General features: G+C 66.2%; 55 protein-coding genes (1 of these 55 running past the window's edge). 18 read left to right on the top strand and 37 right to left on the bottom strand.

Going from position 1 to position 55991, the window contains the following annotated elements; translation table 11 throughout:
- The 13 genes from LL06_RS08365 to LL06_RS08305 all read right to left on the bottom strand — a co-directional run.
- Nucleotides 1-63, bottom strand: partial view of a GRP family sugar transporter gene (locus LL06_RS08365; protein ID WP_244447080.1) — the 5' portion only. The gene continues 276 nt to the left of window position 1, outside the view; 63 of the gene's 339 nt are visible here — the first part of the coding sequence; its start codon is at nucleotides 61-63; its stop codon lies beyond the left edge, outside the window.
- Nucleotides 60-545 (bottom strand): GNAT family N-acetyltransferase, encoded by a 486-nt coding sequence (locus LL06_RS08360; protein ID WP_161784951.1) that lies wholly within the window; start codon nucleotides 543-545, stop codon nucleotides 60-62. Before LL06_RS08360 ends, LL06_RS08365 begins: the two co-directional genes overlap by 4 nt.
- Complete coding sequence (locus tag LL06_RS08355) at nucleotides 538-1320, bottom strand: ABC transporter ATP-binding protein (RefSeq protein ID WP_035524860.1); 783 nt, start codon at nucleotides 1318-1320, stop codon at nucleotides 538-540. The genes LL06_RS08360 and LL06_RS08355 overlap by 8 nt, the downstream gene beginning before the upstream one ends.
- 98 nt (nucleotides 1321-1418) lie before the next feature.
- Nucleotides 1419-1775 (bottom strand): hypothetical protein, encoded by a 357-nt coding sequence (locus tag LL06_RS26325; RefSeq protein WP_152599537.1) that lies wholly within the window; start codon nucleotides 1773-1775, stop codon nucleotides 1419-1421.
- A gap of 26 nt (nucleotides 1776-1801) precedes the next feature.
- Nucleotides 1802-2176, bottom strand: a complete 375-nt coding sequence (locus LL06_RS08345) for a hypothetical protein (protein WP_152599536.1) — start codon at nucleotides 2174-2176, stop codon at nucleotides 1802-1804.
- A gap of 2 nt (nucleotides 2177-2178) precedes the next feature.
- On the bottom strand, nucleotides 2179-3636 hold the full coding sequence (gene hydA / locus LL06_RS08340; RefSeq protein ID WP_035524856.1) for a dihydropyrimidinase: 1458 nt from the start codon (nucleotides 3634-3636) through the stop codon (nucleotides 2179-2181).
- Between the two features lie 84 nt (nucleotides 3637-3720).
- The gene (locus LL06_RS08335; RefSeq protein WP_035524854.1) at nucleotides 3721-4089 is read right to left on the bottom strand and encodes a DUF559 domain-containing protein; all 369 of its coding nucleotides are present in this window, start codon (nucleotides 4087-4089) and stop codon (nucleotides 3721-3723) included.
- 125 nt (nucleotides 4090-4214) lie between these two features.
- Nucleotides 4215-4976 carry a class II aldolase/adducin family protein gene (locus LL06_RS08330; protein ID WP_052161315.1) on the bottom strand — a complete coding sequence of 254 codons (762 nt, stop codon included), beginning with the start codon at nucleotides 4974-4976 and terminating at the stop codon, nucleotides 4215-4217.
- Between the two features lie 129 nt (nucleotides 4977-5105).
- Complete coding sequence (locus tag LL06_RS08325) at nucleotides 5106-5996, bottom strand: hypothetical protein (RefSeq protein WP_052161314.1); 891 nt, start codon at nucleotides 5994-5996, stop codon at nucleotides 5106-5108.
- A 20-nt stretch (nucleotides 5997-6016) separates the two neighbouring features.
- Nucleotides 6017-7267, bottom strand: a complete 1251-nt coding sequence (locus tag LL06_RS08320) for a Zn-dependent hydrolase (protein WP_035524853.1) — start codon at nucleotides 7265-7267, stop codon at nucleotides 6017-6019.
- Nucleotides 7268-7276: 9 nt separating this feature from the next.
- Nucleotides 7277-7564 carry a cupin domain-containing protein gene (locus tag LL06_RS08315; RefSeq protein ID WP_035524851.1) on the bottom strand — a complete coding sequence of 96 codons (288 nt, stop codon included), beginning with the start codon at nucleotides 7562-7564 and terminating at the stop codon, nucleotides 7277-7279.
- A 3-nt stretch (nucleotides 7565-7567) separates the two neighbouring features.
- Complete coding sequence (locus tag LL06_RS08310) at nucleotides 7568-9058, bottom strand: CoA-acylating methylmalonate-semialdehyde dehydrogenase (protein WP_035524849.1); 1491 nt, start codon at nucleotides 9056-9058, stop codon at nucleotides 7568-7570.
- 2 nt (nucleotides 9059-9060) lie between these two features.
- Nucleotides 9061-10389 carry an aspartate aminotransferase family protein gene (locus tag LL06_RS08305; RefSeq protein ID WP_035524847.1) on the bottom strand — a complete coding sequence of 443 codons (1329 nt, stop codon included), beginning with the start codon at nucleotides 10387-10389 and terminating at the stop codon, nucleotides 9061-9063.
- A 198-nt stretch (nucleotides 10390-10587) separates the two neighbouring features.
- On the opposite strand from LL06_RS08305, the gene LL06_RS08300 reads away from it, so the two are divergent.
- Complete coding sequence (locus tag LL06_RS08300) at nucleotides 10588-11271, top strand: TetR family transcriptional regulator C-terminal domain-containing protein (protein ID WP_052161313.1); 684 nt, start codon at nucleotides 10588-10590, stop codon at nucleotides 11269-11271.
- A gap of 15 nt (nucleotides 11272-11286) precedes the next feature.
- On the opposite strand, the gene LL06_RS08295 is transcribed toward LL06_RS08300, so the two are convergent.
- Nucleotides 11287-12045 (bottom strand): SDR family oxidoreductase, encoded by a 759-nt coding sequence (locus tag LL06_RS08295; RefSeq protein ID WP_035524845.1) that lies wholly within the window; start codon nucleotides 12043-12045, stop codon nucleotides 11287-11289.
- A 224-nt stretch (nucleotides 12046-12269) separates the two neighbouring features.
- A complete protein-coding gene (locus LL06_RS08290) occupies nucleotides 12270-12464 on the bottom strand; it encodes a hypothetical protein (RefSeq protein WP_035524843.1) in 195 nt (64 codons plus the stop codon).
- Between the two features lie 567 nt (nucleotides 12465-13031).
- On the opposite strand from LL06_RS08290, the gene arsC reads away from it, so the two are divergent.
- Nucleotides 13032-13436, top strand: a complete 405-nt coding sequence (gene arsC / locus LL06_RS08285) for an arsenate reductase (glutaredoxin) (RefSeq protein ID WP_035524841.1) — start codon at nucleotides 13032-13034, stop codon at nucleotides 13434-13436.
- Entirely contained in the window at nucleotides 13433-14149 is a 717-nt protein-coding gene (gene arsH, locus LL06_RS08280) for an arsenical resistance protein ArsH (RefSeq protein ID WP_035524839.1), read from the top strand. The genes arsC and arsH overlap by 4 nt, the downstream gene beginning before the upstream one ends.
- A gap of 21 nt (nucleotides 14150-14170) precedes the next feature.
- Here the strand turns inward: arsH and LL06_RS08275 are convergent, their stop codons facing one another.
- The 5 genes from LL06_RS08275 to LL06_RS08255 form a co-directional block, all read right to left on the bottom strand.
- Nucleotides 14171-15088 carry a YiiX/YebB-like N1pC/P60 family cysteine hydrolase gene (locus LL06_RS08275; protein ID WP_035524837.1) on the bottom strand — a complete coding sequence of 306 codons (918 nt, stop codon included), beginning with the start codon at nucleotides 15086-15088 and terminating at the stop codon, nucleotides 14171-14173.
- Complete coding sequence (locus LL06_RS08270) at nucleotides 15085-15708, bottom strand: class I SAM-dependent methyltransferase (RefSeq protein WP_035524835.1); 624 nt, start codon at nucleotides 15706-15708, stop codon at nucleotides 15085-15087. The genes LL06_RS08275 and LL06_RS08270 overlap by 4 nt, the downstream gene beginning before the upstream one ends.
- Nucleotides 15709-15752: 44 nt before the next feature.
- Nucleotides 15753-16349, bottom strand: coding sequence for a DUF2799 domain-containing protein (locus LL06_RS08265; protein WP_035524833.1), 597 nt, complete (start codon nucleotides 16347-16349; stop codon nucleotides 15753-15755).
- Nucleotides 16350-16450: 101 nt separating this feature from the next.
- A complete protein-coding gene (gene preA / locus LL06_RS08260; RefSeq protein WP_035524831.1) occupies nucleotides 16451-17761 on the bottom strand; it encodes an NAD-dependent dihydropyrimidine dehydrogenase subunit PreA in 1311 nt (436 codons plus the stop codon).
- 16 nt (nucleotides 17762-17777) lie between these two features.
- Complete coding sequence (locus LL06_RS08255; protein ID WP_035524829.1) at nucleotides 17778-19127, bottom strand: NAD(P)-dependent oxidoreductase; 1350 nt, start codon at nucleotides 19125-19127, stop codon at nucleotides 17778-17780.
- A gap of 205 nt (nucleotides 19128-19332) precedes the next feature.
- Between LL06_RS08255 and LL06_RS08250 the strand changes: the two genes are divergently transcribed.
- The 3 genes from LL06_RS08250 to LL06_RS08240 all read left to right on the top strand — a co-directional run bounded on the left by LL06_RS08250 (nucleotide 19333) and on the right by LL06_RS08240 (nucleotide 23809).
- Nucleotides 19333-20166 (top strand): alpha/beta hydrolase, encoded by an 834-nt coding sequence (locus LL06_RS08250; protein WP_035524828.1) that lies wholly within the window; start codon nucleotides 19333-19335, stop codon nucleotides 20164-20166.
- Between the two features lie 151 nt (nucleotides 20167-20317).
- On the top strand, nucleotides 20318-22585 hold the full coding sequence (locus LL06_RS08245; protein ID WP_035524826.1) for a glycoside hydrolase family 9 protein: 2268 nt from the start codon (nucleotides 20318-20320) through the stop codon (nucleotides 22583-22585).
- 84 nt (nucleotides 22586-22669) lie between these two features.
- Nucleotides 22670-23809, top strand: a complete 1140-nt coding sequence (locus tag LL06_RS08240; protein ID WP_035524823.1) for a Gfo/Idh/MocA family oxidoreductase — start codon at nucleotides 22670-22672, stop codon at nucleotides 23807-23809.
- A 4-nt stretch (nucleotides 23810-23813) separates the two neighbouring features.
- Here LL06_RS08240 and LL06_RS08235 read toward each other — a convergent pair whose 3' ends face one another.
- Both LL06_RS08235 and LL06_RS08230 read right to left on the bottom strand, forming a co-directional pair.
- Nucleotides 23814-24878: a Gfo/Idh/MocA family oxidoreductase gene (locus LL06_RS08235; RefSeq protein ID WP_035524821.1), complete on the bottom strand. Its 1065-nt coding sequence runs from the start codon at nucleotides 24876-24878 to the stop codon at nucleotides 23814-23816.
- A 49-nt stretch (nucleotides 24879-24927) separates the two neighbouring features.
- Complete coding sequence (locus LL06_RS08230) at nucleotides 24928-25632, bottom strand: SDR family oxidoreductase (RefSeq protein WP_035524819.1); 705 nt, start codon at nucleotides 25630-25632, stop codon at nucleotides 24928-24930.
- A gap of 563 nt (nucleotides 25633-26195) precedes the next feature.
- On the opposite strand from LL06_RS08230, the gene LL06_RS08225 reads away from it, so the two are divergent.
- Together LL06_RS08225 and LL06_RS08220 are read left to right on the top strand one after the other, a co-directional pair.
- Complete coding sequence (locus LL06_RS08225; protein WP_035524816.1) at nucleotides 26196-26807, top strand: hypothetical protein; 612 nt, start codon at nucleotides 26196-26198, stop codon at nucleotides 26805-26807.
- 77 nt (nucleotides 26808-26884) lie between these two features.
- A complete protein-coding gene (locus tag LL06_RS08220; protein ID WP_035524916.1) occupies nucleotides 26885-28828 on the top strand; it encodes a methyl-accepting chemotaxis protein in 1944 nt (647 codons plus the stop codon).
- Nucleotides 28829-28919: 91 nt separating this feature from the next.
- On the opposite strand, the gene LL06_RS08215 is transcribed toward LL06_RS08220, so the two are convergent.
- The 8 genes from LL06_RS08215 to choX all read right to left on the bottom strand — a co-directional run bounded on the left by LL06_RS08215 (nucleotide 28920) and on the right by choX (nucleotide 36337).
- The gene (locus LL06_RS08215) at nucleotides 28920-31151 is read right to left on the bottom strand and encodes a heavy metal translocating P-type ATPase (protein ID WP_081963790.1); all 2232 of its coding nucleotides are present in this window, start codon (nucleotides 31149-31151) and stop codon (nucleotides 28920-28922) included.
- A gap of 10 nt (nucleotides 31152-31161) precedes the next feature.
- Nucleotides 31162-31374 carry a heavy metal-associated domain-containing protein gene (locus tag LL06_RS08210; RefSeq protein ID WP_035524813.1) on the bottom strand — a complete coding sequence of 71 codons (213 nt, stop codon included), beginning with the start codon at nucleotides 31372-31374 and terminating at the stop codon, nucleotides 31162-31164.
- Nucleotides 31375-31454: 80 nt separating this feature from the next.
- Nucleotides 31455-31751 carry a metalloregulator ArsR/SmtB family transcription factor gene (locus LL06_RS08205; RefSeq protein ID WP_035524811.1) on the bottom strand — a complete coding sequence of 99 codons (297 nt, stop codon included), beginning with the start codon at nucleotides 31749-31751 and terminating at the stop codon, nucleotides 31455-31457.
- 102 nt (nucleotides 31752-31853) lie between these two features.
- Nucleotides 31854-32609 (bottom strand): DUF2470 domain-containing protein, encoded by a 756-nt coding sequence (locus LL06_RS08200; protein ID WP_035524809.1) that lies wholly within the window; start codon nucleotides 32607-32609, stop codon nucleotides 31854-31856.
- A gap of 5 nt (nucleotides 32610-32614) precedes the next feature.
- Nucleotides 32615-33376: an SDR family NAD(P)-dependent oxidoreductase gene (locus tag LL06_RS08195; protein WP_035524806.1), complete on the bottom strand. Its 762-nt coding sequence runs from the start codon at nucleotides 33374-33376 to the stop codon at nucleotides 32615-32617.
- Between the two features lie 50 nt (nucleotides 33377-33426).
- Nucleotides 33427-34488, bottom strand: a complete 1062-nt coding sequence (gene choV / locus LL06_RS08190) for a choline ABC transporter ATP-binding protein (protein ID WP_035524803.1) — start codon at nucleotides 34486-34488, stop codon at nucleotides 33427-33429.
- A complete protein-coding gene (gene choW / locus LL06_RS08185; protein WP_035524801.1) occupies nucleotides 34485-35339 on the bottom strand; it encodes a choline ABC transporter permease subunit in 855 nt (284 codons plus the stop codon). The genes choV and choW overlap by 4 nt, the downstream gene beginning before the upstream one ends.
- 68 nt (nucleotides 35340-35407) lie before the next feature.
- Nucleotides 35408-36337: a choline ABC transporter substrate-binding protein gene (gene choX, locus LL06_RS08180; protein WP_035524798.1), complete on the bottom strand. Its 930-nt coding sequence runs from the start codon at nucleotides 36335-36337 to the stop codon at nucleotides 35408-35410.
- 245 nt (nucleotides 36338-36582) lie between these two features.
- Here choX and LL06_RS08175 point away from each other — a divergent pair, with 245 nt between their 5' ends.
- The 7 genes from LL06_RS08175 to LL06_RS08145 all read left to right on the top strand — a co-directional run bounded on the left by LL06_RS08175 (nucleotide 36583) and on the right by LL06_RS08145 (nucleotide 44458).
- Nucleotides 36583-37173: a thymidine kinase gene (locus LL06_RS08175; RefSeq protein WP_035524796.1), complete on the top strand. Its 591-nt coding sequence runs from the start codon at nucleotides 36583-36585 to the stop codon at nucleotides 37171-37173.
- A 213-nt stretch (nucleotides 37174-37386) separates the two neighbouring features.
- A complete protein-coding gene (locus LL06_RS08170; protein WP_345775675.1) occupies nucleotides 37387-37698 on the top strand; it encodes a cytochrome c family protein in 312 nt (103 codons plus the stop codon).
- A gap of 190 nt (nucleotides 37699-37888) precedes the next feature.
- Nucleotides 37889-38977, top strand: a complete 1089-nt coding sequence (locus LL06_RS08165; protein WP_035524791.1) for a hypothetical protein — start codon at nucleotides 37889-37891, stop codon at nucleotides 38975-38977.
- Between the two features lie 29 nt (nucleotides 38978-39006).
- On the top strand, nucleotides 39007-40149 hold the full coding sequence (locus LL06_RS08160) for a hypothetical protein (protein WP_035524789.1): 1143 nt from the start codon (nucleotides 39007-39009) through the stop codon (nucleotides 40147-40149).
- A 4-nt stretch (nucleotides 40150-40153) separates the two neighbouring features.
- The gene (locus tag LL06_RS08155; RefSeq protein WP_035524788.1) at nucleotides 40154-42070 is read left to right on the top strand and encodes an AAA family ATPase; all 1917 of its coding nucleotides are present in this window, start codon (nucleotides 40154-40156) and stop codon (nucleotides 42068-42070) included.
- Nucleotides 42067-43368 carry a DUF6638 family protein gene (locus LL06_RS08150; protein ID WP_035524786.1) on the top strand — a complete coding sequence of 434 codons (1302 nt, stop codon included), beginning with the start codon at nucleotides 42067-42069 and terminating at the stop codon, nucleotides 43366-43368. The genes LL06_RS08155 and LL06_RS08150 overlap by 4 nt, the downstream gene beginning before the upstream one ends.
- Entirely contained in the window at nucleotides 43361-44458 is a 1098-nt protein-coding gene (locus LL06_RS08145) for a DUF2333 family protein (RefSeq protein WP_035524784.1), read from the top strand. Before LL06_RS08150 ends, LL06_RS08145 begins: the two co-directional genes overlap by 8 nt.
- 138 nt (nucleotides 44459-44596) lie before the next feature.
- Here the strand turns inward: LL06_RS08145 and LL06_RS08140 are convergent, their stop codons facing one another.
- Nucleotides 44597-45280: a LuxR family transcriptional regulator gene (locus tag LL06_RS08140; RefSeq protein ID WP_052161312.1), complete on the bottom strand. Its 684-nt coding sequence runs from the start codon at nucleotides 45278-45280 to the stop codon at nucleotides 44597-44599.
- A gap of 177 nt (nucleotides 45281-45457) precedes the next feature.
- Entirely contained in the window at nucleotides 45458-45919 is a 462-nt protein-coding gene (locus tag LL06_RS08135; protein ID WP_035524782.1) for an Lrp/AsnC ligand binding domain-containing protein, read from the bottom strand.
- A 112-nt stretch (nucleotides 45920-46031) separates the two neighbouring features.
- Here LL06_RS08135 and putA point away from each other — a divergent pair, with 112 nt between their 5' ends.
- The 3 genes from putA to LL06_RS08120 all read left to right on the top strand — a co-directional run bounded on the left by putA (nucleotide 46032) and on the right by LL06_RS08120 (nucleotide 51554).
- A complete protein-coding gene (putA, locus tag LL06_RS08130) occupies nucleotides 46032-49148 on the top strand; it encodes a bifunctional proline dehydrogenase/L-glutamate gamma-semialdehyde dehydrogenase PutA (RefSeq protein WP_035524780.1) in 3117 nt (1038 codons plus the stop codon).
- 161 nt (nucleotides 49149-49309) lie between these two features.
- Complete coding sequence (locus LL06_RS08125) at nucleotides 49310-49675, top strand: hypothetical protein (protein ID WP_035524778.1); 366 nt, start codon at nucleotides 49310-49312, stop codon at nucleotides 49673-49675.
- Nucleotides 49676-49874: 199 nt separating this feature from the next.
- Nucleotides 49875-51554 carry a formate--tetrahydrofolate ligase gene (locus tag LL06_RS08120; protein WP_035524775.1) on the top strand — a complete coding sequence of 560 codons (1680 nt, stop codon included), beginning with the start codon at nucleotides 49875-49877 and terminating at the stop codon, nucleotides 51552-51554.
- Between the two features lie 81 nt (nucleotides 51555-51635).
- Here the strand turns inward: LL06_RS08120 and LL06_RS08115 are convergent, their stop codons facing one another.
- From LL06_RS08115 to LL06_RS08095, 5 genes are all read right to left on the bottom strand, one after another.
- The gene (locus tag LL06_RS08115) at nucleotides 51636-52349 is read right to left on the bottom strand and encodes a DUF1868 domain-containing protein (RefSeq protein ID WP_052161311.1); all 714 of its coding nucleotides are present in this window, start codon (nucleotides 52347-52349) and stop codon (nucleotides 51636-51638) included.
- A gap of 84 nt (nucleotides 52350-52433) precedes the next feature.
- The gene (locus LL06_RS08110; protein WP_152599535.1) at nucleotides 52434-53324 is read right to left on the bottom strand and encodes an extensin family protein; all 891 of its coding nucleotides are present in this window, start codon (nucleotides 53322-53324) and stop codon (nucleotides 52434-52436) included.
- 34 nt (nucleotides 53325-53358) lie between these two features.
- Nucleotides 53359-53577 carry a hypothetical protein gene (locus tag LL06_RS08105; RefSeq protein ID WP_035524773.1) on the bottom strand — a complete coding sequence of 73 codons (219 nt, stop codon included), beginning with the start codon at nucleotides 53575-53577 and terminating at the stop codon, nucleotides 53359-53361.
- Nucleotides 53578-53731: 154 nt separating this feature from the next.
- Nucleotides 53732-55264: a pyruvate kinase gene (locus LL06_RS08100; RefSeq protein WP_201772318.1), complete on the bottom strand. Its 1533-nt coding sequence runs from the start codon at nucleotides 55262-55264 to the stop codon at nucleotides 53732-53734.
- Nucleotides 55265-55384: 120 nt separating this feature from the next.
- Nucleotides 55385-55783 carry a DUF4342 domain-containing protein gene (locus LL06_RS08095; protein WP_081963785.1) on the bottom strand — a complete coding sequence of 133 codons (399 nt, stop codon included), beginning with the start codon at nucleotides 55781-55783 and terminating at the stop codon, nucleotides 55385-55387.
- Between the last annotated feature and the right edge of the window lie 208 nt (nucleotides 55784-55991).

The following is a 55991-nucleotide window of genomic DNA, read 5'->3' as shown; positions in this document are numbered from 1 at the left end:
GGCGGCCGCGAGGAACACGGCCATGGCGCCGGCGAGCCAGATCATCAGCGAGGTGCTCATCATGTCGAGGCTCCCTGCCAGCGCATCAGCAAGGTCGGCACGCCTTCGGGTGTCTTGTCGTTGCGGCCCTCGGGCACTTCAACCAGGCCTTCCCGGATGTAGAACCGCATGGCCTCCGCATTGGGTTCGAAGACGGTCAGTTCGAAGCCCTGCGGGCGGGCGTCCTTGGCGGCGTCGAGCAGGGCCTTGCCCAGGCCCTTGCCTTGGGCGTGCGGACGCAGATAGAGCGCGTGAATGAAGCCTGCCTGATGATCCATCGACAGATAGCCGATGATTGCGTCCCCGTCTTCGGCCACTAAGATGGTGCGTTTGTTGAGCAACTCGGGGGCGAACATCTCTTCGATCGCCTTCCGGTCGATCGTGCGCGGCAACCAGTCCGTGGCATCCATGTAGTCGTTGATGATCGCGGCGCAGGCCGGCAAATCCTGGGCAGCGGCGCGGCGGACGACAGGCAGTGCAGCGGCTTTGCGGGCGGCCCTATTCATCATAGCTGTGTCCCGCCTTCAGGCCTTCACGCACCTGGTGGGCGATCTTCAGGAATTCCGGCGTCTCGCGGATGTCGAGCGGCCGGTCGGGGCCGAGGTCGCAGTCGATGATCTCGTGGATGCGGCCCGGGCGCGGGCTCATCACCACGATGCGTGTCGACAGGAACACGGCCTCGGGGATCGAGTGGGTGACGAAGACCACGGTCTTCTTCGTCTTGGCCCAGAGTTTGAGCAACTGCTCGTTCAAATGGTCGCGGACGATCTCGTCGAGCGCGCCGAAGGGCTCGTCCATCAGCAGCATCGCCGGTTCGACGGCGAGCGCGCGGGCGATGGAGGCGCGCTGCTGCATGCCGCCCGAGAGCTGCCAGGGGAATTTCTTCTCGAAGCCCGCCAGGTTGACCAGCGCCAGGTTGCTCCGGATCCTCTCAGTGCGGGTCGCCCTGTCGAGCCCCATCACCTCGAGCGGCAGGCCGACATTGTCCTCGATGGTGCGCCAGGGCAGGAGGGCCGCCTGCTGGAATACATAGCCATAGGCGCGGGCCAGGCGCGCCTGTTCCGGCGTCATGCCGTTCACGCTCATGGTGCCGCCGGTGGGCTTCTCGAGATCGGCGATCACGCGCAGCAGCGTGGTCTTGCCGCAGCCCGACGGCCCGATCAGCGAGACGAACTCGCCCTCGGCGATGTCGAGCGTGATGTCCTTCAGCGCGTGCACGGGCCCGTCATTGGTCTCGAAGGTGAGGTCCAGATTTTGGGCGGAAATGACTGTCTCAGGCATGAAGTGCTGCTTTTTGTTTCATTTCGTTCCCCATTTTTGTTCCTCATGCCGGACCTTGTCGTCAGGGGCAAGGACTGTGCCATCACACGCCGGTGCGGTCATGGACATTTCCCCAAGGGGCCCCAAACGATGAGGTCGTCGAACCTCACCATATAGGTCGCGTCCGGATTGCGCGAGATCGTGAACCGTGTCGGCGCCGCGCCGCTCTCGCCTTCCTCGTGGCAGAGCCCGTCGACGGTCAGAACCCCCTCCGCCTCGTCCGCGAGCGTCAGGCCGTCGCAGGAACTCGCATAGCTCGACACCTCGCTGGGCGTCAGCAGAAGCTGCGCATCGGAGACGGTCCTGCCGGTCCTGAAGAACTCGCAGCCCTCGGCATTGCCATAGGCGCCGTCGATGGCAGCCATCTCCGCACGGGCCGGACCCGCGGCCCCGGCAAGCGCGGCTGCGGCGAGCATGACGCCCGGGAGTCCTGCCTGCCGGTTCACTCGCATTTCATGACCGTGAACTGGAACTCGTCACTGCCCTGCATCGTGAAATGCAGCGCTACGGGAGTGTCGATGTCCGGCGCAACCAGATAGGTCGAGATCCAGTCCTGGCCTTCACCGGCACACAGCGCCGTGACGACCGAGCGCCCATAGGAGCCGGTCAGGACCTGAAGAAAATCGCAGGAGGATTCATAGAAATCGACCTTCTGGGCCGTGACGATGATCTTGCTATCAGCGATCGATGTCGGATCGGCCAGCGCCTGGCAGCCGGCCTCGTTGCCGTAATTGCCGTCGATCGGCAATTGGTCGGCAAGCGCCGGGGCGACGAAAAACCCGGCAAAAACCACGACGCTCAAGACACGCCTGATCATGGTCACACCCCGCTCGCCGGAATGCCCGAGCGCTCGACCTTGCGCGGCGAGGTCAGTTCCTTCCAGGTCGACAGGGCCTTGTTGGTGGGCGTCACCGGTTCGCGGGCGACGAACTTGCCGTGGCCTTCCTGGGTGCGGATCTCGCCGTCATGCACGGCCACGTGGCCGCGGGTCAGCGTGTAGCGCGGCAGGCCCTTGACCTCTTTGCCCTCGAACACATTGTAATCGATCGCCGACTGCTGCGCCCCGGCGGTGATGGTCTTGGACTTCTCCGGGTCCCACACCACGAGGTCGGCGTCGGCGCCGACCAGCACCGCGCCCTTCTTCGGGTAGCAGTTGAGGATCTTGGCGATGTTGGTGGAGGTCACGGCCACGAACTCGTTCATGGTGAGCCGCCCGGTGGCCACGCCATAGGTCCAGAGCATCGGCATGCGGTCCTCGAGCCCGCCGGTGCCGTTGGGGATCTTGGTGAAATCGCCGACGCCATAGCGCTTCTGCTCGGTGGTGAAGGCGCAGTGGTCGGTGGCGACCACCTGCAGCGAGCCCGCCGAAAGCCCGGCCCAGAGCGAGTCCTGGTGCAACTTGTTGCGGAAGGGCGGGCTCATCACCCGGCGCGCGGCGTGGTCCCAGTCGGGATGGGCGTATTCGCTCTCGTCGAGAGTCAGGTGCTGGATCAGCGGCTCGCCCCAGACGCGCATGCCCTTCTGCCGGGCACGGCGGATCGCCTCGTGGCTCTGCTCGCAGGAGGTGTGCACCACATAAAGCGGCGTGCCCGCCATGTCGGCGATCATGATGGCGCGGTTGGTGGCCTCGCCCTCGACTTCGGCCGGCCGCGAATAGGCATGTGCCTCTGGCCCGTTGTTGCCTGCGGCGAGCAGCTTCTGCTGGAGCTGGGCCACCACGTCGCCGTTCTCGGCATGGACCATGGCGATGCCGCCCAGTTCGCCGACGCGGCTGAAGGAGGCGTACATCTCGTCGTCGTCGACCATCAGCGCGCCCTTGTAGGCCATGAAGTGCTTGAAGGTGGTGATGCCCTTGTCCCTGACCACGGTCTCCATCTCGTTGAACACCTGCTCGCCCCACCAGGTGATCGCCATGTGGAAGGAGTAGTCGCAATTGGCCCGGGTCGACTTGTTGTCCCACATGGTCAAGGCTTCCAGCAGCGACTGACCGGGGGCGGGCAGGGCGAAATCGATCACCATGGTGGTGCCGCCCGACAGCGCCGCGCGCGTGCCGCTTTCGAAATCATCGGCCGAATAGGTGCCCATGAACGGCATTTCGAGATGGGTGTGCGGATCGATGCCGCCGGGCATGACATAGCAGCCGGTGGCGTCGAGCGCGGTGTCGCCCACGAGGTTCGGCCCGATCGCGGTGATCACCCCGCCCTCGATCATCACGTCGGCCTTGTAGGTGAGGTCGGCGGTGACGATGGTTCCGTTCTTGATGACTGTGGTGCTCATGATCTTGTTCCCGTGTTGATTATGGTGCGGGTTAGTCCCCCTCCCCCTTGAGGGGAGGGGTTAGGGGTGGGGGTATGCCAATGCTCAGTCCATCAACCGCAACTCCCGGAGTATCCGCTCGATGCAACCGTCCAGCCCGTCGGCCAGTTCTCCAGTATTGAATCTGATCACCTTGTACCCTGCCTTCTCCAGCCACTTATCCCGTCTCGTATCTTTCTCCATGCCGACGGGGGTGAAGTGGTGCTCCCCATCAACTTCAAGGACAAGTCTGGCCGAATGGATGGCAAAATCCGCGATGTAGGGTCCGAGTGGGACCTGTTTCCGAACGTGAATTCCATAGAGCCGGCGAAATTCCCGAAGTTCCGTCCAAAGTCGTTTCTCTCCCTCCGTCATGGAGCGTCGGAGACGGCGCGCCTGAGAGATCAGTCTTGGTGCGACAGCGGATGGTGACATCGACAATACCCCCACCCCTAACCCCTCCCCTCAAGGGGGAGGGGGACAGATGCCTCCCGCTCCCTCACGAGGGGGAGAGGTGACTGGCCTCCGGCACTGTGGCTTTCCTCAATCATGCAGCCCCTTCACTCCGCATAGCCCGGATTCTCCCGGTCCAGCACGCGCTTCATTTCCTCGAAATGGGAGTATTCCGCGTCCTTGTAGGCCTCCCATTCGAGCGCCACGGATTCGGCGAGCTCGTCGCTCATGACGTTGAGTTCCTGGCCGGTGGAATAGGCCAGCACCATGGTCCGCGCCGCGCGTTCGAGGTGGTACATGGCGTCAAAGGCCTCGGCCACGGTCGGCGCCACGGTGGTGACGCCGTGATTGGCCATCATGACGGCCGAATGATTGCCGACGGTGGCGGCGATGCGCTCGCCCTCGGCCTCCTCGGTGGCGATGCCGCCGAAGCTCATGTCCATCGCCAGGCGGTTGAAAAAGCGTGCGGTGACCTGGTCGATCGGCTTGATCGACGGGTCCTTCAGCGTGGCGAGCGTCGTGGCGTAGGGCGGATGCAGGTGCAGCGCCACCCGCGCATGGGGAATGCGGCGGTGGATCGCCGAATGGATCGACCAGGCGGAAGGGTCGGGCGCGTCGGGCCGCTTCATCGTGTCGGGATCGTCGGCGTCGACCAGCAGCAACTCGCTCGCTCTGGCGCGGGAGAAATGCCGCCAGCGCGGATTGACCAGGAATGTCCTGCCGTCGGGCGAGACGGCGGCGGAGAAATGGTTGGCGACGCCCTCGTGCCAGTCGTAATAGGCGGCGAGGCGCAGCGCGGCGGCGAGATCGATGCGCAACTGGCGCTCCTCGGAGCGGTCGATGGGGACGATGTTGGGGGAAATGGTCATGGTGTCATACTCCCTTGCCTGGGGCCGGGCCCCTGCTGAATGTGTGGCTCAGTGCCTTCAAAAGGACAACCACAGCCGGCTTGCCCAGGCGCCTATTCTTCCATGCTCCTCCGGGCTTTGCACTTGAAATCATCGGTCGGCCCCGGTGCGGCGGGCCTTGTTCCTGGTCCATCCGCGCCATTCGCCGACAAGGCTGTCGAGCGTGCCGAAGACCGGGACCAGGACCGCGAAAGTGGCCGATTTCAGCTTTTTCGAGGCGACGCAGGCCCTGAGCACGCGCTCCTGGTGGTCGAGCGGGGTCCAGATCCGGGCGAAGCCGATGAACTGGGACGAGACCTCCTGGCGCAGGTCGGCGATCCTGAGCCCGTGGGCCCTGAAGATGCGGAAGGCGGCGTAGAGCGCCACCAGCAAGGAGGTCGCCAGGATCACCAGGAGCAGGATCATGTCGCCGCGATAGGCGCCGGTCAGCGCGGCGTAGATCCAGACCGTGAGCGAAAACAGGATGAAGGACTTGGCGATGCGGAACGCGGTGCTCACGCCCTCCAGTTCCTCGCGGTAGGCCGCCTCGTTGGCGGCGTCGATCTCGCGCAGCTTCTTGTCGAACTCGTAGAGCCTCTGGTTCTCCTCCTCCGAGTGCTCCGTTCCGCGGGCGTCGCGCAGGATCTCGAAAGCCGGATGGATCAGGTCCTCGATCGCGTCCCAGCCCCTCAGGGGAATGATGCCCGGCGGCAGGTAGGCGCCGACGCGGTCGAAGCCGACATGGACGATGTGAATGGTGGTGAGGAAGACGAAAAGGATGAACAGCAGCGCGAAATCGGACACGCCCAGGAGGTCGAAGATGGTCTGGTAGTTGGCGACGACCTGGTTGATCAGCTCCATGTCGGGCAGGAAGCCCTCGGCGGTCGAGCCGATGTCGGTAAAGCCGGTCATGACGTAGAAGAACACCCCCGCCACGATGAGACGCGAGGTCATGAAATTCGAGAAACGGATGACGCTGTGCAGCAGCGCGTCTATGTCCATGACATCCAGTCTTCCTGACTTTACTCCACCACCCCGGCCGTCTCCACCACCGCATGCATCAGCACGTCGGCGCCGGCGGCCGCCCATTCCTTGGAGATCTCCTCGGCCTCGTTGTGCGAGAGCCCGTCGACGCAGGGGCACATCACCATGGCTGTGGGCGCCACGCGGTTGATCCAGCAGGCGTCGTGGCCGGCGCCGGAGATGATGTCCATGTGCGAGTAGCCGAGCCGCTCGGCGGCGTCGCGGATCGCCTTGACGCAGCCATGGTCGAATTCCGGCGGGTCGAACTGGCCGACGATCTCCGCCTCGAACGCCAGGCCGAGGTCGGTGCAGAGTTTCGGCGCTTCCGCCATCAGCCGCTCGACCATGCCGTTGAGCGTATCGATCTCGTGGCTGCGGAAATCGATGGTGAAGACCACCTTGCCGGGGATGATGTTGCGGGAATTGGGGTAGACGTCGATATGGCCGATGGCGCCCACGGCGTTCGGCGCATTGTCGATCGCGATCTGGTGCACAAGCTCGGTGATCTGTGCGAGGCCGCGGCCGGCGTTCCTGCGCATCGGCATCGGGGTCGAGCCGGTGTGGCTTTCCTTGCCGGTCACCGTGCACTGGATCCAGCGCAGGCCCTGGCCGTGGGTGACGACGCCGATGTCCTTGCCCTCGGCCTCGAGGATCGGTCCCTGCTCGATGTGGAGCTCGAACAGCGCATGCATCTTGCGCGCCCCCACTTCCTCGTCGCCCTTCCAGCCGATGCGTTCCAGCTCGTCGCCGAAGCGCTTGCCCTTGGCGTCGACCCGGTCATAGGCCCAGTCCTGCTCATGGATGCCGGCGAAGACGCCCGAGGCGAGCATGGCGGGAGCAAAGCGGGTGCCTTCCTCGTTGGTCCAGTTGACCACCACGATCGGATGTTTCGTCCTGATGCCGAGATCGTTCAGGGTGCGGACCAGTTCGAGGCCGCCGAGCACGCCCAGCACGCCGTCATACTTGCCGCCCGTCGGCTGGGTGTCGAGATGGGAGCCGACATAGACGGGCAGGGCGTCGGGGTCGGTGCCGGGCCTTGTCATGAACATGTTGCCCATGGTGTCGACGCCCATCGTCATGCCGGCCTCCTCGCACCAGCGCTGGAACAGTTTGCGGCCCTCGCCGTCCTCGTCGGTCAGGGTCTGGCGGTTGTTGCCGCCCGCCACGCCGGGTCCGATCTTCGCCATCTCCATGAGCGAGTCCCACAGCCGGTCGGGGTTGATGCGGAGGTTGGCGGCGGGTGCGGACATGGTGGTCTCCTATTTCAGTTCGACTTCGACAAAGCTCATCCGCCCTGTCCCGGCATTGATCACATTGTGTTCGACGCCGATCGGTCTGCGATAGGCGTCGCCCGCAGCCATGGTCACGGTTCGCGACGTGCCGCCGGGTTCTTCGAGCAGCATGATGCAGTCCGTCACCGGGGTGATGACGTAATCATGGCCGTGAACATGCCAGCCGGTCTCGGCCCCCGGCGCGAAGTCGAAGCGTGTCACGCGGACGCGCTCGTCGTCGACCAGGACTGTTGCGGTGGCGGGTTCGCGGTGCATGGCTCAGCTCGGGAAGGTGAAGACGGCGCCGGACTTGATGCCGTTCGGCCAGCGCGAGGTGATGGTTTTCAGGCGCGTGTAGAAGCGCACGCCCTCGGGACCGTAGATCGAATGGTCGCCGAACAGCGAGCGCTTCCAGCCGCCGAAGGAATGGTAGGCGACCGGTACCGGGATCGGCACGTTGACGCCGACCATGCCGACCTCGATGGAATCGGAGAAGGCGCGGGCGGCGTCGCCGTCGCGGGTGAAGATCGCGGTGCCGTTGCCGTATTCGTGGTCGTTGATCATCTTGACGGCTTCGTCGAAGCTTTGGGCGCGGACCACCGAGAGCACCGGGCCGAAGATCTCTTCCCTGTAGATAGTCATGTCTGTGGTGACGCGGTCGAACAGCGTGCCGCCGACGAAATAGCCGTTCTCGTAGCCCTGCAGCGAGAAGCCGCGGCCGTCGACCACCAGCTCGGCGCCTTCGTTCACGCCCTGGTCGATGTAGCCCAGCACCTTCTGCTGGTGCTGCTTCGTCACCACCGGACCCATTTCGGCAGCCTCGTCGGTGGCGGGGCCGATCTTCAGCGCCTCGACGCGGGGCTTCAACTTGGCGACCAGCGCGTCGGCGGTCTTCTCGCCCACGGGGACGGCGACCGAGATCGCCATGCAGCGTTCGCCGGCCGAGCCGTAGCCCGCGCCCATCAGCGCGTCGGCAGCCTGGTCCATGTCGGCGTCGGGCATGATCACCATGTGGTTCTTGGCCCCGCCCAGGGCCTGGACGCGCTTGCCGTTGGCGGTGCCGCGCGAATACACATATTGGGCGATCGGCGTGGAGCCGACGAAGCTCACGGCCTTGACGTCAGGGTGGTCGAGCAGCGTGTCGACGGCCAGCTTGTCGCCATGGACGACATTGAGCACGCCTTCGGGGAAGCCCGCTTCCTGGAACAGTTTCCACGCCAGCATCGGCGCGGACGGGTCGCGCTCGGAGGGTTTCAGGACGAAGGTGTTTCCGCAGGCGACCGCGATCGGGTACATCCACATCGGCACCATGGCCGGGAAGTTGAACGGGGTGATGCCGGCAACGACGCCCAAGGGTTGACGGTCGGCGATGGAATCGACGCCCGGGCCGACATTGCGGGAGAAATCGCCCTTCAAGAGATTGGGGATGCCGCAGGCGAACTCCACCACCTCGATGCCGCGGGTGACCTCGCCCAGCGCATCGTCATGGGTCTTGCCGTGTTCGCGGGAAATCTCGCGGGCGATGTCGGCGGCGTGGCGGTCGAGCAGTTCCTTGAACTTGAACATGAAGCGCGCGCGCTTCAAGGGCGGCATCGCGCCCCAGGCCGGTTGCGCGGCCTTGGCTGACGCGACGGCGGCGTTGATTTCCTCGACCGTCGACAGCGGCAGTTCGGCGATCTGTTCGCCTGTGGCCGGGTTGAACACCGGGGAGCGGCGGTCGGAGGTGGAAATGACGAGCTTGCCGCCAATGGCGTTTTCGATGATCTGCATGATTACGCCACCTGTCCCAGAACCTTGCGGAGTTTTTCGAACAGCTCGTCGATCTGGTCCTTCGAGATGATGAGCGGCGGCGACAGCGCGATGATGTCGCCGGTGGTGCGGATCAGCAGCCCGTCCTCGAAGGCCCGGAGGAAGGCCGAGAAGGCGCGCTTGGTCGGCTCGCCGGCAATCGGCTCGAGCTCGATGGCGCCGATCAGGCCGGTGTTGCGGATGTCGATGACATGCGGGCAGTCCCGGAGCGCATGCAACTGCTCCTCCCAGTAGGGCGAGAGGTCGGCCGCGCGGGTGAGCAGGCCCTCCTCCCTGTAGGTGTCGAGCGTAGCGAGCGCGGCGGCGGAGGCGATCGGGTTGCCGGAATAGGTGTAGCCGTGGAAGAACTCGATCAGATGCTCGGGTCCCTGCATGAAGGCGTCATGGATCTCGGAGGTGACGAACACCGCGCCCATCGGAATCACGCCGTTGGTCAGGCCCTTGGCCGAGGTGATCATGTCCGGCATGACGTCGTAATGCTGGGCTGCGAACGGCGCGCCGAGGCGGCCGTAGCCGGTGATGACCTCGTCGAAGATCAGCAGGATGCCGTGTTTCGTGCAGATCTCGCGGAGCATCTTGAGATAGCCTTTTGGCGGGATCAGCACGCCGGTGGAGCCGGCGACGGGCTCGACGATGACGGCGGCGATGGTGGAGGCGTCGTGCAGCGTGACGATGCGCTCAAGTTCGGAGGCGATGTCGCCGCCATGCTCGGGCTGGCCCTTGGTGAAGGCGTTCTGCGCGGGCAAATGGGTGTGCGGCATGTGGTCGACGCCCGTGAGCAGCGTGCCGAACATCTTGCGGTTGGAGACGATGCCGCCCACCGAGATGCCGCCGAAATTGACGCCGTGATAGCCGCGCTCGCGGCCGATCAGGCGGAAGCGGCCGCCGTTGCCCTTGGCGCGGTGATAGGCGAGCGCAACCTTCAGCGCCGTCTCCACCGCTTCCGAGCCGGAATTGGTGAAGAGCACATGGTTCATGCCGTCGGGCGCAATGTCGACCAGCCGGTTGGCCAGTTCGAAGGCCTTCGGGTGTCCCATCTGGAAGGCCGGCGCATAGTCGAGTTCGCCCGCCTGCTGCGCGATCGCCTCGGTGATCTTGGGGCGGCAGTGGCCGGCATTGACGCACCACAGGCCCGCCGTGCCGTCGAGGATCTTTCGGCCGTCGGACGCGGTGAAATGCATGTCCTTGGCGCCCACCAGCATGCGCGGGTTCTGCTTGAACTGGCGGTTGGCGGTGAACGGCATCCAGAAGGCGCGCAGGTCGTTGGGGGTGGTGTTGAGCCGGTTTGACATGGCTGGTTGCGCCTCCTGACGCAGGGGTTCCCGTTCCTCCAGCCAAATGCCCTTTTGTAGGCTTTGTTTCCGCACGGAAGCTGTGGTACGAAATCTTGACTGTTTGATAAAAGTCTAACAGGGCCAATCAGGCGGTCAAGGCCAATTCGATGGCGTCGGGGATGACCGGCGGCCGCGATTGGCGGCTGATTGAAAGGGATGCAGCAGTTGAAGGCACGGGCCACGGAAACCCAGCGCAAGACGCGCATCCAGGTGGAAAACGAGGAGAAGATCCTCGACGCGGCGCTGGAGGAATTTTCCGTTCATGGATTCCGCGGCGCGACCATCGACCGGATCGCCACGCATGCGGGCATGTCCAAGCCCAACCTCCTGTATTACTTCCGACGCAAGCAGGACATCTACGAAGCGTTGATCGCCCGGCTGCTCGACACCTGGCTCGAGCCGCTCAGGGAGCTCGACGCGGTGGGCGACCCGCTGCCGGAGCTGCGCTCCTATATCCGCCGCAAGCTCGAGATGGCGCGCGACTTCCCGCGCGAAAGCCGGCTGTTCGCCAACGAGATGCTGCAGGGCGCGCCGCGCATCAAGCGGCTGCTCGAGACCGAGCTCAAGCCGCTGGTCGACGAGAAGGCGGAGGTGCTGAAGGGCTGGATGAAGGCCGGCAGGATCAACCCGGTGGACCCAAGGCACCTGATCTTCTCGATCTGGTCGACGACGCAGCATTACGCCGATTTCGATGTGCAGGTGCAGGTCATCCTCGGGCCGGACCGGGGCGCCGAAGGCCGCTTCGAGGATGCGGCGCGCTATCTCGAGACGCTGTTTCTCGACGGGCTCAGGCCGAAGGCCGGATCAGCCGCGGACGCGCCCCGCATCCGCACCCTTTGACCGCCTGGAAATGGCTCAGCCGATCAGCCCGACCGCGCGGCGGGCTTCGTCGGTCCTGAGCGACATGTCGCCACCGTCATAAGCGCGGCCCGCGTCGGTCGCGAGCCAGGCGATGGCCTCGCCGACCCAGTCGGGCGAGATGTGCTGCGACCAGTCGAGCTGGCTCACCGGATTGACGCCCGAAGTCTTGATCGCGCGCTGCATGTCGGTGGCCACCGTACCCGGCGACAGGCCGACGACGCGGATGTGGTCGGCCATGCATTCGGTGTGGGCGCACCGGGTGAGCGACAGCACCGCCGCCTTGGTGGCGCAATAATGGCTCCAGCCCTCCAGCGCGGAGGAGGCTGCGCCCGAGGAAATGTTGATGATGACGCCGCCGCCCTGCCGCTTCATCACCGGAATGGCGGCGCGCAGGCCGTGGTAGACGCCCTTGAAATTGATGTCGACCACCTGGTCCCAGGCTTCGGGATCGGAATCCTCGATGCGGGCGATGGGATCGATCACGCCGGCATTGTTGACGAGGATGTCGAGGCTGCCGAAGCTCCGGATTGCCTCATCGACGGCGTTCTCGACATCGCCATATTGGGCGACGTCGCAGGTGACGGCCAGCGCGCGGTCGCCGATGTCCGCGGCGATCCGCGCCGTGTCGCGGGTCGAGCGCGCCGCCAGCACCACATTTGCGCCGTATCCGGCCATGATGCGCGCCGCCGCCTCGCCAATGCCGCGGCTCGCGCCGGTGATCAGGGCCGTCTTGCCGCTCAGGTCGATGCTCATGTCTCATCCCTCTTCTTGGTGCCGCCCTTTCTGGCGCGGATGGGACGGGCAATCAAGGGCGCGGCACCTTTAAATGACCGGAACGGCCTGCTCCGCCCGAAGCCATCCGGGCGGAGCAGGCCGGCAGTTCCTGCATGTCCGGGGTGGCCGTGGTCGCTGTCGCTGTCGCGGGCTCGCGGCTGCGGTCGAGGACAGGCCGAGCGGCGGGGTGAGCCGCGGATGACCTAATGGCTTCCGCCGCCGCCGCCTTCGCCGCCTTCGCCACCCAGGACTTCCGCGGTCTCGTTGTTGAGCTCCTCTAGTTCAGGCCCGACCGGGCTTCGGGTTGTGTTGCACCCGGCCGCGGCCGCCGTTGATGTCAGGCCGAGCAGCAGGGTGAGCCGCGACCGCTCGACTTTGGTTTCAGGTTCCTTGCGCATTTCAGGGGTCTCCTTTTGCTGGTGGGAATGGGTCCCCGCCCGGAGCGGGGAATCCGGATCGCTCAAGGGCTTCCGCCGCCGCCGCCTTCTCCACCCGGGCACTCTTCTTCGAGGGCATCCTTTTGCCGGGTGGATGGGGAACAGGGATCCCGTCCCGGCGATGGGGGCGGTCCCCCCAAGCTCCCGGCCGCGGCTGCGGTTAAGGGCCGGCCGGACAGCAGAGTGAGCCACGAGCGGTCAACTTCGGCGTCCTGGTCGTCTTGCATGGGAAGGCTCTCCTGTCGGAAACGGGACCGTCGCGCTCCATTTGCCTGTCCTGGAACCGGCACCCTGGAGACGCCGGGCCTGCGGCATCCGCGTTCATCGCGATCTGCTTAAACACCAGATCAAGGGCTTTCGGATCCGGCATTGATAAACATCAAGAAAGCCGCATGGGTCAGCCAAAAATCCGCACGGCCGCTGCGCTGCGGGCGGAATAAATCAAGAAATCTTGATGCATCTCTGGCGTCTTGCGGCCGGTTGCGCTAAGCGGGGCCACGTCGAACGCCAATGGCACAGGAGCTTCCCATGAGCATTGTCATTCACCACAATCCGGGATGCGGCACGTCGCGCAATGTGCTGGAGATCATCCGCGCCTTTGCCGGCGAACCGGTTGTCGTCGAGTATCTCAAGACCGGCTGGACCCGGCCGCAGTTGCAGGGCCTGTTCGCCGCAGCCGGCCTGACGCCGCGCCAGGCGCTCAGGGTGTCCAAGACCCCGGCCGAGGAGATGGGCCTCACCGATCCGGCCGTCAGCGACGAGGCGATCCTGGACGCAATGGTCGAGCATCCGGTGCTGGTCAACCGGCCGATCGTCTGCACCCCGAAAGGGGTGGCGCTGTGCCGGCCGTCGGAGACCGTGTTCGCGCTTCTCGATGTCGCGCCGGGCGCGACCTACACGAAGGAAGACGGCGAAGTGGTCACTGCGCCATGACGGATGAGATGCCGAATATCGTTGCCGACAGCTTTCACCTGCCGGAGGTCGACAGGCTGGCGCTGCCGGGCGAGGAGGGGCATCCGCCCCGCGTGCTGATGCTTTGCGGGTCGTTGCGCACGCGCTCCTACTCGCGGTTTCTCATGCTTGAGGCGAAGCGCGTGCTCGAGGCGCTGGGCGCCGAGGTGCGGGTGTTCGATCCCGCCGGCCTGCCGCTCGTTTCCGACGAGGCGGAAACGCACCCCAAGGTGCTGGAACTCAGGGACCTGTCGCTCTGGTCGGAAGCGCAGGTCTGGTGCTCGCCCGAGCGGCACGGCGCCATGACCGGGGTGATGAAGACGCAGATCGACTGGCTGCCGCTCGCGCCGATCGGCGGCGTGCGCCCGACGCAGGGACGGACGCTCGCCCTGATGCAGGTCTGCGGCGGATCGCAGAGCTTCAACACGCTCAACCAGATGCGCGTCCTCGGCCGCTGGATGCGGATGATCACCATCCCCAACCAGTCCTCCGTCCCCAAGGCCTTCGCCGAGTTCGACGAAGAGGGACGGATGAAGCCGTCGCCCTACTACAACCGCATGGTCGACGTGATGGAGGAGCTGATGAAGTTCACGCTGCTCACGCGCGGGCGGGCGGCCTATCTGGTGGACCGCTATTCCGAACGGGTGGAGAGCGCCGAGGAGCTGTCCAGGCGGGTCAATATCCGCTCGATCTAGCAGGCCCCGGCTTTCGATGCGTTACCGGCGGTCCGGGCCGGGGCGGCCGGTCTTTGCCGCTCCGCCCGAGCGTTGCCTGCGACCCGACCAGGCGGCGGCGATGTCGTCGACCAGCACCCCGTCCGAGGCCTGGCGCCAGGTCCTCAGGTCGGCCTTGACGTAGCCGATGAAGTCCAGCCCGGTTTCGCGCCGGACCGCCGCCACCGCCACGCGGTCCGGCAGGATGGTGCGGACGCCGTACAGCTCCTGGATCGGCAGCCGCAGCTCGGGCATCGTGCGGTGAATGAGCTCGGTGCAGAAGGTGCATTCGGGCGTTTCGACATCGAACAGGAAATCGAAATCCATGCCGATGGCGCCGAAATAGTCCCCCGCCACCTGCCGCCGCCTCCCGAGGCTGGCGAAGCTCGGCCGGAGGATCGCCACCCGGTCGGTGTTCAGGACCACCGACGGCTTTGACAGGTGCACCCCGGCCTTGTCGGCCTCGACGAAGACCATGCCCGCGCGAATGTCCGGCAGATGCGGCCTGACCTGGGGCGACGACGCCACGCCGAGCCGGCTCAACTGGGCCTCGTTGCCCAAATAGACGGCGGCGTGCCCGAACAGCCCCGGAATCAACTGGCCGGAGGTACGCCCCTTGGAGCTGACGAGAACGATGTCGAGCGGCTCGAGGCTCGCCAGGATGGCCGCCTGCGCCGCGGGCTTGGACTTGAGGTGGCCGCCGCGCCAGGCGATCTGGCCGAGCACGGTGCCGAGCGGCGGCGCCACCGTGCGCGCCGCATCGACGAACCAGCGCGGATAGTCCTCCATGTCGACGCAGCAGTGGCGGATGCCGGCCGGCGCGGAGTCGCGTTCCGCCTCTACCGGCGCGGTCCGGACGCAGCCCTCAAGAAGCACGATCAGCGCAAGCAGCAGACCAAACGGGAGGAGACTGCGCCTCATTTCCGTTGCGCCACCAGCACGGTGTGGAAGCCGCAGTCGGGATCCTGCCTGACGAAGTGGAGGATGCGGAGCCCGAGGCCCGCCAGCGCCGCGCCATAGTCCTCGGGCGAGAGGCTCGAATGGTAGACCGGGTCATCGCCGACACGGCCCGCCACTTCCCCGGCATCGGGGCCGACGGTCAGCATCAGGGCGCCGCCGGGATTGAGATGCGCGGCCAGGCGCGCCAGCGTCGCGCGCTGCTCGTCCGGGGTGAGATGGAAGAAGCTGTCCCAGCCGATCACGCCGTCGAAGGCCTGGCCGAGATCCAGGCCGCGCATGTCGGCCTGCCGCCAGTCGCCTGACGGATATTTGTCGCGCGCCAGGTCGATCATCGCCCGCGCCGCGTCGACGCCGGTGACGCGCAGGCCGAGGCCCGTGAGATACCGGGCGATCGGGTCTCCGGATCCGCACCCGGCGTCGAGCACGGATCCGCCCGGCGGCAGCAGGGCGGCAAAGCGGTCGAGCCAGGGCTTTTCCATCAGCGCCTTGCTTCGCTCGGCATCGAAGCGGCCGGCGTTGCGCTCGTAGACCTCGACGGTCCGGGTCGCCAGGTCGGCCAGCGGCCTGAGGTCAGGTGCCATGCGCAGGGCTCCGTTCTTCGCCTCCCGCCGCCATGCCCGCAATCCTAGCCCTGCGTCGAATGGCTGTAGCGGAAATCGTCCATGTCGGCCTCGATCCGGCTCACATCGGACTGCAGCCGGCCGATCTCGCGCTCGAGGTCGCGGATCTGCCAGCGGTTGGAATCGATCCTGCGCTGGATCTCGCGTGTGTCGGTCTTGCTGTTGCGGACCAGGTCCTCGTCGGTCCGGATCGCCTGCTCGAGGCTGGTGATGCGGTATTCGAGGCTGCTGATCTCGCGCTTCTTGTCATGGTACAGACGGCCCAGATCATAGCCTTCGCGGAAACCGGGATCGAGATCGACCGGGCAGACATTGGCGTAGCTGCCGCCCTGGCTGCCGACCGACAGGCCGTTGAGCGGCGTGCAGTAGCGCGGCAGGCCCTGCTGGTAGCCCTGGTACCAGAGCGTCTGGTCGGCGGCGACGCCCGCCTTGGTGCAGGCCTTGACGTGGCGCGCGAAGCGATCCTGCGGCGCGTACCCGGCGGCGCCGTCCTGCACGCCGATCACCCGCCAGTCGGCGACGGCGCATTCTTCCTTGGACATGGTCTGGCATGACGACGCGAGCGCGCCGAGCGCGATGATCACGGCAAAACGCAACTTCATCTGGATCCCCGAACCCCGAAAAACCTCACCACATCCCGGTTTCAGAAATGCCAACGGCCCCGTTTTGTCAACGGGGCCGGATTGGTCGCGAGGCAAATATTCTATTCCGCGGCCTGCTTGGCCATCGGGTTGTTGGGATGCGTCGTCCAGTTCGCGTAAGCCGGGTCGATCGGCCGGCCGGTGCGAGGATCGGAGCCCTGGGTCATCTCCACCATGGTGATGCAGTCATCCACCGGGCAGACATTGACGCAGAGATTGCAGCCCACGCATTCGTCGTCCATCACCTCGAAATGCCGCACGCCGTCGACCATCGCGGTGATGGCCTGGTGCGAGGTGTCCTCGCAGGCGATGTGGCAGCGGCCGCACTTGATGCACAGGTCCTGGTCGATCCTGGCCTTGGTGATGTAGTTGAGGTTCAGATACTGCCAGTCGGTGACGTTGGGCACCGCTCGGCCCTGGAAATCGGCGATGGTGGCGTAGCCCTTCTCGTCCATCCAGTCCGACAGGCCTTGGGCCATTTCCTGGACGATCTTGAAGCCGTAGGTCATGGCCGCGGTGCAGACCTGCACCGTGCCGCAGCCGAGCGCGATGTATTCGGCTGCGTCGCGCCAGGTCTGGATGCCGCCGATGCCCGAGATCGGCAGGCCGCGGGTGGCGGGGTCGCGGGCGATCTCGGCCACCATGTTGAGCGCGATCGGCTTGACAGCCGGACCGCAATAGCCGCCATGCGAGCCCTTGCCGTCGATGGTCGGCACGGGCGCGAAATTGTCGAGATCGACCGAAACGATCGAGGAGATGGTGTTGATCAGCGACACCGCGTCGGCGCCGCCGGCCTTGGCCGCCCGCGCGGGATAGCGGATGTCGGTGATGTTGGGCGTGAGCTTCACGATCACCGGCATCTTCGAATAGTGCTTGCACCACTCGGCCACCATCTGGATGTATTCGGGCACCTGGCCCACGGCCGCGCCCATGCCGCGCTCGCTCATGCCGTGCGGGCAGCCGAAATTGAGTTCGATGCCGTCGGCGCCGGTGTCCTCGACGCGCGGCAGGATCCCCTTCCAGCTTTGCTCCTCGCAGGGCACCATGATCGAGACGATCATCGCCCGGTCGGGCCAGCGCCGCTTGACGTCGGTGATTTCCCGGAGGTTCACCTCGAGATCGCGGTCGGTGATCAGCTCGATATTGTTGAGCCCCAGCAGCCTGCGGTCCGGACCCCAGATCGCGCCATAGCGCGGGCCGTTGACATTGACGACCGGCGGGCCGGCCTCGCCCAATGTCTTCCAGACCACGCCGCCCCAGCCCGCCTCGAAGGCGCGCTCGACATTGTAGGCCTTGTCGGTGGGCGGCGCGGACGCCAGCCAGAACGGGTTGGGGGACTTGATGCCGAGAAAATTGGTGGAAAGGTCAGCCATGATATCTCTTCCTCCCTCAAGCCATCAGGGCTTTGTGAATGCTCTCGGCCGCGATCTTGCCGTCCTCGACCGAGACGACGGTCAAGTCGTCGCCGCCCGCGACGCAGTCGCCGCCGGCCCAGATCTTCGGGTGCGACGTGCGGCGCTCCGCGCTCACGCGGATGCGGCCCTTCTCGAGCTCGATCGGGACTCCGGCGAGCGGCCCGGCGTCCGGCGTCTGGCCGATGGCCTTGAACACCTGGTCGGCCTCGAGCGTCACCAGTTCGCCGGTGCCGGCGAGCTTGCCGTCGCCGTCGAGCGTGGTCTTCTCCAGCGTGATGGCGAACACCGCGCCGTCCGACACATGCAGGCTCTTGGGCGCGAGCCAGTGGCGGATGACGACGCCGTGGGTCTGGGCCAGTTCCTGCTCGTAGAGCGAGGCGTTCATATGCTCCTGGCCGCGGCGATAGGCGATGGTCACCTCCTCGGCGCCGAGCAGCTTGGACTGGACCGCCGCGTCGATGGCGGTCATGCCGCCGCCGATGACGACGATCCGGCGGCCGACCTCGAGCGCGGACAGGTCCTCGACCTGGCGCAGCACGGCGATGAAATCGACGGCGTCGATGACGCCGCGGGCGGTCTCGCCGTCGAGCCCGAGCGGGTTGACGCCGGGCAGGCCGAGGCCGAGGAACACGGCGTCGAATTCCGCGGTCAGGCGCTCCAGCGTCACGTCGCGGCCGAGCGCCTTGCCGGTCTCGATGGTGATGCCGCCGATCTGAAGAATGAACTCGACCTCGTCCTGGGCGAAGTCGTTGGTCGTCTTGTAGGCGGCGATGCCGTATTCGTTGAGGCCGCCGGCCTTCTCGCGTGCGTCGTAGACGGTGACGTCATGGCCGTGGCTGGCGAGGCGATGGGCGCAGGACAGGCCCGCGGGGCCGGCGCCGACGACAGCGATCCTCCTGCCGGTGGGGGCGGCGCGGACGAAGGGATGCGGCTCCTCGCGTTCCATGAAGGTGTCGGTGGCGTGGCGCTGCAGCAGGCCGATCTTGACCGGCTTGCCCTCGGCGATCTCGCGCACGCAGACTTCCTCGCAGAGCGTCTCGGTCGGGCAGACCCTGGCGCACATGCCGCCCAGGATGTTCTGGGCGAAGATGGTCTTGGCCGCGCCCGCGGGGTTGCCGGCCTGGATCTTGCGGATGAACATGGGAATGTCGATCGAGGTCGGGCAGGCGGTCATGCACGGCGCGTCGTAGCAGAAATAGCACCTGTCGGCCTCCACCAGCGCCTCGTGCGGCGTCAGCGGCGGATGGATGTCGGAAAAATTGTCGGCATAGTCGGCGCTCGACAGGCGGTGCGCCCTCACGTCGCCAGGCTGGGTAGCTGTCATTCCTCTGGACCCCTCGTTTTCGAGATCTTCTTGTGCGGTTTGGTGTGGCGCAACTCCTCAGTGTCGCCATCGCCGCGAGGGAAGAATGAAACGGTTTTATCAAAAGGTCAAATTTTTTATCAGATGATAAATATTCAAATCCGGCGCCGCGGATTGCACTTCCGGACGCGGCAGGTAAGTATTGATTTCGAACCGGAGATTTGCCGTGACCGACTACCCGATCACCGATTATGACGACGCCTACGCCAATGGCCCCTATATCGACGGCGCGGCCGATTACCCGCCGCGATGGACCGAACAGGCGCAGGCCTTCCGCGACCGGTTGAGCGAAGCGGGGAGGGCGCGGCTCGACCTCGGCTACGGGTCCGCACCGCGCAACCGGCTCGACCTGTTCCTGCCCGAAGGCGAGGCCAGGGGCCTGGCGGTGTTCGTCCATGGCGGCTACTGGAAGGCCTTCGACAGGTCGGTCTGGTCGCACCTGGCCGCCGGACCGCTCGCGCACGGCTATGCGGTGGCGATGCCGGGCTACACGCTGTGCCCGGACAACCGCGTCGCGGGCATCGCCCGGGAAATCGCCGAGGCGGTGAGCTTCGCCGCGGGCGAGGTCGCGGGTCCGATCCGGCTCACCGGCCACTCGGCCGGCGGGCAACTGGTCACGCGGATGATCAGCGGCGAGCCGCTCCTGCCCGAGGCGGTCCTCGCCCGGATCGCGGGCGTCACCTCGATTTCCGGCGTGCACGACCTCAGGCCCATCATGAAGACTGAGATGAACGAGATCCTGCACATCGATGCGGAGGAAGCCAGGTCGGAAAGCCCGGTGCTGCACACGCCGCTCGCCGCCATTCCGGTGACGGCCTGGGTCGGTCTCGCGGAGCGGCCGGAATTCGTCCGCCAGAACCGCGCGCTCTACGAGATATGGCGCGGCCTGGCCACGCCGATGCGGATGCACGAGGAGCCGGCGAGGCACCATTTCGACGTGGTCGACGGTCTGGCCGATCCCGCCCACCCGCTGTGCCGGGCATTCCTTGGCCTCGACTGAGCTTCGATCCGGCGGGGGCGCTGGAGGGCGGAGCCGGGCTGCGGGCAGGATTAAGCATTTGTTGAGGCCGAAGGCCTAGTTTTGGCCTGACAGCGACTGCATCGCGGCCATCAGGGCCGTTCGTTCCCGATCCCGGATTCCGGATACCGCCATGACGCACCCCAAGGCCATGATCGGCCTCCTTGCCTTGCTGGCCTCGCACGCCCTTGCCCCCGACGCTTCAGCCGCGGAACTGCTGCCCGATCCGGCGTTCACGCGCCCCGCGCTGGTCGGCGATTGGTGGGCCACGCCCAACATCGCCTTCGACTACAGCCCCGGCGCGCTCTGCGGTTCGGTGGCAGGCGGCACGGCCGAGCCCTGGGACGCCATTCTCGGGCTCAACGGCCTGGGGATCGTCAAGGGCGAGCACTACAGCTTCTCCCTCATCGCCTCGGGCGGCCCCGGCGGGCCGATGCGGGCCCTGGTGCAGCAGGCGAGCGAACCCTGGACACCGGAGGGCGAGATCGTCCGCCGGCTGTCGCCCGACAAGCAGGTGCTTGCCGAAACCTTCACGGCCGGGCAGGACCATGCTGGCGCCCAACTCGTCTTCCAGCTTGGCGGCTCGGAGAAACCCTGGCGCTTCTGCCTGCATTCGGCGTCGCTGATGACCGGCCAGGCGCCAAAGCCGGCGAGCGGCGGCGCCTCGGCGATCCGGGTCAACCAGACCGCCTATTTCCCCGACGGCCCCAAGCGCGCCACGCTCGTGCGCAAGGGCGGCGCCCGGTCCGACTGGAAGCTGGTCTCCGACTCCGGCGAGACGGTGGCCTCGGGCAAGACCAAGGCCTCGGGGTTCGACGCCGCGTCGGAACTCGAGGTCGAGACCATCGATTTCAGCGATTTCGCCCGAACCGGCGAGGGCTACCGCCTGGTCGTCGGCGGCGAGACCAGCCCGCCGTTTGCGATCTCGGGCGGCGCCTATGCCGGGCTGCGCACCGATGCGCTGTCCTATTTCTACAAGGTGCGCAGCGGCATCGAGATCCTCGAGAGCCTTGCCGGCAAGGGCTACGGCCGTCCCGCCGGGCACAACGGCCAGGCGCCCAACCGCGGCGACACCGATGTCGGCTGCCTCAACGCGAAAACCGCGCGCAAGGTCTACGGCGCCGACTGGAGCTGCGACTACCGACTCGATGTCGCGGGCGGCTGGTACGACGCCGGCGATTTCGGCAAGTACGTGGTCAATGGCGGCATCGCCGCGGCGCAGCTCATGGGCGTCTACGAACGGGCGCTGACATTCAGCCGCGGCGCCTCGCCGGCGCTCGGCGACGGGCTGCTCAGGATTCCCGAGGCCGGAAACGGCATTCCCGACATTCTCGACGAAGCGCGCTGGGAACTCGACTTCCTGATGTCCATGGCTGTTCCCGAGGGCCAGCCCCTTGCCGGCATGGCGCATCACAAGGTGCATGGGGAGGGGTGGCCGTCGGGTCCGCTGCTGCCGCATCGCGACAGCGAGAAGCGCATCCTGCACCGGCCGTCGACGGCGGCGACGCTCAACCTGGCGGCGGCGGCGGCGCAGGGCGCCCGGCTGTTCGCCTCCTTCGACAAGGCCTATGCGGACCGGCTGCTGGCGGCGGCCGTTCGCGCCTATCACGCCGCGGAAGCCAACCCCGCGCTTTATGCGCCCGCCACCGACGGCAGTTTCGGCGGCGGGGACTACCAGGACGACGATGTCTCGGACGAGTTTTACTGGGCGGCGAGCGAACTCTACCTGACCACCCAGGATCCGGTCTGGCTCGCCCGCGCCAAGGCCTCGCCGCACTGGTCCGGGTCGGTTTTCTATCCCGACGGATTCAGTTGGCGCGCGGTGGCGGCGCTGGCACGGCTGCAGCTCGCCTCGGTTCCCTCCGGCCTGTCCAAGCGCGATCTCAACCAGGTCCGCGCTACGGTGCGGGAGGCCGCCGACGCCTATCTGAAGGTGCAGAAGAAGCAGGGTTTCGGGCTGATGTACGCCCCCCGGAACGGCTATGGCTGGGGCTCGAACCAGTCGGTGATCCAGACCATGATCGTCGTCGCCACCGCCTATGACGTGAGCGGCGAGACGCGCTACCTGCAGGCGGTGCGCGAGAGCATGGACTACATCCTCGGCCGCAACGCGCTGGGCATGTCCTATGTGACCGGCTACGGCACGACCTATTCGCGCAACCAGTTCTCCTACATGTTCGCGGCCTCCACCGATCCGTCCTATCCGCCGCCGCCCCGGGGCGCGCTCGCGGGCGGGCCCAACAGCGGGCTCGCCGACGACTACGCCATCTCCAAGCTCAAGGGCTGCGCGCCGCAGGCCTGCTATGTTGACGATTCGCGCTCGTTCTCCACCAACGAGATCGCCATCAACTGGAACGCGCCGCTGGCCTGGATCGCCTCGTTCCTGGCCGATGCGCGCTAGCCGGAGAGATCGGCCCCCGGCCGCAACCGCATCTTAACGCGGGCAGGCTAGTTTGGGGCACGCATGCGCCGGGACCCGAGACCCATGACCAAAATTGCCCTGATCGGCACAGGCTTCGTCGCCGATTACTACATGACCACGCTCGCCAATTACCCCGAGATCGGGCTTGCCGGGGCGTGGGATGTCGATCCCAGGCGGCTTTCCCATTTCTGCGACTTTTACACGCTGCGCGCCTATGGCTCGCTCGCCGAATGCCTTGCCGATCCGGCCGTCGACATCGTGGTCGACCTCACTCCACCCGAAAGCCATTTCGAGATCAATCGCGCGGCGCTCGAGGCGGGCAAGCATGTCTATTGCGAAAAGCCGCTGGCGATGAGCTTCGAGCAGGCGCGGGCGATCGTCGATCTCGCCGCGGGCAAGGGCCTCGTCATCTGCGGCGCGCCCGCCAACGGATTGTCGGATGCACAGGAACTCACGGCGCGCCTGATCGACGCCGGGCGGATCGGCACGCCGCGGCTCGCCTATGCCGAGATGGAGGATGGCCCGGTGTTCAAGGACAACTGGACCGACTGGCGTTCGCGCTCAGGAGCGAAGTGGCCGGGGCTGCACGAGTTCCAGGTCGGCTGCACGCTCGAGCATGCGGGCTACGGCCTGTCCTGGCTGGTGTCGCTGTTCGGCGCGGTCGAGAAGGGCCAGGCATTTTCGGCGCTGACCTTTCCCGACAAGGGGCCGGGCACAACAGGCCTGGCGCTGGCGCCGGATTTCGCCGTCGGCTGCCTCAGCTTCCGGTCGGGCGTCACCGCGCGGCTGACCTGCGGATTGGCCGCGCCGCGCGACCGGTCGCTGACGATCGTCGGCGACAAGGGCACCATCGTGGTGCGCGACCTGTGGGACGACCGCTCGCCGGTGCATCTGAGCCGCTTCGACGGCAAGCGGCCGCTGCTGCAGCGGCTGGCGGCGCTTTTCGAGCGCCAGCGCGGGCGGGTGCTGCCGCTCCGGCTGACCTATGGCCGGCCGGTGGCCTATCCGGCGGCGACCACCGCCCGCAGCCTCGCCTCGTTCCCCTCGCGGATCGATTTCGCCCGCGGCATCGCGGTGATGGCGCGGGCGATCGGCGCGGGGGAAACGCCCTTCTTCTCGGGGGAGCGCGCCCTGCACCTGACCGAACTGGCGCTGGCCCTCAACGACGGCGCCGGCAGCTTCACGCCGCGGTCCGGCTTCTGAGTTCCTAGGGTTTCCACTCGCCCGACGGCGGCGACGACAGCACCGCGTCGATGATGCGCAACGCGGCGATGGTGTCGTCGAGCCGGTTGTCGGGCTCCTGGCCGAGCCCCCGGCGGATGGCGTCGGAGGCGGCCCCGATCTCGAACTGGAGGCCGGAGCCCTCGAACGGAAACCCATGCCAGGCGACCCCGGGCAGCGGCAGGCGCCGGACGAGCCCCCGGGCAAGCCGCGCCGCGGTGCGGTTGCCGGGATGGGCCAGATCGGCGAGGCGGCGGGAGGCGTAGACGCCATAGCCGCCGGCCTTGATGAAGGGCGCGTCGAGCACCAGCACGCCCCGGTCGCCCTCGATGATCATGCGGTTGGAGCCCTGGCGATCGAAGCCGCAGGTGATCCGGGCCTCGACGGCGCCGAACCGCAGGCAGAGCGACGCCGCCATGTCGACGCCCGAAGGCGCCGCCGTCCAGGCGCCCTCGACATGGTCCGGGTCGCCCAGGAAGAAGCGCGCGAGCGAAATCGGGTAGACGCCGAGATCATGCAGCGCCCCGCCGCCCTGCGCACTGTCGAAGAAGCGGCTCTGCGGATCATAGGCCTGTGGCCAGGCGATGTCGGCCTCGAGCCGGCGGATGGCGCCGATGACGCCCCCGGCGAGGGCCGTGCGCGCGGCGCGGATGGCGGGCAGATAACGGCTCCACAGGCCTTCCATGACGAAGACGCAGGCGCCCGTGGCCGCCTCCTTGATCTCGAGCGCCTCACCGAGGCGCGCGACCATGGGCTTTTCGACCAGCACCGGCACGCCGGCCGCGATGCAGGCAAGCGTCTGGGCGCGATGCACCATGTTCGGGGTGGCGATGTAGACGGCGTCGACCCTGCCAGAGGCGAGCATCGCACCGAGCGAGCCAAAGGCGGTGACGCCGGAATGGCGGTGGGCGAATTCCTCCGCCCTTGCGGGATCGCGCGAGCAGACCGCCGCCAGCGCCGCGCCTTTGGCATGGCCGATGTCGGCCGCGAATTGCCGGGCGATGGCGCCGGTCCCGGCGATGCCCCAACGGATGGTCCTGAGCTCTGTCATGGTCCGATCATGCGGCATCACCGGTAAAGGCCGGGTTAGCTTGGCCGGGTCACCAGGGCAGGGCTTCGCCGGTGTAGTCGAAGAAGCCGCCGGTGTCCGAGGGTCCGAGCCGGTCGAGGACGCTGAGCAGCAACGGCGCGGCCTCCGCGGCCGTGCGGACCGTGAGCCCGCCCTTGGCGAAGCCCGACGAGAGCCCGGTGTCGACCGTGCCCGGATGCAGCGCCACGCACACGGCCTCGGGCCGCTTGCGCGCCAGTTCGATCGCCGCGCTGTGGACGAGCTGATTGAGCGCGGCCTTTGAGGCGCGGTAGCTGTACCAGCCGCCCAACCTGTTGTCGCCGATCGAGCCCACCTTGGCAGACAGCGTGGCGAACACGGATTTTCCATCCCTCGCCATAAGTGGAAGGAAATGCTTCATCAGAAGCGCCGGGCCGATGGCGTTGACCGCGAAGGCATGGGCCATGTGGGCGGGATCAAGGGCCGACAGCGTCTTTTCCGGCTTGAAGCCGCAGCCGTGCAGAAAGCCGGTGGCGTCGACCACCAGCCTGAGCTCGAGCCCGGTGTCCTTTGCGGCGGTGGCTGCGCGCCGGATGGTGGGTTCCTCGAGCAGATCGAGATCCGGCTCCGAAGCGCGGGAAAAACCGGCCACGGCGGCGAAGGCGCCATTGTGCCGCAAGGCCTCCATCAGCGCCTCGCCGAGGCCGCCGCTGGCGCCGATGACGACGGCCAGCCCGCCGGGTTTCAGGCTGTCCATCCCAAGATCCTTGTCCGGAAGTTCACGTGCTTCGCCTTGTTGGGTGGGGGCATGACCCTCCGGTGATTCCGGTCGCCAGACCCCGACAGCGCCCGCGTCTCCGGGCGGATGCGCGAAGGACGCCGGCGCCCCTGAATGACTGCGTGTCTGGACCCGGACCTCTGAGTCCCCGCGAACGCGCCTCACACCAGCAATGCCACGGCGCGGACAGGGTCGCAAGCCGGCGCATGATCAACGCAAGGTCGGTGCAAGCTTACATGTGCACTCTCTCATGTGACCGGCGGCATGGCGGGGAATTCCCCGCTGTCGCTTGACGGGCGTTGTCTCCGCCGGATGACGCCCGTCTTCATTCGGCGCGAATCAATCTCACGCCACCAGATTGCCTTGTCGGAGGCTCCCGCGATTCGCGCCGGACCGGGCCTGGCGGACGGTCTGCCGGGGAGTCCGGGAATTTTAGGCGAGATTTCGCAGTTATTGATAATAAATACCTACATTCGGTGTTTTGCATTTAACCCCGAATTAAAGTTTGACGTCCAATTTCTTTGCATCAACAGGAGATGCCAATGGACGTTCGCCAGACAATGCTCGCTCTCGGGATTACCGCGGCTTTGGCTTCGCCGGTTCTTGCCGAACCGGCGAAGCCCGATGTCCACAGCCTGATCACACAGGCGGTGATCGACGACATGCGCAAATCGATCGAGACCGAGATCGTCCGCATTTCGATCGATGCGCAGAACGACCGCCTGAGCAAATTGAGCCAGGAAGAGATCGATGCGCTGGACAAGCAATGGGTCGCCGAGCGCGAAAGCGACGACAAGCCGCTGATCGCTGCCACGCTGTCCAATCCGCTTTCGGTCTATCTTGCCCGGCTGCAGGGCAGATCGCTGGGGCTTTACGCCGAGATCTTCGTGATGGACCAGAACGGCCTCAATGTCGGCCAGAGCTCGATCACCGGCGACTTCTGGCAGGGCGACGAGGCGAAATTCCAGAACACCTTCAATGTCTCCAGCGACGCCCTGTTCATCGACGAACCGGAATGGGACGACGAATCCAGGATCTGGCGGGCGCAGGTGAGCTTCACCGTGACCGAAGCCGATACGACCACCTCGATCGGCGCCGTGACGATGGAAGTCAATCTCACCGAACTTCAGCGCCGGTCCACCCCCGGGGCATGAACCCAAGAAATTGCAGCGCGCAGCGGCAGCTTACCTCCCGCGCACCGCGCCTGCCATGACACCACAGGACGTGTATGATGCTCAAGAATATCTCCGTCAGCACAAAGGGTTTTGCGGCTTTCGCAATCCTTGCCTTCATCGCGATCGCCGCCTCCGGCTTCATCTACACAAGGGCGGTCACGGTGACCAAGATGGTCGACCACAGCCAGTCGATGGGACGGCTGTCCAACGAGACGGCCGAACTGACGGATGATGTCCATCAGGCGAATCTCGCGCTCAAGAACTTCCTGCTCACGGGCAACCGCGACTTCGTCGCCGTCTACGAGACCCTCGGCGCCGAAATCGACGCGCAGACCGCCGAGCTGGAAACGCTCTACAGCGAGGTCGCCCCCGCCGAACTGGCGATGTTCAGGGAAGCCTTCCAGGCCATCGGCGAGTGGCGCAGCTCGATGGTCGACCGGCAGATCAAACTGATGCGCGATCCGATGACGGTGGAACTGGCGCGCGCGCTGGAACTGACCGGCGACGGTGCCGCGCTCCTCGGCCAGTTCGACGCCAAGATCGCAGCGGTGGCCTCGTCGCTGCAGCAGCAGGCGCTCGATGCGGCGACCGAAGAGAAAGCGGCGCTCACCGCCGTCGAATATATCAGCCTGGCGGCGGCCGTCGTCGTGGCGGTTGTCGCGGCGCTGATGGGGCTCATGAACTTCCAGCTCGTGTCGCGGCCGCTGAGCCGGCTCGCCGACATCACCGCACGCCTGGCCAAGGGCGAACTCGACGTCACCATCGAGAAGGGCGGCAAGGACGAGATCGGCAGGATGGCCGAGTCCATGCAGGTCTTCCGCGAAGCTGGCCTCGCCAACCGGCGGCTGCAGGCCGAGGCCGAGCAGAACCGCAAGCAGGCCGAGGCAGATCGCATCGCCGACCAGGAACGGGCCGAAGCGGATGCCGCCGCCCGCCTCAAGATCGCGACTTCGGGGCTCGCGACCGGTCTGCAGCGGCTTGCCGCCGGAGACCTGTCGTTCCAACTCGACGAGCCCTTCGCGCCGGACTTCGAGGCCCTGCGCCATGACTTCAACCAGTCGATCCGGCAGTTGAGCGCGACGATGGGATCGATCACGCAGAGCGTGTCGGTCATGGAAACCGGCACCCGCGAAATCGCCAACGGCACCGACGACCTGTCCAAGCGCACCGAGCGTCAGGCCGCTGCGCTCGAGGAGACCGCCGCCGCGGTCGAAGAAATCACCGCCAACGTGGCCAATTCGACCAAACGCACCGATGAAGCGCGCGGCGTGGCCTCCCAGGCCAATTCCTCGGCCAACCAGTCGTCCCAGGTCGTCGGCCAGGCCGAGGATGCGATGCGCCGCATCGAGGAGAGCTCCAAGCAGATCTCCAACATCATCGGCGTGATCGACGAGATCGCTTTCCAGACCAACCTCCTGGCGCTCAACGCCGGCGTCGAGGCGGCGCGCGCCGGGGAAGCCGGCAGGGGCTTCGCGGTGGTGGCCCAGGAAGTGCGCGAACTGGCCCAGCGCTCAGCCAATGCCGCCAAGGAAATCAAGCAGTTGATCCACAATTCGTCGAGCGAGGTTTCGAGCGGCGTCGATCTGGTCCGCAAGGCGAGCGAAGCGCTGCGCACCATCGGCGGCTTCATCACCGAGATCAACACGCACATGGATGCGATCGCGATTTCGGCCAAGGAGCAGTCCACCGGCCTGTCCGAGGTCAACCAGGCTGTCAACTCGCTCGACCAGACCACGCAGCAGAACGCAGCGATGGTGGAGCAGTCCAACGCGGCCTCGGCGGAACTCGCCGCCGAAGCCGGCAAGCTGCGCGAGCTGATCTCGCAGTTCACCATCGACGGCGCGGCGACCGCGCAGTCGGCCGCCCTGCGCTCAACCGCCCGGACCATGGCCGCGGCCCCTCAGCAGGCTGCCCAGCAGGCTTCCGCCGGTCGGGCCCGCCCGCAACTGCGCAGCCAGGGCAACGCCGCGGTCGCCCAGGACAGTTGGGAAGAGTTCTAGGACCCGACGCCAGACACACCGAAATCCGGGCCCGTTTCCTCGAAACGGGCCCGCTTCGTTTTGCGATCGGCGCGGGGCGTCAGGCGGGGGCCTATTCGGGCGGCAGGCTGGGCTTCCAGCGCGCCATCAGTGCGGAATTGGCGACCACGCTCACCGACGAGAACGCCATCGCGGCGCCGGCGAAGACCGGCGGCAGCAGGCCGAAGGCCGCCAGCGGAATACCGATCAGATTGTAGACGAAGGCCCAGCCGAGATTCTGCCGGATGGTGCGCCTGGTCCTCGAGGCGACGTCGAACGCCGCGGGCACCAGGCGAAGGTCGGGCCGCATCAGCGTGATCGCGGCGGCCTCCCGCGCGGCGTCGGCGCCGCCGGCCATGGCGATGCCGAGATTGGCCGCGGCCAGCGCAGGGGCGTCGTTGAGCCCGTCGCCGACAAAGGCCACATGGCCGCCGGTCGTGCCCGTGAGCGCGCGGATGGCGTCGAGCTTTTCGCCCGGCAGCAATCCGGCGCGGATGTCGGTGACGCCGGCCTTCCTGGCGATCGCCTGCGCGGTGGCCTCGTTGTCGCCCGTCAGCATGATGGTGGCGAGGCCGCGGCGGGCCAGTTCGTCGAGCGCCTGGCGCGAGTGCGGGCGGATCTCGTCGGCAAGGCGGATCACGCCCAGAAGCGTCTCGTCCGCGGCGACCCAGGCGAGGGTGCCCGCGCCACCGCCCGCGGCGATGTCGCCGGCCTGGCTTGTGTCGATCCCGGCCTCGGCCAGAAAGCGCTCCGAGCCGACGCGGAGCATCCTGCCTTCATGCAGGCCTTCGAGCCCGCGGCCCGGCACTGCCCGGATCGCCGACGCCGGGGAGACCGTCACGCCGTCGGCTTCGGCGCGCGACAGGATGGCGCGGCCCAGCGGATGCTCGCTGGCCGTTTCCAGCGCGGCGGCCAGGCGCAGCAGCTCCGCCTCGTTGATGCCTGAAACCGGGTGCAGGCCGGCGACCGTCGGCGCACCCATGGTCAGCGTCCCGGTCTTGTCGAAGGCCACGGCCCGGATGTCGGTGGCGCGTTCGAGCGTCTCGATGTCCCGGATGAGGATCCCGGCCCGCGCGGCCGCGCCGGTGCCGGCCACGAGCGCGGTGGGCGTGGCGAGGCCGAGCGCGCAGGGGCAGGCGATGACAAGCACCGCGACGGCGGCGACCATGGCGGTCTCGAAATCGGCGCCGGCGAGCATCCAGCCGGCAAGCGTGGCGAGCGCGATGACGAGGGGCACGAACACCGCCGAGATCCGGTCGACCAGCTTCTGCACCGGCGCATGGCCGGTCTGGGCTTCCTCGACCAGGCGGGTCATGCGGGCAAGCCGCGTGTCGGCGCCGACGGCGCGGACTTCGACCTCGAGGACGCCGTCTGTGTTGGTGGTGCCAGTGATGACAAGGTCTCCCGGTCCGCGCGCCACCGACATGCTTTCGCCCGTCACCATGGCCTCGTCGAGCGAGGACTGGCCGGTCAGGATCACGCCGTCGGCGGGAACCCGCGCGCCCGGCCGGATCAGGATCGTGTCGCCGGCCACGAGCTGTTCGACCGGGACGGTCAGCACCGAGCCGTCGGCGGACCGGCGGTCGGCCGTGTCGGGCTGCAGATGGCCCAGCGCGCGCAACGCCCCGGCAGCACCGGATTTGGCGCGCGCTTCGAGATACTTGCCGAGCATGACCAGCGTCAGCACGACGGCCGCCGCCTCGAAATGCAGATGCGCGGTCATGGCGCCATGGGCGGCGTGAGGATCGGCCCAGCCGCGCAGCATCACCCAGATCGACCAGCCATAGGCGACGCCGGTGCCGAGGCTCACCAGCACGGCCATGTTGGCCGAACCGCCGCGCAGGGCGCCGGTGGCCTCGCGCCAGAACCTGCTGCCCGAGACGGCCATCACGCCGGTGGCGAGCAGCGCCTGCCAGAGCGGCGAGATCCAGGCTTGGCCGAGCCCGGTCATCATCGGCAGCATGCCGATCACGATCGGCAGCGTCAGCACCGCCGATACGACCAGCCGGAGCAACGTCTGGCGCTCGTCGGCGCGGCGCTGGACCGCTTGGGCCTCGTCGGCGGCGCGATGGGCGGCGAAATCGTCGCGCCGCAGCACCGCGCCGAAGCCGGCGCGCCCGATGGCGTCGGCAAGCGTCGCGGGATCAAGCCCGTCGCCCTCGATATCGGCCCGCTCCAGCGCCAGATTGACCCGGGCATCGGAGACGCCGGGCTGGCGCGACAGCACCTTCTCCACCCGCGCCGAGCAGCTCGCGCAGGTCATGCCGGTGATGTCGAAGGTCACATGGTCGGGCTTGGCGGTCACCGGCGGGACCTCACGCCGAGGCGCCGGTCACATCGAATCCGCAATCCTCGACGGCGCCCTTGAGCGCTCCGATCAGGTCGGCGCTCGCCACATCCGCGGTCAGCTCCGCCTTTTCGAGGCTGACGCTGACATTCGACACGCCGTCGATCGCCTGCACGGCCTTTTCCACCGACCGCACGCAGCCGCCGCAATGCATCCCGTCTATCTTGAGTGTAACTGTCATGTCCGTGATCCTTTTTCCCTCATATGGGGAGGGTCAAGGGCTGACGTCAAGCACCCTGACGCCGCATCCGGACCAGGGGCTCAGCGGCAGTAGATGTCGCTGAGCGTGCGCAGCAGGAGCTGGACCGGTTCCGAATCGATCGAATAATAGATCGCCTGGGCATCGCGGCGGGTCTTGACCAGATTGCGGGTCCTGAGCTTGGCGAGGTGCTGGGACAGAGCCGACTGGCTCAACGCGACTTTCTCGGCCAGCGCCCCGACCTGCATCTCGCCCTTGGCGAGATTGCACAGGATCATCATCCGTTTCTGATTTCCCATCGCCGCCAGAAGGTCGGCTGCTTCCCCGGAATGCGCTTCCAAACCCTGAGGATCGAACATGAAGTGTCTCTCGTGCCAGCCTGCGCGGCTTAAATCATATGTAAACGTATACTCAAAAAGTGATTTGTCTTATGTCGACTAAAAACCCGCCGCTGTACACCCCTATTTTTCGCGTGCGAAACGCGAAAGTTGTACAAGTTTCGTTTGCAATTCAGAGGCTTGACTCAGGGGCTCATCAAATTCGATGCGCATCAGTTCGTCAAGGTTCGACAGGTCCAGACCGGCACAATCGACGCCGCAGAGGGTCCATCCGGTTTTCTTCGATTTGCCCAGAACCCGGGCGTAGAGATCGGCCGTGCCAGGATGATCGGCGTTCATGTGGGCAATGGCGCTCGGCTCGAGTTGCGCCACGTCGGCGATGGCCGGCGAGTCGATCAGCAGGTCGCCGGCTTCGAGCAGGAACGCCTTTCCGAAGCCGCCATTCATGTTGGCCGACTGCGGGGTCATTCGGAAAAAGGCGAAATCGGGAAAGTCCACATAGAGCGCCGCCTTGGGATGGCGGGCGATGAAGCGCGCGCGCATGCGCGCATGGGCCGGGTCGTCCCGCCGGATCCGCTCGGCGCGGGTGCGCACGCTGATGCGGGGATGGGCCAGCGGATCGCCCTTGCCGGGTTCGCCGAACAGCAGCGAGGCGCGCGGGTCGGCCAGAAGCGCGTCGGTGTGCACCGAAAGGCCGGAAATCAGGATCAGCGGCGCACCGTCGACATCGAGCCCGGTCAGGACGCGGCTGACAAAGGGGAAACCGGTGCCGGGCTCGATCACGCCGATCGCCCCGTACCGGGCGCTCCGGACCAGCCGGCGCGCGAGCCGGCGGGCGTCTTCATCCGTGTCACGAATGGTTTTGACCGGTTCCTTCATGGCAGTTACTTGGGCGCCATCCGGATTGCGCCGTCGAGGCGGATGGTCTCGCCGTTGAGCATGACATTGCCGATGATGTGCAGGGCCAGGCTCGCATATTCCTCGGGCTGTCCGAGGCGCGAGGGGAAGGGCACGGAGGCGCCGAGGCTGTCCTGCACCTCCTGCGGCATGCCGAGCAGCATCGGCGTGGCGAAAATGCCCGGCGCGATGGTCATGACCCTGATGCCGAAGCGGGCCAGTTCGCGGGCGATCGGCAGCGCCATGGCGTGCACACCGCCCTTGGAGGCCGAATAGGCGGCCTGGCCGATCTGGCCGTCGAAGGCGGCGACGGAGGCGGTGGAGATCACCACGCCGCGTTCGCCGTCGGCGAGCGGCTCAAGCTTCGAGGCGCGGTCGGAGAACAGCCGCAGCATGTTGAAGCTGCCGATCAGGTTGACCTCGATCACCTTGCGGAAAAGATTAAGATCATGCGGGCCTTCCCGGCCCACCACCCGCACCGCGGGGGCGATGCCGGCGCAATTGATCAGGATGCGGGCCTCGCCGAAGGCTTCCGCGGCCCGCGCCAGCGCAGCCTCGGCGGCGGCCGCGTCGGCGACGTCGCAGGCGATCGCCTTGCCGCCGATTTCGCCGGCCACCTTCTCGGCCTGGGCCAGGTTGACGTCGAGCAGCGAGACCTTCGCGCCGGCGGCCGCCAAGGCGCGCGCGGTGGCTGCGCCGAGCCCGGAGCCTCCACCGGTGACGATCGCGGCATTTCCCTTAACTTGCATGCATCATTCTCCCTGAATGCTCTCCGGATCCGGTCCTGACGCGGGTGTGCCTAGCGGCGGTGCCGTGTCAGGCCCCGGACAATGTCTTCGGCAGTGATGGAGCCTGCGATCACGCCGTTGTCAATAACGCCGATTGTCCCATCCCGCCTGGCTAGCGCGTCCATCACCTCGGACAGCGGTGTGTCGGGGGTGACGGAGGCCGACAGCGGCGATTGGCCGCGCTGGGCGTCCGGCCTGCCCGGGGCCATCACGTCGCGCGCCGACAGCATGGCGATCGGGTTCATGTTGGCGACGAAATCGGCGACATACTGGTTGACCGGCGAGTTTACGATCTCGCGCGGCGTGCCGCACTGGATGATGCGCCCGCCTTCCATGATGGCGATGCGGTTGCCGAGTTTCATGGCCTCGTCGAGGTCGTGGCTGACGAAGACGATGGTCTTGCCCAGCCGCGACTGCAGCTCCAGCAATTCGTCCTGCAGCCGCGTGCGGATCAGCGGGTCGAGCGCCGAGAAAGGCTCGTCCATCAGAAGGATCGGCGCGCCGGTGGCGAAGGCGCGGGCGAGGCCGACGCGCTGCTGCATGCCGCCGGACAGTTCCGCCACCATGCGGTCGGCCCAGTCGGAGAGGCCCACCAGCGCCAGTTGCTTTGTGACGCGGGCGTCGCGCTCGGCCTTGGGCACGCCGGAGATCTCGAGGCCGAAGCCGACATTGTCGCAGACCGTGCGCCACGGCAGCAGGCCGAACTGCTGAAACACCATCGACACGGTGTCCATACGCAACTGCTTGAGCCGCCTGGCGTCGCAGGTCGCGACATCGACGGTCTCGTCGCCGCAATTGACGATCAGCGTGCCGCGGCTGATCGGGTTCAGGCGGTTGATGGCGCGCAGCAGCGTCGACTTGCCCGAGCCCGACAGGCCCATCAGCACCAGGATCTCGCCCTCGTTGATGTCGACGGTGCAGTCATGCACGCCCAGCACGTCGCCGGTGGCCTCCTGGATCTCGGTGCGCGACTTGCCCGCATCGGCGAGCGCCAGGCTCTCGGCGGTGTTGTCGCCGAAGATGATGGACACGTTCTGAATGCGGACCGAGCCGCGGTCGGCATCATGGCTCATGAGGTGGCTCCGATGCGGACGCGGCAGATGCGGTCGAGGATGATGGCGAGAATGACGATGGCGATGCCGGCCTCGAGGCCGAGCGGGATATTGACCGTGTTGAGCGCCCGTACCACCGGCTTGCCGAGCCCGTTGGCGCCGATCAGGGCGGCGATCACCACCATCGACAACGACAGCATGATGCACTGGGTGAGGCCGGCCATGATGGTCGGCAGGGCGGCGGGCAGCTCGACTTTCCTCAGCAGTTGCTGGTGCGAGGCGCCGAAGGCCATGCCCGCCTCGATCATCGGGCGGGGCACCGAGGTGATGCCGAGATAGGTGAGCCGGATCGGCGCGGGCGAGGCGAAGATAATGGTGACCAGCAGGCCGGGCGCCAGGCCGAGGCCGAACAGGATCAGCACCGGGATCAGGTAGACGAAGGTCGGCATCGTCTGCATCAGGTCGAGGATCGGCTGCACATAGGTGTAGACCCTCGGCCGATGCGCCAGGAAGATGCCGATCGGCACGCCGATGAGCATGGACATGAAAGCCGCCGAGATCACCAGAACCAGCGTTTCGACGGTTTCCTTCCACAGGCCCTGGTTGATGATGAAGAGCAGCCCGAGCACGATGCCGAGCGCCAGTCTCCAGGATTTCTGGATGCGCCAGCCCAAGAGCGCGATCGCCAGGACGAGGACCACCGGCGGCAGCCACAGCAGGCCGTCGATCATGCTGTCGAGCAGGTATTTGAGGGAATCGGCGATGGCGTCGAAGACGAACTCGAAATTGTCGGTGAGGAAATTGAAGAAGCTCTTTCCCCATTGCCCGACCGGAATCTTCCAGGCCGTTATGAAACTCGTCCATCCATCCATGCCGTGTCCCCCGACGCGTCAACCGGTCCGGAGCCGTTGATGCGGCTCCGGACCGGTGTTGGCAAGTCTTACATTCCGAGCTTGGCCGACACGGCCGCCGCGGCGTCGCCGCCGTCGAACGTGGTCACGCCTTCAAGCCAGGGCTTGACGGTGTCCGGATTGGCCTTCAGCCATTCGAGGGCCGCCGCATTGGCGTCGGTGCCCTTGAGGATGTCGTCCATGATCTTGTTTTCCATGGACAGCGAGAAGGACAGGTTCTTCACGAAAGTTCCGGCGTTGGGGCATTCGTCCAGGTAGCCGGCGCGCACATTGGTGTGCACGGTGGCGGCGCCGAAGCCGGAATCGCCCATGCCGTCGAGATAGGCGATCGGCATTTCGCCCATGATCGGATGCGGCGTCCAGCCGAGGAACGCGATCCACTCCTGGTTCTTAATGGCCTTCTCGGCCTGCGACAGCATGCCGGCTTCCGAGCTCTCGACTAGTTCGAAGCCGTCGAGGCCGTTGGCCGGATCGGCGATCATCTCGAGCACGATGCGGTTGCCGTCATTGCCGGGCTCGATGCCGTAGATCTTGCCGTCGAACTTGTCCTTGAACTTGCCGATGTCGGTGAGGCTCTTGACGCCGCCTTCGGCCGCATAGGTGGGCACCACGAGGCCGTAGCCGGCGCCTTGGAGGTTCTGGGCCACGGTTTCGACCGAGCCGTCGTCGAGGAAGGGCTGCACGTCGGCCGCCATCGACGGCATCCAGTTGCCGAGGAAGACATCCATGTCCTTGTTCTTGAGCGACTGGTAGGTCACCGGCACGCTGAGCACCTGGACCTCGGGGGTGTAGCCGAGCGCGTCGAGCACGACGCCGGCGACGGCGGTGGTGGCCTGGATGTCGGTCCAGCCGACATCGGCGAAGCGGACGGTCTTGCAGGCTTCGGAATCCGCGGCCTGAACGGTGGCGGTCCCGGCGAGCAGGACAGTTGCAATTGCGAGTGTGAGTCTTCTTGTCATTGTCGGTATCTCCCGTGTTCCGATCGCCGAAACAACCACCTATGGCCGGTGAACTCAAGCCGGAAAGCCGTCAAAACTTGTGCTGCCCGCGAAATCGGCTGTTGAAAGTGCATGCGCGGGGCTGGAGTTTGGCCGGCCCGCTTGGCAATAGATACACGTTAATCAGTGGCCGGGAAGCCGCCACGGCAGATCCGGGGCGGCCCGCGGCGGATCATGAAACCCCGGGTGAAGAGCGGAGACCCGCCTTGGCAAAGCTCTATTTCAGCTATTCGACCATGAATGCGGGCAAGTCGACGCTGCTGTTGCAGGCTTCCTACAATTACCGCGAACGCGGCATGCGCACGGTGCTGTTCATCGCCGCCTTCGACGATCGCGGCGGCGTGGGGCGCATCGCCTCGCGGATCGGGCTCGACAGCGAGGCGATCCCGTTCCGCCCGGAGGACGATCTGTTCGAGACGCTCAGGTCGTTGCAGGCCGAAGGCGAGATCGCCTGCGCCTTCGTCGACGAGGCGCAGTTCCTCACCGAGGCGCAGGTCTGGCAACTGGCGCGGGTGGCGGACCGGCTGTCGGTGCCGGTGATGACCTACGGCCTGCGCACGGATTTCCGCGGCCAGTTGTTCCCGGGCTCGCAGGCCTTGCTCGCCCTCGCCGACGAGTTGCGCGAGGTGCGCACCATCTGCCATTGCGGACGCAAGGCGACCATGGTGGTTCGCATGGACGACGAGGGCAGGGTGATCCGCGAAGGGGCGCAGATCGAGGTCGGCGGCAATGAGAGATATGTGTCGTATTGTCGCCGCCATTGGGACGATGTTGTAAACCTTGGGGCAACAAAATAACGACATGATCGCCATTGATGCTCATGTCGCGGCGAAAATTGAGGCCAATTGCCTACCAAGTGCGCATTGCCCTCGCCAAGGCCTGCGCTATAACAATATACACCTGCAATCGAACGGAGACTGTCTATGCGCATTTCCATTTCCCTGTTTTCTGGAGCCGTTCTGGCGGCTTGCCTTTCGGTTCCGACCGCCGCGTTCGCAGATGGCGATCCCGTGGCCGGCGCCAAGGTTTTCAAGAAGTGCGCCGCATGCCACACGGCCACGGAAGAGAAGAACAAGATCGGTCCGCACCTGGTCGGCATCATCGACCGTCCGGTCGCTTCAATCGCGGACTTCAAGTATTCCCCGGCCATGACCGCGCATGCGACAGAGGTGCCGAAGTGGGACGAAGCCGCACTGACGAAATACCTGCACGACCCCAAGGGCGTGGTGAAGGGCACCAAGATGACCTTCGTCGGCCTCAAGAAGGATGAGGATATCGCCGACGTGATCGCCTATCTTAAGGACCCCGCCGCCGGCGAGTGATTTCCGCGCGATCCGGACGCCAGAAGCCGTTCCTTCGGGAACGGCTTTTTTTTGGCTTGATCGTACCTACTTGTAGAGCCCGGATGTTTGCGCGGCATCTATCCGGTGGTACAAACATTTCAGGGTCGGGTTTGGCCGGCAGGGCAAGTGTGCGCCGGAATGCGGGCGCGGAAAAACGGGGAATTCGGACATGGCCGACATCAAGAGTTTTGACGCCGAAATCGAGAAGACACGCAGCGTCGTCGAGGAGATGCGCACCAAGATCGACGCCTCCAGCGGCATGCTGGAGAAATTGTCCGAGGCCGACGCCCAGCTTGGCGATCCGCAGTTCGACATCGAGAACGCCCGCATTCAGGACGTGCTGCGCCAGCAGCGGATGATGGAAACCAACATCGCCGACCTGATCATCGGGCTCGAGGACGCGACCAATGTGTTCGGCTCCGAGTTCGAGAGCATGAAGGGCTTCTCCGGCATGGAGAGCTTCGTCGGCATGTTCTCCAAGGCGCGGGCGCAGCGGATGCGCTCGGACCGGGTCAGGAACATGTCGCTGTCGGGCAACCTGCAGGAACTTTTGAAGAAGTCCGACACCATCACCGGCATCCTCAAGGACCAGAAGGACATTCTCGACAGCCGCTACAAGACCTCGGAGGCGAGCCTGATCAAGGTGATCGAGCGGCGCAAGGTGACCATGGCCAATCTCGAGGCGACGCAGAAGCGGATCGAGGAGCTCAATCCGCTGCTGATGGACATCGAGAACCAGATCGCAGCGTCGACCGACCAGATGACGCGCACCAATCTCGAAAGCGAGCGCTCGAAGCTCGCCACCGAATACAACGAGCGCCAGGCCAAGGAGCAGGAACTCCTGGCCGAAAGCCAGACGCTCGAGCGCTACACCTCGATGTTCCAGACCTTCGTCGATTCGCTCAACAACCAGATCGCGGCGCAGAACACGCTGATCAACAAGCTCACCATCGACACCGAGCAGCGCATCGTCCTCTACAAGGCGCTTGAGGATTCATTAAAGACCGCCGCCCAGCAGGACGTGGCGCACAAGATCAACACGCTCGGCAGCCGGGTCGACACGGCGGCGGAAGAGACCATGGCCGGCATCGGCGCCGCGGCGCAGAAGCACATCGGCGACCTTCTGGAAATGCACGAGAAGAACATGCTCTCCACCCAGGACATCCAGCGCCGCAAGCAGTTGGCCGACGACGCCTTCGCCCGGCGCTTCGCCGAGGTTCTCGAAAAGCACAACACCGCCAAATACGTCAAACCGTAAGCCGGTGGGGATGAGACCGAGGACCGGCCATGCGCGCTGACACCGGCGCCGCCGGCGCTTACTTCCGATCGATGCGCGCGGCGCTGCAGGGGCTGCGCGTCCATCTCGCCGGCGCCGACTCGCCGCTTTACGCCCATGGCCTGATCGGCCAGGTGATCATCCCCTATGTCGACCGGCTGGAGGCGACGTTCTCGGCCTGGGAAAACCGGGTCGGCTTCATGGAGCGCTTCCGCATCAGCCGGGCCGACAGCGGCTTTCCGGTGTTCCAGAACGTGCTGACGCTGGAAAACGACCGGGCGACGGCGGCCGAGCGGCTGGCGGCGATCCCCGATGTCGACACGCTGAAGGCGGAGATGGCCGATTTCATCCTGCGCCACAAGGCATTCCCCGCGACGCTCCAGGAGCAGATCGCCGAGCGGCTCTATCTCGAGGAGATCGGCGAGGACGCGGTGTTCGCGCCGTTCATCCTGCCCGAGACCATCCGCGTGTCGATCAACCCCAAGAACGGCCGGCCGTTCTATGTGGTGCACTGGGGCGTGTTCGACGGCGTGCAGACGCTGCCTATGGTCTACATGGCGACGATCGAGGATTCGAGCGAAGGCATCGCCCGGATGCTGGTCAAGGACGGCAAGCTCAATCCCGATGTCGAGATCCCGCTGCCGGTCGGCGGCCTGCTCAACCCGGAATTCGCCCGCGCCTTCGACGCTTCGGTCGAGAAGAACGGCGCCTATTCGCTATCGCCGGCGACGATCGCCCAGAATCTCGACGCCGATTTCGAGCTCCTGCATCCCAAGCAGCTTCGCCGCTTCGTGCTGGGGCCGTTCTATTCGGCCGGCGTGACGGAAAACAGCGACCAGATCTCGGCGATCCTCTCCAAGGTGCGCAAGGACGAGAACGCGTGGCTCCTGACCTGGACCATGCAGGAAGTCTTCTCCAAGTCCGAGAGCCCGGCCAAGCGCGGGCTGTGGAGCTCGACGCCGGCGCGCGAGATCTACCACATCGACACCGACGACCTGGAGGCGACGCGCCAGGGCGTGAGCGCCTACCAGAAACACGCGCTCGTTCCGCACGACGCCTACCAGGCGCTCTACGCCTCGGGCGAGGCCGAGAGCATCTTTTCGGGTTTCACCGTGCATGTGGTGTCGGGCAACCAGGTCATCAGCGAGGTATGAGATCATGAGCCAGACAACCGGCCTGACAACGATTTCCGAGGACGACATTGCCCGCCACCAGGGCCTGGCGCAGGGCATGGTGACGCGGGTGATCGTGCTGACCAAGCAGGACGGCGCGTCGTCGACGCCGCTGGCGGGCACCAACCGGCGCTTCGTCTCGACGGTGGCGACCGGCGGCCTGCGGCGGACGCGCGAGGTCGAGTTTGCCAAGACCATCCAGCAGATCCGCGCCGACGACCCGATGCTGTCGATCCGCCAGCACACGCTGCTCTACCGCACCCGGCGCGGCATCGCCGTGGCGCTCGCGGTGGCGGAGCTGTTCGGCCGGCAGACCGATCTCGAGAGCCTGCAGGCGCGCAATGCGGGGGCGCCCCTGCAGGGCGAGGAGGCGGAGCGCTTCCGCCGGCTGCTTTCGGCCTCGGCCTATGTCGCGGCCTTCACGCTGGCGGCCTATATCCTGCAGACGGTTGACGGCGAAAGCGAACCGGCGGGCGACACCGGGGAGCCCGATGTCCAGTTCGACACGCCGCAGGACGCGCTCAAATCGATCGTCTCGGCGCTCGACGAGGCGATCTTCGGCGCGCCGGACGAAACGGCGATGACCTCGCGGGCGCGGGCCCTGGCGCGGGTGGCGATCGAGGGTCTGATCAGTCGCCGCGCCCGATTCGAGGCGCTCAGCGCCTTCGCCCAGTCGCATCTCAGACTAGAAAGCGACAATTTCACCCTGGACGGCTTCGACGTGGCGCCGGGGCAGCGCCGCAAGCCGCTGGTCATGCAGTTCAAGAAGCCGAACGAGATCATCGGCAACCATCTCGCCAAGCACCAGGCGATGCGGCTCGCGCGCATGATCGTGGCCTATGATTTCGACCGGCAGCTCAATCCCTTCGTCGACCTCGGCGGCTTCCTGTTCACCTTCATCGGCGACGGCGCGCCGGGCACCGGCAAGACCATCCTGATACAGATGCTGGCGGGGCTGATCAACGACTACTGCCAGGTGGCGGGCTACCCGTTCCACTACGAGAATTTCGGCGTCGACCAGATCTCCTCCTACCAGGGCAAGTCCGGGCAGAACTGCAAGGCCTTCGTCGACAACGTGCTCAATCCGCGCGCCATCGGCTTCGGCACCATCGACGACATCGACCAGGTCGCGGCCAAGCGCTCCGACGACCGGGCGTCGGCCGGCCAGCAGGAAGTCACAGCCGTGCTGATGGAAGCCTTCGCCGGCGCCTCCACCGTGGTCAGGGGCAACTGCAGCTTCGGCATGTTCTCCAACTATCCCGAGAATGTCGACGATGCGCTGAGACAACGCGCCGGCGCGCGCTGGCTGGTTGACGGGCCGCAATCGCTCGACGACTATATCGACGTCTTCGCGCTGCTGGCGGGCAAGAACCATGCGATCCCGCTCGGTTCGCACGAGCTGTTCGCGAGCCAGGAGATCAAGAAGGCGGTGGCCCGCTCCTATGACGGCCACGACCGGCCGCAGGAGGAGGGGCTGCTGTCGGTCTGGGAGGCGTTCGAGAAGGAGCAGGGCGGCGTGAAGACCATCGCCGACATCGGCGCCTATCTGCACCGGATCAAGCTCGCCGAGCCGCGCTTCACCGGACGGGCGATCAAGAACATCACCGACGCGATCAAGATGCGGGCGATGGACATCGACCTGCCGGACGCGTGGTTCGAGACCGCCGGCGCCTTCATGCACAAACCCTATGACGAGAAGCTCGCGATGATCTCGGAGCTTCGCAAGCCCTTCACCATCGAGATGGTGTTGCAGGAAATCAACCGCTACGCCGATTCCGAATTCCGCTACACCGACCGCTCCGACGCCACCGCCGTCGACGACATCATCCGCCGCGAACGCCAGCGCGAACGCGCCATCCGCGAGATCGAGGCGATGAAGCGGGACGGGCGCTGGCAGCAATGAAGCGGCTCATCGAAAACGAACTGATCTACGGCCGGCTGCTGACCATCGACGAGCCGCATCTGGTCGCGCGCTACAACAAGGCGCTCCGGGCCTTCGGCCTGCCGGAAACCGGGCTCGCCTCGTTCCGCATCGACATGACCGGGTTTTCGCCCGAGATCGCCGAGGAGCTGGGCGACGCGCAGTATCTCGACCCGAACGGGGTCAACCGCCGTTTCGTCATCCTGACGCCCGAGCAGGAGAACCTGCCGGTGGTCCACACCCAGTTCTCCAACACCGCCGGGCTGATGCACGAATTCTTCGACGGCAACCGCCGCGCCGTCTCCGCGGTGACGATCAAGGACGCGCTCTATGGCGAGATCGAGGAGCCGGTCGACGTCGTCACCGGGGTCGAGGACCTGCTGTCGATCGACGAGGTCCGCTTCCGGGTGATGTCGGCGGAAAACATGCTGGACAAGGCCACCGAGCTGCGCGGGCTGGTGGACCGGCTGCAGACCTCGAAGACCGCCTGGCGCGACGACGCCATGCTCAACCGCATGGTCGAGCTGGCGCGGGAGACCGGCGACATCAGGCAGAACGCGCTGGTGCCGGACCAGCTTGTGTTCGCGCACCGGTCCTACTGGGCCAATCATTTCGGCGGCGTGTTCATCTTCCGCGACGACCGCACCACCACCGTGATCTGCGATCACCAGGCGCCCGGCTTCAAGCGTTCGCGCCCCTGGGAGGTGAGCTACATCGACAGCGCCGACCACGCCCGCATCTTCGACTACCTGTCCAAGTCGGGGCGGCTCGAGCTGCCGCGCGCCTCCTGGGTCGAGCCCTCGGGCTTCTTCGTCCATCGCGCCGACATGGCGATCGCCGACCTGATCGGCCGCACGGATCCGTCCGTGGACCTCGCCGGCGCCGACCGGGTATTCCTGCAGACCTGGATGCACCGCAATGCCGCGCTGATCGCCGAGGAGGGGATCTATCCGTTCCTGCAGGAGGCCATCCGCGAAGTGGCCTCCACCGGCCAGGTGAAGATGCGCGAAATCAGGGCCGACCGCCGGCTGATGCTCTGCCGCGCGGTTCCCGATCATCCCGATCAGTGGCTCGTCAACCGGCTGCTGGCGCGGCTGGCGCCGTTCGATTTCGTCACCCGCTTTGTCTTTGACAAGCAGGGGTTTTACCAATCCTATGAAGGCTATTCCGAAAGCTACCGCAGCCATGTTGTGGATGTGCTCGGAACCACCTATCTGAATAACAAGGCGGCGTTCAGGGCGCGGCTTTACGGTCTGGAAGGATACCAAGAGGATGCTTGACCCGGTGATTGAATTTTTCGAGCGCATCTTCCACGCCATCGGCCGCGGCTTCGGCATGGTCGTCGCGGCCATCCTGTGGCCCTTCGTCACGGTCGCCGGCTGGTACCGGCAACGCGGCTTCATGCTCAAGGCCATTGTCGGCGGCATCCTGCTGGTCTTCGTCGGGCTGTACGGCTATTTCTTCTGGCAGACCCAGGTCTGGACCAATTTCGACCCGACCTATCCCGCCGCGCGCGAGACCCATGCCACCACGCCCGGAACCCAGCAGGCCGACGGCACCTGCGCGCCCTCGGCGATGGTCGCGGTCACCGCGGACCTGATCGACTACAACGTCAACCAGAACGCCTGGATCTCGTCGATGATCCTGTACAAGGCCGGCCTGTTCGGGATCGAGTGGGACCACACGCCGTTCTTCGACAACAAGGCGGCGTTCCAGCGCGGCGTCAACCAGGCGATCCGGCGCACCACCGTCGAGTTCGTCGACACGCTGGGGCGCGTGCGCGGCACCAGCCAGGTCGACGGCAATTTGCAGGACGCGCGCGGCGCGCTGCAGTTTGACGAATACACCTGGTATTTCGGCGTCAATCCGTTCGGGCCGAAGACGCCGACGCCGTCGTTCTACCGTTCGGCGATCACCGATCTCACGGTTTTCAACGACCGGCTCGCCAAATGCCAGGCGACCTACGACGCGCGCGCCGACAATCTGGTCCAGTTCCTCGACCGGATCGCCTCGGATGTCGGATCGACCTCCGCCATCCTCAGGGACCGCTCGGAAAACTTCAACGCCGGCTGGTTCGACACCCGCGCCGACGACCGGTTCTGGTTCGCCTATGGCCAGCTCTACGGCTATTACGGGATCCTGAAAGCCACCCGCGAGGATTTCCGCGACGTGGTGGCCCAGCGCAACCTGAGCCAGTTGTGGGACGACATGGACGTGCAATTGTCCGCGGCGCTGAAGATCCAGCCGATGATCATCTCCAACGGCAATGAAAGCGGCTGGATCATGCCGACGCACCTGGCGACGATGGGCTTCTATGTGCTGAGATTCCGCTCCAACCTCGTGGAAATCCGCGCCATTCTCGACCGCTGACCGCTGACCGGTAGCGGGCCGGCCAGGCTGGCCCGTCGCTGCGGCATGCTCCCGGGACGGTGCCGGATGGGATGCCTCCCCACGGGCCGGCCTTCCGCGGCGGACCGTTGCCGCCCGCGGAAAGGGCGGCAGTCCGGATCAACTGATGAGGTGCAGCCGCAGCGCCTTGGCGACGAGGTGGGTCCGGTTGACGCAGTCGAGCTTGCGCATGGCGCTGTTCATGTAGGAATTGACCGTATGGTCGGACAGCGAAATGATTGCGGCGATTTCCATCGAGGTCTTGCCGCTCGACGCCCAGTGCAGCACCTCGAGTTCGCGCGCGGTCAGGGCGGCCGCCGAAATTTCCGCCTCGCCCTTCAGCTTTGAATAGACGTCATAGGCATGCATGACGAACAGTCCCAGTTCGCCCATCTCGCTGTGGCGCAAGGCCGCCCGGTTGCCGACAAATCCCACCACGGCGCGCCGGCCGTTGGCGCCGTGCACCGGATAGTAGACGCTGAGCGAAATGGCGTGGCGGCTGAAAAGCTCGAGCGCGGGGTCGGCTTCCTCCGCCGGCCGGCCGAGCCCGGCGGATTCGAGGTTCCACGTCACCGGCGCGGTGGAATGGCGCAAGCGCGCGAAGATCGGCGAGTTCTGCAGCAGCCCGAGGGCGTCGTAATCCTTGATGAAGCCGGAGGGCATGTCCGACAGCGCAATCCGGGGCGAGAGTTTCCTGTCGGCCGCCGTCGGGATGTCGATCACCATGAAGCCCTTGAAATCAAAATCCGCTGCCAGTTCGCGCAGAAAACCCGCGAGTTCGGTTTCGGTCCTGATCGCATTCACTCTGCTGATGAGAGTTGAAGGGCCTTCCATCAATCGCAACCCGCCATTCTTAACAGACCCCAACCAAAGCATGGCCTTAGCCCATGATTTTTTCACTGCTGGGCGCCACACTTGAATCTGTCACGGAGCAAAAAGCAAGACGCCGCCGCGCACAGAATTGGTAAGTGCTTGTAAACATTACACCGGAAGTTTTCCCGTATTCTTGACCTCTTCCATGACCGGATAGGTGTGGGTTTCGCGCACGCCGGGCAGGGACAGGATCACGTCGGAGAGGAAGGTCCGGTAGGCTTCCATTCCCTTGACGCGCGCCTTGACCAGGTAATCGAAGCCGCCGGCCACCATGTGGCATTCCATCACGTCATCGGATTTCTGAACCGCCTGGGAAAAGGCGTCGAAGACGTCCGGTGTCGTCCGGTCGAGCTTGACCTCGACGAAGACAAGCATTCCGCGGTCAAGCCTTTCGGGCGAGAGCCGGGCAGTGTAGCCTGTGATGTAGCCGTCGCGGTTGAGGCGCTTGAGACGCTCGGCGGTGGCGGTCGGCGACAGGCTGATCTTCTCCGCCAGCTCGAGATTGCTCAGCCGTCCGTCGTCCTGCATGGCGCGAAGGATCTTTCGATCGATGCGGTCAATTTCCTTCATTAATTCTCCAGGAAGGGACATATTTGTAGTTTTATCATCTAATTTGAAACGAACATATAGAGAGAAACACGGCATATCAAGCGATAAGTTGCGTCATCCACGGGAGAGCACCATGACCGCCACACGCCAGCCACCCTTGACGGCCTTTCACGCCCCGCATGCGCCGGACGACGATCGGCTGATCAGCGGCTTCCACGAGAAGCTGGCATTCAGCGGTGCGCAGGACCGGGCGATCGACGCCCGCGCCACCAAGCTGATCCAGGCGATCCGCTCGGACTCGGGCCAGATGGGCGGGGTCGAGGATTTCCTGCGCGAATACGGCCTGTCGACGCGCGAGGGCCTGGCGCTGATGGTGCTGGCGGAAGCGCTGCTCCGGGTTCCCGATGCCATGACTCAGGACCGGCTGATCGAGGACAAGCTCAAGGAGGGCGGCTGGAGCGAGCACGAGACCCATGGCGACACCTGGTTCGTCTCGGCCTCGGCCTGGGCGCTGGCAATGTCGGCGCGGGTGATCAATCCCGGCGAGACGCCCGAGGGGGTGATGCGCGGCCTGGTCAAGCGCATGGGCATGCCGACGGTGCGGACCGCGACACGGCAGGCGATGCGGTTTCTCGGCCATCATTTCGTGCTCGGCGAAACCATTTCCGATGCGCTGTCCCGCGCCGCCAAGAACGAGACGCGCGGCTACCGCCATTCCTACGACATGCTGGGCGAGGGCGCCCGCACGCTCGCCGACGCCAGGCGCTATTTCAAGTCCTATGCCGATGCGATCGCCGCCATCGGCAAGGCGGCCAACAAGACATCGGCCGGCCGCAAGCTGCCCGACCGTCCCGGCATCTCGGTCAAGCTGTCGGCGCTGCATCCGCGCTATCTCGCCACCCACCGCGAGCAGGTGCTCGAGGAACTGGTGCCCGATCTCGTGAGGCTGGCGCAGATGGCCAAGGCGCATGATCTCAATTTCACGGTGGACGCCGAGGAGGTCGACCGGCTGGAGCTGTCGCTCGACGTGATCGACCGCGCCTTCGCCGATCCGTCGCTGGCCGGCTGGGACGGATTCGGCCTCGCCATCCAGGCCTACCAGAAGCGCGCGCCGCAGGTGATCGATCACATCGCCGGGCTCTGCCGCCTGCATGGCCGCCGCATGATGGTGCGGCTCGTCAAGGGCGCCTACTGGGACACCGAGATCAAGCGCGCCCAGGAGCGCGGGCTCGACGGCTATGGCGTGTTCACCCGCAAGGCCGCCACGGATCTCTCCTATCTCGCCTGCGCCCGGCAGATGCTGGACATGCGCGACGTGATCTATCCGCAGTTCGCCACCCACAATGCGCTCACCGTCGCCACCATCATCGAGATGGCCGAGGACCGCAGCGGCTTCGAGTTCCAGCGCCTGCACGGCATGGGCGAGGTGGTCTATGAAAGCCTGCACAGCTCCAACGACCGCGTGCCCTGCCGCATCTACGCGCCGGTCGGCGGCTATCGCGACCTGCTCGCCTATCTGGTGCGCAGGCTGCTCGAGAACGGCGCCAACTCCTCCTTCGTGGCGGTGGCGGGCGACAAGACCGTGCCGATCGAAACCCTTCTCGAACGTCCCGACGCCAAGCTCGGGCTCGCCCGCGGGCAATCGGCGCGCAACAGCCAGATCCCGCTTCCTGGGGCGATCTATCCCGACCGGGCCAATTCGCGCGGGCTGGAGTTCGGCGACCGCCTCCAGCTCGCCTCGCTGATCGAAGGCATGGCGCGGTCGACCGAGACCGTCGAGGCCGGGCCGCTGGCGCCGGGCCTTGCCGCATCCGGGCCGAAGCAGGAGATCCGTTCGCCGTCCGATTCCGGCAACATCGTCGGCACGGTGCGCTTCACCGATCCCAAGGACGTGGACAAGGCTGTGGCGACCGCGGCCCAGGGTTTCAAGAGCTGGTCGCGCACCGATCCGGGCTTGCGCGCCGCGGCGCTCGACCGCGCGGCGGACTTGCTCGAGGAGCGGCGCGACCGGTTCATGGCGCTGCTGTCGGCCGAGGCCGGCAAGACGCTCGACGACGGCATCGCCGAAATCCGCGAGGCGGTGGATTTCCTGCGCTACTACGCCGCCCGCTCGCGCGACATGTTCTCGAAAATGCTGCCGATGCCGGGGCCGACCGGCGAGGACAACCGGCTGGGCTGGCGCGGACGCGGCGTGTTCGTCTGCATCTCGCCGTGGAACTTCCCGCTGGCGATCTTCCTGGGCCAGGTCTCGGCCGGGCTCGCCGCCGGCAATGCGGTGATCGCCAAGCCGGCGGAACAGACGCCGCTGATCGCCCATGAGGCGATCACGCTGCTGCATGAGGCGGGCGTGCCCAGGAACGTGGTCCTGTGCCTGCCGGGCGCGGGCGATGTCGGCGCGGCACTCACCGCGCATCCCAAGATCGGCGGCGTGGCCTTCACCGGCTCGACCGAGACGGCGCGCGCCATCAACCGGACGCTCGCCGCCAGGGACGGGCCGATCGTACCGTTCATCGCCGAGACCGGCGGGCTCAACGCCATGATCGTCGACGCCACGGCGCTCGCCGAACAGGTGGCCGACGACGTGGTGATGTCGGCCTTCCGCTCCGCCGGCCAGCGCTGCTCGGCGTTGAGGCTGCTGTTCGTGCAGGAGGATGTCGCCGACCACATGCTGGCGATGATCGAGGGCGCCGCGCGCGAACTCAAGCTCGGCAACCCGTCCATGCCCTCCACCGATGTCGGCCCGGTGATCGATGAGGCCCAGCGCGACATGCTGTCCAGGCATATCGCCACTATTTCGCGGACCCAGAAGCTGGTCTATGCCGGGGACGCGCCGAACGAGGGGCTGTTCTTCGCCCCGCACATCGTCGAGCTCAAGGATGCGTCGGCGCTCGACCGGGAGATCTTCGGCCCGGTGCTGCATGTGGTGCGCTACAAGGCGAAGAAGCTCGACGCGGTGCTCGATGCCATCGACGCCACCGGCTTCGGCCTGACGCTCGGCGTGCATTCGCGCATCGAGGCCACGGTGCGCAAGGTCATCGACCGGCTCGACACCGGCAATGTCTACATCAACCGCAACATGATCGGCGCCGTGGTCGGCACCCAGCCCTTCGGCGGCTCGGGCCTGTCGGGCACCGGCTTCAAGGCCGGCGGCCCGCACTACCTGATGCGCTTCGCGGTCGAGCAGGCGGTGTCGGTCAACACGGCCGCCGCTGGCGGCAATGCCGGGCTGATTGCGATGGGGGACGGGTGAGGCGGACAGTCAGCGCTCTATCCCGTCTCGCGCCTGGTGGACAGGTCGTTTCATGGTTTCCCTCGGCCACCGGATATGCCTAGATGCCGGCAGGTCCATCTGCCGCATATCGGCGATGGCCGGGGGTGGACCCGCGTCGGGTCCCGCGAGGGGGATATGCCATGAAGTATCTCCGGCTTTACGCCGATGAAAACGGCGAGAGCCATTTCGAGGAGCTCGAGGCCGAGTTCGACATGGCGCTGTACGCGCCGCCGGCGCCTGCCTTCGGCGTGTCGGCTCCGGTCGGGACCACACGCTACGTCATGGTGCATTTTCCCGCAGGCTGGGACAGCGAGCTGCATCCCGCGCCGCGCCGGCAGCTGTTCGTGATGCTGTCGGGCCGCTTCCAGGGCGAGACCAGCGGTGGCGCGGTGATGGATCTGGGGCCGGGCGACGTCATTCTGATGGAAGACACCACCGGCAGGGGGCACGCCGCGCGGACGCTGGGCGGCACCGAGGTGCATGCGCTGATGGTGCATCTGGAGTGATCCCGCCGGGCCGGTCATTCCCGGCCTGACCGCCTGTTGCGCCGTCATCCCTGCCGCGCCGTAGCGCCTTTCTCGGCTGTGTCGCAATTGGCGCATTCGGCGTCCCGTTTCATGCAAGCATCCAAGCCGCTTTCGGTTTCTATTCGTCGCCAACGGGCGCGCGGGGGATGCGGGCCGATTGGGAGAGGAAATCACGCATATGGCTCAGTTCACATCCGACATCGAGATCGCGCGCGCCGCAAACAAGAAGCCGATCATGGAGATCGGCGGGAATCTCGGCATTCCGGCTGAAGATCTCGTGCCCTACGGCCACGACAAGGCCAAGGTGTCGGCCGCCTTCATCGCCCGGCAGAAGGACAAGAAAGACGGCAAGCTGATCCTGGTCACCGCGATCAACCCGACGCCCGCGGGCGAGGGCAAGACCACCACCACGGTGGGGCTCGGCGACGGGCTCAACCGCATCGGCAAGCGCGCGATGATCTGCATCCGCGAGGCGTCGCTCGGACCGAATTTCGGCATGAAGGGCGGCGCCGCCGGCGGCGGCCAGGCGCAGGTCGTGCCGATGGAGGAAATGAACCTTCATTTCACCGGCGACTTCCACGCCATCACCAGCGCCCACAACCTGCTCTCGGCGATGATCGACAACCACATCTACTGGGGCAACGAGCTGGAGATCGATTCGCGCCGCATCGTCTGGCGCCGGGTGATGGACATGAACGACCGGGCGCTGCGCGACATCGTGGTCAATCTCGGCGGCGTCTCCAACGGCTTTCCGCGCCAGACCGGCTTCGACATCACGGTGGCTTCCGAAGTCATGGCGATCCTGTGCCTGGCCAAGGATCTCACCGACCTGCAGCAGCGGCTGGGCGCCATCGTGGTGGCCTATCGCCGCGACAAGACGCCGATCCATTGCCGCGACATCAAGGCCGACGGGGCGATGACGGTGCTGCTCAAGGACGCGATGCAGCCCAATCTGGTGCAGACGCTGGAAAACAACCCGGCCTTCGTGCATGGCGGTCCCTTCGCCAACATCGCGCATGGCTGCAACTCGGTGGTGGCCACCACCACGGCGCTCAAGCTTGCCGACTACGTCGTCACCGAAGCCGGTTTCGGCGCGGATCTCGGCGCGGAAAAATTCTTCGACATCAAGTGCCGCAAGGCCGGTCTCAAGCCCGATGCAGCGGTGATCGTCGCTACCGTGCGGGCGATGAAGATGAACGGCGGCGTCAAGAAGGACGACCTCGGCGCGGAGAACATCGCCGCGGTGAAGAGCGGCTGCGCCAATCTCGGCCGTCATGTGCAGAACGTGAAGAAGTTCGGCGTGCCGGTGGTCGTCGCCATCAACCATTTCGTCTCCGACACCGAGGCCGAGATCCAGGCGGTCAAGGACTATGTCGCCACGCTCGGCGCGGAAGCCATCCTGTGCAAGCACTGGGCGCTGGGCTCGGCGGGGATAGAGGATCTCGCCCACAAGGTGGTGGAACTGGCCGAATCCGGCCAGGCGCAGTTCGCCCCGCTCTATCCCGACGAGATGCCGCTGTTCGAGAAGATCGAGACCATCGCCACGGAAATCTACCACGCCGGCGAGGTGATCGCCGAAAAGTCGGTGCGCGAGCAGCTCAAGCAGTGGGAGGTGCAGGGCTACGGCAAGCTGCCGATCTGCATGGCCAAGACGCAGTACTCTTTCTCCACCGACCCGAACCTGCGCGGCGCGCCGGTCGACCACACAGTGCCGGTGCGCGAGGTGCGGCTGTCGGCCGGCGCGGGCTTCATCGTCGTGATCACCGGCGAGATCATGACCATGCCGGGCCTGCCCAAGACCCCGTCGTCCGAAAAGATCTTCTTGAACGACAAGGGCCAGATCGAGGGCCTGTTCTGAGGCCTGCCGTGCTGCACGGCGTCCGGGTCGCGTGATCCGGACGGCGCCGCCGCGGGATACCGGGCGATGCGACCCCGCTGTTCAGGTGAGCCTGAGCACCGGCTCGAAATGGTTCATGTCCGCGAAGGCGCAGAAGTCGGCGGGCCCCAGTTCGATCACCGGCACCTCGGCCTGGAAGCTCCGCGTGAGCTCCCTCAGCGCCGGCAGATAGAGCTCATGGCTGCCGCGCGGCAGCCAGCGGACCGTGTAGCTCAGCGTGAGATGCAGGACATAGGTGTCGTGGTCGGGATGGCGATAGCCGAACCGGCCGGCAAGCTCGTCGCGGAAGCCGCGGATGATGGCCTCGTCGGCCGGTGTCGCGCCCGAGACGGTCAGGCCGTGCGGCGTGATCTCGTCGAGCCGGACGCGGAACGGCTCGATCGGCGGAAACCCCTGCAATCGCGCGGCGAGATGGTCGGTGGTTTCGGCGATGGGCGTGTCGAGCGGAAGCTCCGCGGGCCAGTAGCCCGGCAGTCTCCGGCCCTCGATGACGCCCTGGAAAATGGTCATGTGGTAGCTGGAGACCGGCGTCCAGGCGAAATGCCCGCCCGGATCCAGCGCGCGAAGCCGGTCGCGGACCCGGACCATGGCGCGCTCGGTGTCCGATCCCGGGACGACGTGGCTCACCACCGTGTTGCCGGGCTCGGGCAGGAAGGCGCCGGTTTCATCGAACCGGGTGCCCAGCCGAGCCGGCGCCGGCGGCTGGCCGAGGCCGCAAAATTTCCGGGAGAAGTCCTGTCCTGATGCTTCGTGCATGATCCACCTGTCGCTGCTGTCAGACCGAAGCGGATAAGCGGACTCTGTGAAGCGCCGATGACGGCTGAACCGGTTCCTGAACCTTCACTCGCACAGCCGGTAGCCGCCCCTGCGTTCGGCGATGTCGAGATGCAGGTGGTCGTCGTGGCTGGCGTCCGTGCCGGGGCCGAGCACGGTGGTGAAGTGCAGGCAGGCGCCGCCGCGCACGGCGCGCTGGAAGGCTTCCTCGATGTTGCCGTCGCCGGCCCGCGGCACGATGCCGATCGGCTTGCGTCCCTTGAACTCGAAATCGATAATGTCGATGGCGTTGCCGATCGCATGTTCCGACATCTTGCCCGTCGCCAGATTGTTGCGGCGGCGGCAGACATAGGTCGAGCCGTGATTGATCCCGGTGAGCGTGACGGTATCGGGCAGGGCCTTGGCGGCCGGGATCACCACGGATCCGGTCCAGCGGGCCAGCGCCAGCGCGGTCTGGCAGCGCAGTTGCGTGGCGGGCGAGAGCGTCACGCCGCGGACGATCTGGTCGATGCGGTAGGGCGCCTCGATGCCGCAGCCGTTTTCGCCGGTCAGCGGCTCGACGCGGTCGAAGACGGCGCCGAGCTTGCGCAGTTGCGCCTCGCAATGGGCGAGTGCGGTCTCGTCTTCCTTCGGGGCGGTGATGCCGGGAAGCGGCGCCGGCTTTTTCGCCGTGTCGGGAACGGGTTTGGCCGTGTCGGGAGCGGGTTTCGACGGGGACGGCGCCGGGGCGTCCTTGGCCTCCGGATCGGGAGCATCCGCGGGCGGGCTTGAAGGTTCCGGCGGGGCCGGCTTCTCTTCGGGCACCGGCGGGGGAGTGTCGGCCGACGGAAGCTGGCGCGGATTGTCGACGGGAACCGGGCCGTTTTCCGGCAGGTCGAGGCCCATGCAAACCGCCATGATGAGCGGCAGGGCAAGGCCGCGCGCCAACCGCCGGCCGATGGTTGATCTCGATCCCATCCTCAGCGGTTCCGCGGGCGCGCCTGGCCGCATCCTAATTGGTCATGGTCAGGCAGGCAGGCCTGCCCGATGCGCTGATGGTGGAGGCCAGGCGAGGCGCGCGCGCGTCCTGTCCCTCCGGCCACTGCTGGCAGGCAAAGATGTCGGCGGTGACGGCAGGCTGGTCGAGCGGCATGGTGTGGGCCTTTACATAGGTCATGGCCCCGGCAACTGCCGCGGTAACAAGGGCGAGAGTAACCTGAATGGTGTCCATCGGTCCGGTTCCCGTTTCGTGCGAATGGGAGGACAACGCACGAAGCGCCGGAAAGATGCATCCTGGCGGGCGGAAAGAGAACTTTTTACAGGCCGCGCCGTCTGCGCGCGCGGTCATTCCGGCAATTGGCCCGTCCGGCGGCGCGCCGCCAGGGTCACAGCGGCTGCCGGCCGCGCCAGGATGTCAGCGCCGAAAGCCGCGCCGTCTTCTTGAATTGGTGGCGGTCCATGCGGTGCAGGATGCCGGCCAGGAAGCGGATGGTCTCGAGGATATAGGGGCCCTTGTTGAGCATGATGCATTCGGCGCGTTGGCCCATGGCCGCATCGGTGACCTCGGCGCGCGACGGCGCCCCGGTCTTGAGCAGGGTCTCGAGCACCTGGGTTGCCCAGACCACCGGGATATGGGCCGCCTCGCAGAGCCAGAGGATTTCCTCCTGCACTTCCGACAGCCGCTCGGTGCCGACTTCCATGGCCAGGTCGCCGCGGGCGATCATCACCGCCACCGGCTGGTGCGCGCCGGCCTGGACGATCATGCGCGGCAGGTTGCGCACCGCGAGCGCGGTCTCGATCTTGAGAAGCAGCGGCTGCGGCGGCCTGTCGCCGCGATGCGGCTCGAGCGCTGCGGTGAGGTCGCGGATATCCTCGGGCCGCTGCACGAAGGAGCAGCCGATGATGTCGGCATGGGCGGCGACGAAGGGCAGGATGGCGCGATCGGCGGCGGTCAGGTGCTCGATCTCGAGGTCGATGGCGGGAAAATTGATCCCCTTCTCGAGCTTGAGCCTCTTGCCCTTGTCGGCGACCACCGTCACCTCAAGAACCGCGCCGCCATCGATGAGGTCGACCACGCGGGCGCCGATCTTGCCGTCATCGATCCAGACCTGGAGGCCGGACTGCAGCTTGAGGACGATTTCGGGGAAGGTGATGGTGATCGTGGGCAGGCGCTTGTGCTTGTCGTCGGACCGTTTGCCGTCGGGCCGGGCCATCAGCCGGAACCGGTCGCCGCGGAACAGCCGCTTGCCGGGCTGGTCGATGCTCTCGATGCGGCATTTGGGTCCGGCGACATCCATCAGCACCGGGCAGCGCCGGCCGGCCGCGGCGGCGGCCGCGCGAATATTGTCGATCATCGCCGACCAGACCTCGGGTCCGTCATGGGCGCAATTGATGCGGAAGCAGCTCGCCCCGGCCTCAAGCAGCCGTTCGGCAAGGCCCGCGTCGGTGGCGCCCTCGGTCGGCATGGTCACCATGATGCGGGTGTGGCGCTCCCCGGTGTCGTCGCCGAAGAACAGGGTCTGGTCGCGGATGATCTGCTCGAACCCGGCATCGATCGCCACCGGATCGGGCCAGGTGGCGGGCAGTCCGGACAGCCCGTCGAGCGTGGCGCTGACGGCGGCGAGCGACTGGCGCAGATGCGATTCGGCGCGCCCCAGCGAGGACAGGCCCAGGACCGACAGGCGCGACTGCAGCTCGGTGAGATCATACTGGCGGGCGGCCAGGTAGAAGGCGAGGTTCCGCGCCCCGGGGTGAAATTCCGGGCGGGCGATCTGCGGCTCCCAATCGGCGAAGATGGCGGCGCTGTCGGCGTCGATCCTGGCGATGGCGTCGTTGAGCTGCGTGCGGCAGGCGGCGATCGGTCCGGCATTGGGCGTGCCGTCCGCCTGCTCCGCCATGGGAATTGGGTGTTCGCTCAAGACTATCCTTCCAGGCGGGCCGGCCGCGTGGACGCGACATCCTGCCATCCGCCAGTTCCGCTCTGTAGCGGCGGCGGATTTCAGTTTGATGACGGTTGCGGCCGGACCCTGCCGGCTGTGTTATGCGCTGGCCGCCGGTCCGTCCGCCGCTTTTGCCGCAGAGGCGGCTTCGGGTCCGGGGGCCGGCGCTGATTCCGCGCTCACGGGGTCCGGGCTTGCGGGTTCGGCCGGCGCCGCATCATCGATCTCGCGGACGATCTCGATCCGGGCGTGGGTGACGAAGGCCGCGATCGCGCCGAGGATGGCGAGCCACGGGGCCGCAAGCGCCACCGCGCCGCCCGCCACCACGCCGAAGGTCAGCGGCGTTTCGAACAGGATGTCGCCGTCGGACGCCTTGAGGCGCAGTTGCCGGACATTGCCTTCCTGCAAGAGATCCTTGACCTGCTGCACGAGCTGGCTGCCCAGGACCTCGATTTCCTCGGTGAATGTTCTCTTTGTCTTGCCGGTGTGCTCATCCATTGGATTTCTCCTTGACGGTGAAGATAACTGAAGACGCCTTTTCATAGGCCGGATAGCCGGCCGCATCCTTGATGGTGATCAATCCCTCTTCATTTCAGATGGGGTCTGCCGCCTCCGACCGCAACGGGCGTGCCGGCGCCGCTTCAGGCGCCGGTCCGGGCCGGGAGGGGCTCGCGGCGAGCTTTCCGCGCCGCCGGCGATGGATTAA

Source organism: Hoeflea sp. BAL378, from assembly GCF_000759435.1.
GTDB lineage: Bacteria > Pseudomonadota > Alphaproteobacteria > Rhizobiales > Rhizobiaceae > Hoeflea.
Note: the sequence above shows the minus strand (reverse complement) of the source record. Positions and strands in the feature narration are given on the sequence as shown.

Bases quoted from the DNA above. Each gene is read 5' to 3' on its own strand.
- LL06_RS08195 (WP_035524806.1), bottom strand. From the start codon at position 33,376: ATGCAAGTTAAGGGAAATGCCGCGATCGTCACCGGTGGAGGCTCCGGG.
- LL06_RS08270 (WP_035524835.1), bottom strand. From the start codon at position 15,708: ATGGCACCTGACCTCAGGCCGCTGGCCGACCTGGCGACCCGGACCGTC.
- LL06_RS08360 (WP_161784951.1), bottom strand. From the start codon at position 545: ATGAATAGGGCCGCCCGCAAAGCCGCTGCACTGCCTGTCGTCCGCCGC.
- LL06_RS08335 (WP_035524854.1), bottom strand. From the start codon at position 4,089: ATGTCACCATCCGCTGTCGCACCAAGACTGATCTCTCAGGCGCGCCGT.
- LL06_RS08265 (WP_035524833.1), bottom strand. From the start codon at position 16,349: ATGAAGTTGCGTTTTGCCGTGATCATCGCGCTCGGCGCGCTCGCGTCG.
- LL06_RS08315 (WP_035524851.1), bottom strand. From the start codon at position 7,564: ATGCACCGCGAACCCGCCACCGCAACAGTCCTGGTCGACGACGAGCGC.
- LL06_RS08160 (WP_035524789.1), top strand. From the start codon at position 39,007: ATGCGCGCTGACACCGGCGCCGCCGGCGCTTACTTCCGATCGATGCGC.
- putA (WP_035524780.1), top strand. From the start codon at position 46,032: ATGACCGCCACACGCCAGCCACCCTTGACGGCCTTTCACGCCCCGCAT.
- LL06_RS08255 (WP_035524829.1), bottom strand. From the start codon at position 19,127: ATGACAGCTACCCAGCCTGGCGACGTGAGGGCGCACCGCCTGTCGAGC.
- hydA (WP_035524856.1), bottom strand. From the start codon at position 3,636: ATGAGCACCACAGTCATCAAGAACGGAACCATCGTCACCGCCGACCTC.
- LL06_RS08230 (WP_035524819.1), bottom strand. From the start codon at position 25,632: ATGGACAGCCTGAAACCCGGCGGGCTGGCCGTCGTCATCGGCGCCAGC.
- LL06_RS08320 (WP_035524853.1), bottom strand. From the start codon at position 7,267: ATGTCCGCACCCGCCGCCAACCTCCGCATCAACCCCGACCGGCTGTGG.
- LL06_RS08200 (WP_035524809.1), bottom strand. From the start codon at position 32,609: ATGAAGGAACCGGTCAAAACCATTCGTGACACGGATGAAGACGCCCGC.
- LL06_RS08155 (WP_035524788.1), top strand. From the start codon at position 40,154: ATGAGCCAGACAACCGGCCTGACAACGATTTCCGAGGACGACATTGCC.
- LL06_RS08305 (WP_035524847.1), bottom strand. From the start codon at position 10,389: ATGTCAAACCGGCTCAACACCACCCCCAACGACCTGCGCGCCTTCTGG.
- preA (WP_035524831.1), bottom strand. From the start codon at position 17,761: ATGGCTGACCTTTCCACCAATTTTCTCGGCATCAAGTCCCCCAACCCG.
- LL06_RS08165 (WP_035524791.1), top strand. From the start codon at position 37,889: ATGGCCGACATCAAGAGTTTTGACGCCGAAATCGAGAAGACACGCAGC.
- LL06_RS08220 (WP_035524916.1), top strand. From the start codon at position 26,885: ATGCTCAAGAATATCTCCGTCAGCACAAAGGGTTTTGCGGCTTTCGCA.
- LL06_RS08135 (WP_035524782.1), bottom strand. From the start codon at position 45,919: ATGAAGGAAATTGACCGCATCGATCGAAAGATCCTTCGCGCCATGCAG.
- LL06_RS08295 (WP_035524845.1), bottom strand. From the start codon at position 12,045: ATGAGCATCGACCTGAGCGGCAAGACGGCCCTGATCACCGGCGCGAGC.
- choX (WP_035524798.1), bottom strand. From the start codon at position 36,337: ATGACAAGAAGACTCACACTCGCAATTGCAACTGTCCTGCTCGCCGGG.
- LL06_RS08245 (WP_035524826.1), top strand. From the start codon at position 20,318: ATGACGCACCCCAAGGCCATGATCGGCCTCCTTGCCTTGCTGGCCTCG.
- LL06_RS08325 (WP_052161314.1), bottom strand. From the start codon at position 5,996: ATGGACATAGACGCGCTGCTGCACAGCGTCATCCGTTTCTCGAATTTC.
- LL06_RS08275 (WP_035524837.1), bottom strand. From the start codon at position 15,088: ATGAGGCGCAGTCTCCTCCCGTTTGGTCTGCTGCTTGCGCTGATCGTG.
- arsH (WP_035524839.1), top strand. From the start codon at position 13,433: ATGACGGATGAGATGCCGAATATCGTTGCCGACAGCTTTCACCTGCCG.
- LL06_RS08240 (WP_035524823.1), top strand. From the start codon at position 22,670: ATGACCAAAATTGCCCTGATCGGCACAGGCTTCGTCGCCGATTACTAC.
- LL06_RS08120 (WP_035524775.1), top strand. From the start codon at position 49,875: ATGGCTCAGTTCACATCCGACATCGAGATCGCGCGCGCCGCAAACAAG.
- LL06_RS08150 (WP_035524786.1), top strand. From the start codon at position 42,067: ATGAAGCGGCTCATCGAAAACGAACTGATCTACGGCCGGCTGCTGACC.
- LL06_RS08105 (WP_035524773.1), bottom strand. From the start codon at position 53,577: ATGGACACCATTCAGGTTACTCTCGCCCTTGTTACCGCGGCAGTTGCC.
- LL06_RS26325 (WP_152599537.1), bottom strand. From the start codon at position 1,775: ATGCTCGCCGCAGCCGCGCTTGCCGGGGCCGCGGGTCCGGCCCGTGCG.
- choW (WP_035524801.1), bottom strand. From the start codon at position 35,339: ATGGATGGATGGACGAGTTTCATAACGGCCTGGAAGATTCCGGTCGGG.
- LL06_RS08235 (WP_035524821.1), bottom strand. From the start codon at position 24,878: ATGACAGAGCTCAGGACCATCCGTTGGGGCATCGCCGGGACCGGCGCC.
- LL06_RS08300 (WP_052161313.1), top strand. From the start codon at position 10,588: ATGCAGCAGTTGAAGGCACGGGCCACGGAAACCCAGCGCAAGACGCGC.
- LL06_RS08355 (WP_035524860.1), bottom strand. From the start codon at position 1,320: ATGCCTGAGACAGTCATTTCCGCCCAAAATCTGGACCTCACCTTCGAG.
- LL06_RS08125 (WP_035524778.1), top strand. From the start codon at position 49,310: ATGAAGTATCTCCGGCTTTACGCCGATGAAAACGGCGAGAGCCATTTC.
- LL06_RS08290 (WP_035524843.1), bottom strand. From the start codon at position 12,464: ATGCGCAAGGAACCTGAAACCAAAGTCGAGCGGTCGCGGCTCACCCTG.
- LL06_RS08225 (WP_035524816.1), top strand. From the start codon at position 26,196: ATGGACGTTCGCCAGACAATGCTCGCTCTCGGGATTACCGCGGCTTTG.
- arsC (WP_035524841.1), top strand. From the start codon at position 13,032: ATGAGCATTGTCATTCACCACAATCCGGGATGCGGCACGTCGCGCAAT.
- LL06_RS08210 (WP_035524813.1), bottom strand. From the start codon at position 31,374: ATGACAGTTACACTCAAGATAGACGGGATGCATTGCGGCGGCTGCGTG.
- LL06_RS08145 (WP_035524784.1), top strand. From the start codon at position 43,361: ATGCTTGACCCGGTGATTGAATTTTTCGAGCGCATCTTCCACGCCATC.
- LL06_RS08330 (WP_052161315.1), bottom strand. From the start codon at position 4,976: ATGACCATTTCCCCCAACATCGTCCCCATCGACCGCTCCGAGGAGCGC.
- LL06_RS08345 (WP_152599536.1), bottom strand. From the start codon at position 2,176: ATGATCAGGCGTGTCTTGAGCGTCGTGGTTTTTGCCGGGTTTTTCGTC.
- LL06_RS08310 (WP_035524849.1), bottom strand. From the start codon at position 9,058: ATGCAGATCATCGAAAACGCCATTGGCGGCAAGCTCGTCATTTCCACC.
- LL06_RS08095 (WP_081963785.1), bottom strand. From the start codon at position 55,783: ATGGATGAGCACACCGGCAAGACAAAGAGAACATTCACCGAGGAAATC.
- LL06_RS08110 (WP_152599535.1), bottom strand. From the start codon at position 53,324: ATGGGATCGAGATCAACCATCGGCCGGCGGTTGGCGCGCGGCCTTGCC.
- LL06_RS08115 (WP_052161311.1), bottom strand. From the start codon at position 52,349: ATGCACGAAGCATCAGGACAGGACTTCTCCCGGAAATTTTGCGGCCTC.
- choV (WP_035524803.1), bottom strand. From the start codon at position 34,488: ATGAGCCATGATGCCGACCGCGGCTCGGTCCGCATTCAGAACGTGTCC.
- LL06_RS08205 (WP_035524811.1), bottom strand. From the start codon at position 31,751: ATGTTCGATCCTCAGGGTTTGGAAGCGCATTCCGGGGAAGCAGCCGAC.